The organism is Flavobacterium granuli, assembly GCF_900129705.1.
Taxonomy (GTDB): Bacteria; Bacteroidota; Bacteroidia; order Flavobacteriales; family Flavobacteriaceae; genus Flavobacterium; species Flavobacterium granuli.
In genome coordinates, this window is sequence record NZ_FQWO01000001.1 from 346030 (window position 1) to 403700 (window position 57671).

The 57671-nt window shown below is 36.9% G+C and carries 61 protein-coding genes (2 of these 61 only partly in view); 36 read left to right on the forward strand and 25 right to left on the reverse strand.

The genetic code is table 11. The features are described 5' to 3' along the window. Positions 1 to 609: the 5' portion of an HTH domain-containing protein gene (locus tag BUB25_RS01400; RefSeq protein ID WP_072938663.1), read on the reverse strand. 21 nt of this gene lie to the left of the window's left edge; the window shows 609 of its 630 coding nt (coding positions 1-609); it begins with the start codon at positions 607 to 609; its stop codon lies beyond the left edge, outside the window. Between the two features lie 142 nt (positions 610 to 751). On the opposite strand from BUB25_RS01400, the gene BUB25_RS01405 reads away from it, so the two are divergent. Beyond that, complete coding sequence (locus tag BUB25_RS01405; protein WP_072938666.1) at positions 752 to 1168, forward strand: hypothetical protein; 417 nt, start codon at positions 752 to 754, stop codon at positions 1166 to 1168. Between the two features lie 18 nt (positions 1169 to 1186). Here BUB25_RS01405 and BUB25_RS16860 read toward each other — a convergent pair whose 3' ends face one another. After that, positions 1187 to 1372: a helix-turn-helix domain-containing protein gene (locus BUB25_RS16860; RefSeq protein ID WP_072938669.1), complete on the reverse strand. Its 186-nt coding sequence runs from the start codon at positions 1370 to 1372 to the stop codon at positions 1187 to 1189. A 182-nt stretch (positions 1373 to 1554) separates the two neighbouring features. On the opposite strand from BUB25_RS16860, the gene BUB25_RS01415 reads away from it, so the two are divergent. The 15 genes from BUB25_RS01415 (at position 1555) to BUB25_RS01485 (ending at position 22102) form a co-directional block, all read left to right on the forward strand. Continuing rightward, positions 1555 to 3399, forward strand: coding sequence for a DUF3696 domain-containing protein (locus BUB25_RS01415; protein WP_072938671.1), 1845 nt, complete (start codon positions 1555 to 1557; stop codon positions 3397 to 3399). Between the two features lies 1 nt (position 3400). Continuing rightward, entirely contained in the window at positions 3401 to 4318 is a 918-nt protein-coding gene (locus tag BUB25_RS01420) for a hypothetical protein (protein ID WP_072938674.1), read from the forward strand. Between the two features lie 53 nt (positions 4319 to 4371). After that, complete coding sequence (locus BUB25_RS01425; RefSeq protein WP_072938677.1) at positions 4372 to 6534, forward strand: nuclease-related domain-containing DEAD/DEAH box helicase; 2163 nt, start codon at positions 4372 to 4374, stop codon at positions 6532 to 6534. Positions 6535 to 6780: 246 nt separating this feature from the next. Beyond that, a complete protein-coding gene (locus tag BUB25_RS01430; RefSeq protein ID WP_072938681.1) occupies positions 6781 to 7332 on the forward strand; it encodes a hypothetical protein in 552 nt (183 codons plus the stop codon). Between the two features lie 14 nt (positions 7333 to 7346). Then, positions 7347 to 8411 (forward strand): hypothetical protein, encoded by a 1065-nt coding sequence (locus tag BUB25_RS01435; RefSeq protein WP_072938684.1) that lies wholly within the window; start codon positions 7347 to 7349, stop codon positions 8409 to 8411. Between the two features lie 427 nt (positions 8412 to 8838). Continuing rightward, the gene (locus BUB25_RS16390) at positions 8839 to 9060 is read left to right on the forward strand and encodes a hypothetical protein (protein WP_139256881.1); all 222 of its coding nucleotides are present in this window, start codon (positions 8839 to 8841) and stop codon (positions 9058 to 9060) included. Positions 9061 to 9256: 196 nt separating this feature from the next. After that, positions 9257 to 10102, forward strand: coding sequence for an RteC domain-containing protein (locus tag BUB25_RS01445; protein WP_072939712.1), 846 nt, complete (start codon positions 9257 to 9259; stop codon positions 10100 to 10102). A 248-nt stretch (positions 10103 to 10350) separates the two neighbouring features. After that, positions 10351 to 10704 carry a helix-turn-helix domain-containing protein gene (locus BUB25_RS01450; RefSeq protein WP_072938690.1) on the forward strand — a complete coding sequence of 118 codons (354 nt, stop codon included), beginning with the start codon at positions 10351 to 10353 and terminating at the stop codon, positions 10702 to 10704. Between the two features lie 26 nt (positions 10705 to 10730). Continuing rightward, complete coding sequence (locus BUB25_RS01455; RefSeq protein ID WP_072938693.1) at positions 10731 to 11039, forward strand: helix-turn-helix domain-containing protein; 309 nt, start codon at positions 10731 to 10733, stop codon at positions 11037 to 11039. Between the two features lie 83 nt (positions 11040 to 11122). Next, complete coding sequence (locus BUB25_RS01460; RefSeq protein WP_072938696.1) at positions 11123 to 12604, forward strand: DUF3945 domain-containing protein; 1482 nt, start codon at positions 11123 to 11125, stop codon at positions 12602 to 12604. 60 nt (positions 12605 to 12664) lie between these two features. Next, the gene (locus BUB25_RS01465) at positions 12665 to 13129 is read left to right on the forward strand and encodes a hypothetical protein (protein WP_072938699.1); all 465 of its coding nucleotides are present in this window, start codon (positions 12665 to 12667) and stop codon (positions 13127 to 13129) included. 6 nt (positions 13130 to 13135) lie between these two features. Then, positions 13136 to 15220 (forward strand): type IA DNA topoisomerase, encoded by a 2085-nt coding sequence (locus BUB25_RS01470; protein ID WP_072938702.1) that lies wholly within the window; start codon positions 13136 to 13138, stop codon positions 15218 to 15220. Beyond that, positions 15220 to 16101 (forward strand): ORF6N domain-containing protein, encoded by an 882-nt coding sequence (locus BUB25_RS01475; RefSeq protein ID WP_072938705.1) that lies wholly within the window; start codon positions 15220 to 15222, stop codon positions 16099 to 16101. Before BUB25_RS01470 ends, BUB25_RS01475 begins: the two co-directional genes overlap by 1 nt. A gap of 165 nt (positions 16102 to 16266) precedes the next feature. Then, positions 16267 to 16704, forward strand: coding sequence for a DUF1896 domain-containing protein (locus tag BUB25_RS01480; RefSeq protein ID WP_072938708.1), 438 nt, complete (start codon positions 16267 to 16269; stop codon positions 16702 to 16704). Then, positions 16691 to 22102 (forward strand): N-6 DNA methylase, encoded by a 5412-nt coding sequence (locus tag BUB25_RS01485; protein WP_072938711.1) that lies wholly within the window; start codon positions 16691 to 16693, stop codon positions 22100 to 22102. The genes BUB25_RS01480 and BUB25_RS01485 overlap by 14 nt, the downstream gene beginning before the upstream one ends. A 16-nt stretch (positions 22103 to 22118) precedes the next feature. On the opposite strand, the gene BUB25_RS01490 is transcribed toward BUB25_RS01485, so the two are convergent. The 6 genes from BUB25_RS01490 to mobA all read right to left on the reverse strand — a co-directional run bounded on the left by BUB25_RS01490 (position 22119) and on the right by mobA (position 30229). Further along, positions 22119 to 22946 carry an RteC domain-containing protein gene (locus BUB25_RS01490; RefSeq protein WP_072938715.1) on the reverse strand — a complete coding sequence of 276 codons (828 nt, stop codon included), beginning with the start codon at positions 22944 to 22946 and terminating at the stop codon, positions 22119 to 22121. Between the two features lie 182 nt (positions 22947 to 23128). Continuing rightward, the gene (locus BUB25_RS01495; protein WP_072938719.1) at positions 23129 to 25354 is read right to left on the reverse strand and encodes a TonB-dependent receptor; all 2226 of its coding nucleotides are present in this window, start codon (positions 25352 to 25354) and stop codon (positions 23129 to 23131) included. A gap of 51 nt (positions 25355 to 25405) precedes the next feature. Further along, on the reverse strand, positions 25406 to 25765 hold the full coding sequence (locus BUB25_RS01500) for a hypothetical protein (protein WP_072938723.1): 360 nt from the start codon (positions 25763 to 25765) through the stop codon (positions 25406 to 25408). A 632-nt stretch (positions 25766 to 26397) separates the two neighbouring features. Further along, on the reverse strand, positions 26398 to 28398 hold the full coding sequence (gene mobC / locus BUB25_RS01510) for a conjugal transfer protein MobC (RefSeq protein ID WP_072938729.1): 2001 nt from the start codon (positions 28396 to 28398) through the stop codon (positions 26398 to 26400). Between the two features lie 101 nt (positions 28399 to 28499). Next, positions 28500 to 29789 carry a conjugal transfer protein MobB gene (gene mobB / locus BUB25_RS01515; protein ID WP_072938732.1) on the reverse strand — a complete coding sequence of 430 codons (1290 nt, stop codon included), beginning with the start codon at positions 29787 to 29789 and terminating at the stop codon, positions 28500 to 28502. 2 nt (positions 29790 to 29791) lie between these two features. Beyond that, a complete protein-coding gene (gene mobA, locus BUB25_RS01520) occupies positions 29792 to 30229 on the reverse strand; it encodes a conjugal transfer protein MobA (RefSeq protein WP_072938735.1) in 438 nt (145 codons plus the stop codon). 698 nt (positions 30230 to 30927) lie between these two features. Here mobA and BUB25_RS01525 point away from each other — a divergent pair. Genes BUB25_RS01525 through BUB25_RS01540 form a run of 4 tightly spaced genes read left to right on the forward strand, consistent with a single transcriptional unit; the run spans position 30928 to position 33065 of the window. Next, positions 30928 to 31695, forward strand: a complete 768-nt coding sequence (locus BUB25_RS01525; protein WP_019974889.1) for a ParA family protein — start codon at positions 30928 to 30930, stop codon at positions 31693 to 31695. Between the two features lie 12 nt (positions 31696 to 31707). After that, positions 31708 to 32112 carry a DUF3408 domain-containing protein gene (locus BUB25_RS01530; RefSeq protein ID WP_072938738.1) on the forward strand — a complete coding sequence of 135 codons (405 nt, stop codon included), beginning with the start codon at positions 31708 to 31710 and terminating at the stop codon, positions 32110 to 32112. Then, on the forward strand, positions 32112 to 32417 hold the full coding sequence (locus BUB25_RS01535; RefSeq protein ID WP_072938741.1) for a DUF3408 domain-containing protein: 306 nt from the start codon (positions 32112 to 32114) through the stop codon (positions 32415 to 32417). The genes BUB25_RS01530 and BUB25_RS01535 overlap by 1 nt, the downstream gene beginning before the upstream one ends. 12 nt (positions 32418 to 32429) lie before the next feature. Further along, entirely contained in the window at positions 32430 to 33065 is a 636-nt protein-coding gene (locus BUB25_RS01540) for a conjugal transfer protein TraD (RefSeq protein ID WP_072938744.1), read from the forward strand. A gap of 19 nt (positions 33066 to 33084) precedes the next feature. Here the strand turns inward: BUB25_RS01540 and BUB25_RS01545 are convergent, their stop codons facing one another. From BUB25_RS01545 to BUB25_RS16715, 5 genes are read right to left on the reverse strand one after another with little or no spacing between them, the layout of a single operon-like run. Next, the gene (locus BUB25_RS01545) at positions 33085 to 33885 is read right to left on the reverse strand and encodes a TIGR02391 family protein (RefSeq protein WP_072938781.1); all 801 of its coding nucleotides are present in this window, start codon (positions 33883 to 33885) and stop codon (positions 33085 to 33087) included. Further along, positions 33886 to 35661 carry a DUF2326 domain-containing protein gene (locus BUB25_RS01550; protein ID WP_072938784.1) on the reverse strand — a complete coding sequence of 592 codons (1776 nt, stop codon included), beginning with the start codon at positions 35659 to 35661 and terminating at the stop codon, positions 33886 to 33888. It abuts the gene before it with no gap. Continuing rightward, on the reverse strand, positions 35651 to 35944 hold the full coding sequence (locus BUB25_RS01555) for a hypothetical protein (protein ID WP_072938787.1): 294 nt from the start codon (positions 35942 to 35944) through the stop codon (positions 35651 to 35653). Before BUB25_RS01555 ends, BUB25_RS01550 begins: the two co-directional genes overlap by 11 nt. Next, a complete protein-coding gene (locus BUB25_RS01560) occupies positions 35941 to 36837 on the reverse strand; it encodes a hypothetical protein (protein WP_072938790.1) in 897 nt (298 codons plus the stop codon). Before BUB25_RS01560 ends, BUB25_RS01555 begins: the two co-directional genes overlap by 4 nt. Positions 36838 to 36844: 7 nt before the next feature. After that, positions 36845 to 37060 (reverse strand): helix-turn-helix domain-containing protein, encoded by a 216-nt coding sequence (locus tag BUB25_RS16715; protein ID WP_084089399.1) that lies wholly within the window; start codon positions 37058 to 37060, stop codon positions 36845 to 36847. Positions 37061 to 37315: 255 nt separating this feature from the next. On the opposite strand from BUB25_RS16715, the gene BUB25_RS01570 reads away from it, so the two are divergent. From BUB25_RS01570 to BUB25_RS01640, 15 genes are all read left to right on the forward strand, one after another. Then, the gene (locus BUB25_RS01570; protein ID WP_072938793.1) at positions 37316 to 37624 is read left to right on the forward strand and encodes a DUF4134 domain-containing protein; all 309 of its coding nucleotides are present in this window, start codon (positions 37316 to 37318) and stop codon (positions 37622 to 37624) included. 11 nt (positions 37625 to 37635) lie between these two features. Beyond that, positions 37636 to 37965, forward strand: coding sequence for a DUF4133 domain-containing protein (locus BUB25_RS01575; RefSeq protein ID WP_072938797.1), 330 nt, complete (start codon positions 37636 to 37638; stop codon positions 37963 to 37965). Then, positions 37962 to 40466, forward strand: coding sequence for a TraG family conjugative transposon ATPase (locus BUB25_RS01580; RefSeq protein WP_072938801.1), 2505 nt, complete (start codon positions 37962 to 37964; stop codon positions 40464 to 40466). Before BUB25_RS01575 ends, BUB25_RS01580 begins: the two co-directional genes overlap by 4 nt. A gap of 26 nt (positions 40467 to 40492) precedes the next feature. Beyond that, positions 40493 to 41125, forward strand: coding sequence for a DUF4141 domain-containing protein (locus tag BUB25_RS01585; RefSeq protein ID WP_072938804.1), 633 nt, complete (start codon positions 40493 to 40495; stop codon positions 41123 to 41125). Positions 41126 to 41128: 3 nt separating this feature from the next. Further along, complete coding sequence (gene traJ, locus BUB25_RS01590) at positions 41129 to 42124, forward strand: conjugative transposon protein TraJ (protein WP_072938807.1); 996 nt, start codon at positions 41129 to 41131, stop codon at positions 42122 to 42124. 22 nt (positions 42125 to 42146) lie between these two features. Further along, positions 42147 to 42770 (forward strand): conjugative transposon protein TraK, encoded by a 624-nt coding sequence (traK, locus tag BUB25_RS01595; protein ID WP_072938810.1) that lies wholly within the window; start codon positions 42147 to 42149, stop codon positions 42768 to 42770. An 11-nt stretch (positions 42771 to 42781) separates the two neighbouring features. Continuing rightward, complete coding sequence (locus BUB25_RS01600) at positions 42782 to 43069, forward strand: nitrogen regulatory IIA protein (RefSeq protein WP_072938813.1); 288 nt, start codon at positions 42782 to 42784, stop codon at positions 43067 to 43069. After that, the gene (gene traM, locus BUB25_RS01605; RefSeq protein ID WP_072938816.1) at positions 43056 to 44393 is read left to right on the forward strand and encodes a conjugative transposon protein TraM; all 1338 of its coding nucleotides are present in this window, start codon (positions 43056 to 43058) and stop codon (positions 44391 to 44393) included. The genes BUB25_RS01600 and traM overlap by 14 nt, the downstream gene beginning before the upstream one ends. Before the next feature lie 23 nt (positions 44394 to 44416). Beyond that, positions 44417 to 45316, forward strand: coding sequence for a conjugative transposon protein TraN (gene traN, locus BUB25_RS01610; protein WP_072939716.1), 900 nt, complete (start codon positions 44417 to 44419; stop codon positions 45314 to 45316). Between the two features lie 21 nt (positions 45317 to 45337). After that, positions 45338 to 45898: a conjugal transfer protein TraO gene (locus tag BUB25_RS01615; RefSeq protein ID WP_072938819.1), complete on the forward strand. Its 561-nt coding sequence runs from the start codon at positions 45338 to 45340 to the stop codon at positions 45896 to 45898. Between the two features lie 11 nt (positions 45899 to 45909). Then, positions 45910 to 46359 carry a DUF3872 domain-containing protein gene (locus BUB25_RS01620; RefSeq protein ID WP_072938822.1) on the forward strand — a complete coding sequence of 150 codons (450 nt, stop codon included), beginning with the start codon at positions 45910 to 45912 and terminating at the stop codon, positions 46357 to 46359. A gap of 109 nt (positions 46360 to 46468) precedes the next feature. Further along, positions 46469 to 46762 carry a molybdenum ABC transporter permease gene (locus BUB25_RS01625; RefSeq protein ID WP_072938825.1) on the forward strand — a complete coding sequence of 98 codons (294 nt, stop codon included), beginning with the start codon at positions 46469 to 46471 and terminating at the stop codon, positions 46760 to 46762. 177 nt (positions 46763 to 46939) lie between these two features. After that, positions 46940 to 47251 (forward strand): helix-turn-helix domain-containing protein, encoded by a 312-nt coding sequence (locus BUB25_RS01630; protein ID WP_072939719.1) that lies wholly within the window; start codon positions 46940 to 46942, stop codon positions 47249 to 47251. Continuing rightward, positions 47232 to 47528, forward strand: coding sequence for a helix-turn-helix domain-containing protein (locus tag BUB25_RS01635; RefSeq protein ID WP_072938828.1), 297 nt, complete (start codon positions 47232 to 47234; stop codon positions 47526 to 47528). The genes BUB25_RS01630 and BUB25_RS01635 overlap by 20 nt, the downstream gene beginning before the upstream one ends. Before the next feature lie 282 nt (positions 47529 to 47810). Then, on the forward strand, positions 47811 to 48260 hold the full coding sequence (locus BUB25_RS01640) for a response regulator (RefSeq protein ID WP_072938831.1): 450 nt from the start codon (positions 47811 to 47813) through the stop codon (positions 48258 to 48260). Here the strand turns inward: BUB25_RS01640 and BUB25_RS01645 are convergent. The 12 genes from BUB25_RS01645 to BUB25_RS01700 all read right to left on the reverse strand — a co-directional run bounded on the left by BUB25_RS01645 (position 48257) and on the right by BUB25_RS01700 (position 57122). Continuing rightward, positions 48257 to 49237 (reverse strand): bacteriophage abortive infection AbiH family protein, encoded by a 981-nt coding sequence (locus BUB25_RS01645; RefSeq protein ID WP_072938834.1) that lies wholly within the window; start codon positions 49235 to 49237, stop codon positions 48257 to 48259. The genes BUB25_RS01640 and BUB25_RS01645 overlap by 4 nt on opposite strands. Positions 49238 to 49267: 30 nt before the next feature. Continuing rightward, the gene (locus tag BUB25_RS01650; protein WP_072938837.1) at positions 49268 to 49843 is read right to left on the reverse strand and encodes a hypothetical protein; all 576 of its coding nucleotides are present in this window, start codon (positions 49841 to 49843) and stop codon (positions 49268 to 49270) included. Then, complete coding sequence (locus BUB25_RS01655) at positions 49844 to 50995, reverse strand: HEPN-associated N-terminal domain-containing protein (RefSeq protein ID WP_072938841.1); 1152 nt, start codon at positions 50993 to 50995, stop codon at positions 49844 to 49846. A gap of 332 nt (positions 50996 to 51327) precedes the next feature. Next, entirely contained in the window at positions 51328 to 52134 is an 807-nt protein-coding gene (locus BUB25_RS01660; RefSeq protein WP_072938844.1) for a PRTRC system ThiF family protein, read from the reverse strand. Then, positions 52134 to 52853: a PRTRC system protein B gene (locus tag BUB25_RS01665; RefSeq protein WP_072938847.1), complete on the reverse strand. Its 720-nt coding sequence runs from the start codon at positions 52851 to 52853 to the stop codon at positions 52134 to 52136. Before BUB25_RS01665 ends, BUB25_RS01660 begins: the two co-directional genes overlap by 1 nt. Beyond that, complete coding sequence (locus BUB25_RS01670; RefSeq protein ID WP_072938850.1) at positions 52850 to 54016, reverse strand: hypothetical protein; 1167 nt, start codon at positions 54014 to 54016, stop codon at positions 52850 to 52852. The genes BUB25_RS01665 and BUB25_RS01670 overlap by 4 nt, the downstream gene beginning before the upstream one ends. A 17-nt stretch (positions 54017 to 54033) precedes the next feature. Then, positions 54034 to 54252 (reverse strand): PRTRC system protein C, encoded by a 219-nt coding sequence (locus tag BUB25_RS01675; protein WP_072362451.1) that lies wholly within the window; start codon positions 54250 to 54252, stop codon positions 54034 to 54036. 18 nt (positions 54253 to 54270) lie between these two features. Beyond that, positions 54271 to 54879, reverse strand: a complete 609-nt coding sequence (locus BUB25_RS01680) for a PRTRC system protein E (protein WP_072938853.1) — start codon at positions 54877 to 54879, stop codon at positions 54271 to 54273. Between the two features lie 4 nt (positions 54880 to 54883). Beyond that, complete coding sequence (locus tag BUB25_RS01685) at positions 54884 to 55087, reverse strand: hypothetical protein (RefSeq protein WP_072938856.1); 204 nt, start codon at positions 55085 to 55087, stop codon at positions 54884 to 54886. Next, the gene (locus tag BUB25_RS01690; protein ID WP_072938859.1) at positions 55084 to 55560 is read right to left on the reverse strand and encodes a DUF1281 family ferredoxin-like fold protein; all 477 of its coding nucleotides are present in this window, start codon (positions 55558 to 55560) and stop codon (positions 55084 to 55086) included. The genes BUB25_RS01685 and BUB25_RS01690 overlap by 4 nt, the downstream gene beginning before the upstream one ends. A gap of 52 nt (positions 55561 to 55612) precedes the next feature. Continuing rightward, positions 55613 to 56686: a DUF932 domain-containing protein gene (locus BUB25_RS01695; RefSeq protein WP_072938862.1), complete on the reverse strand. Its 1074-nt coding sequence runs from the start codon at positions 56684 to 56686 to the stop codon at positions 55613 to 55615. A 43-nt stretch (positions 56687 to 56729) separates the two neighbouring features. Then, positions 56730 to 57122, reverse strand: a complete 393-nt coding sequence (locus BUB25_RS01700; RefSeq protein ID WP_072938866.1) for a single-stranded DNA-binding protein — start codon at positions 57120 to 57122, stop codon at positions 56730 to 56732. Between the two features lie 386 nt (positions 57123 to 57508). Here BUB25_RS01700 and BUB25_RS01705 point away from each other — a divergent pair, with 386 nt between their 5' ends. Continuing rightward, positions 57509 to 57671, forward strand: partial view of a hypothetical protein gene (locus BUB25_RS01705; protein WP_139256882.1) — the 5' portion only. It continues 59 nt past the right edge of the window; only the first 163 of its 222 coding nucleotides appear in the window; its start codon is at positions 57509 to 57511; its stop codon lies off the right edge, out of view.

The window sequence follows — 57671 nt, forward strand, 5'->3', positions numbered from 1 at the left end:
GTTTTTACAAATTGCATCAAAAATAAAATGCCATTCAGGTAAGACTGGTTTTTGTTGTACGTTGAAAAATAAGAATTTCTTTTTAGGAAATTTTTTAAAATGGTATTCCTTATAAATATAGTCATTAAGTGCTCGGCTATAAGTTATTTTAGCATTTGGATTTGATATTTTCTTAGCAAAGATACCATAACCAGGAGGAGCACATTTTCTTGGAACTTTTTCCTTTGTCAATTCTGCAAGTGCAATAATAAGATGAGAAAGATTAGGGTTTTGTATATTATCAAATTCTTCAACTAGCAGCGTTTGTATGTCTATCAAAAGTTCCATTTCTTTCACTGGTCTTGAAAAAATGGAGAAACCTGAAACCTCATAACTATACACTCCATTTTTCACAATTATAGGCGCATTAAACCCTAAAGCATCACTGCGAAGAATACGAATATCATTTCGAATGGTTCTCTCAGAAACATTGGTTTCATTGCTTTGTTGTTCAGATAAAACCTCGTTACATTTTGAAATTAGAACTTCAATAGTGCATTCTAAAAAAGAGTTCGAAAGACATTCGTCAATCGTTTTATAGCGTAGTAGAGCGTTTAAATTTGATGGCATAATAAAAATTGCAGATACACTGCAATAATACATTTTATTCTTGTAATAAAATTAGTGATTACTAAAAATTGGAGTCCAGAAACCAACAAAAAAACGGGGCGTATCTGAAAAGCCATACGAGTAAGAAATAAAAACCTATAAAATGAAACAAACAGTAAAATTCAAAAGAACATTAGTATTACTATTTATTGGGGCGCTCTCATTAACTACAAGTTGTAGCTCGGACAGTAAGGACGAATCATCCAAATCTAGCACTATTGTTGGTAAATGGTGGAATTATAAGCGAGTTGATAATGGAGTCACCGAAGTAAGTAAGTCTTGTGGTGAAGATTTCTCTTGTCTAACCTATGAATTTCAGACAAATGCTTGCATTATTAACGAAGAAGGTTACATAGATAATTATAGCTATAAAATTGATGGAGATTTCATAAAATTTTACAACCCAAAAACAGAAGTTTTAGAAGAAACCAATAAATTTAGTTTAACCAAAGATGAGTTAATCTTGTACAGAATTGACAATAATAATTCAACTGATGAACTTCATTTTAAAAGAAAGTAAAAATTTAGATAACTATAATTAATCAAAAACAAAGAATTCAGAAAGATCAACATTTAAAACTTTAGAAATAGAATAAAGGGTTGAAAAAGAGGTGTTAACCACACCTCTATCAATTCTACTAATTTGAGAAATCTCAATACCTAGTTCATTAGCCAATTGTTCTTGAGTAAAACCCGATCGGACTGATATGCAATAAATACCCATTTGCGGATAGCAAAAAACGGTATAGCTTTTTGTTTGAAAAATAGTTTGTTCTAATAATTGTAGTTAGATTTGTTTATTGGCTTATTGAAGTGTACGCAGAATGCAATTCTGCGCTATCCATACAGGACTTTTATTGCATATCAAGGACTTCGGGTTTGCACCAACAAAATAAATAAGAAAAAATGAGCAAAATAGGTATTAAAAATTTTAGAGTTTTCAAGGAGTTTACCGAATTTGAGATAAAACCAATTACACTTTTAACGGGTCCGAATAATGCTGGGAAAAGTTCTTTTACCAAGCTTTTGTTGTTGCTTAAAAATGGCATTAATAAATTAAATTTCAATGAAGGACTTCACAATTTGGAGAGTTTTGACAAAGTTTTGAATTGGGAAAACAAACAAGACACTTTAGAATTGTTTTTTGATAATGAAATCCCTTTTTTAACGGATGATTTTAAAGTCCAATTAACTTATAGAAAAAATGAAATCAATAAAATTTCCATTTCAAACAACATAAATACCTTACTCCAGTGTAATTATGATAATGATTTTACATCAGGACAAAGTCTTAACGAACTTGGAATAGAATCAGATGAATATATAAGTGGAAGAGCTCCATTTGATTCTTTTATTTTAAATTTAAACATTACTTTTTTAATTGATTTGATTTATTCAAAACAATTGAAACAAAAATTTTACGAAATTAAAGAAAATAATAAAAGAGATTACAAAACAATAATCTTGACTGATTTAGTTGTTGGTAATCACGAAATATTCAAAACTACTTTTCCAGATTTGATTGATTTATATCATAAAGAAGAAACAATTAATCTTGACATTTATAGAACAATAGCTTTGTATAACGAAATTAACGCTTTAGAAAAAAATTATCTTTTGTATGACATAATTGCGGACGGTAAACAAATTACTCATTTATATCAAGATAAAATTCTTGAATTACAAAACACTTTATTTTCAACTCATAAATTTGATATAGATCTTGATAATCTGGAATACGGCAAGGATTTAATTTCAATATTAAAATCCATTTTACCTTTTACTAATAAAGGAGTTAAAAGTCAAATAAGCCAATTTTTTAAAAACGAACTACAATCTAAAAATATTGAAATTAAAGAAACAGCGTTAGGCAACTTGATTTTTAATGAAAAATTATATAACCAACCTTTCTTTAATATGAGTCAAGACAAAGGTTTTTATAAAGAATCATTATTCGACCAGTTTTCAAAATTCATCAACACAAACGAAAGAGTATTTAAGAATATTAATTATTTATCAGCCAACCGAGGCAGTCAAAAAAGGATTTTAAGCAATAAATCTGAAAATGATATTGATGAAATTGTGTTGGATTTTTTCAAATATAAAGATAAATATTTAAGTTCACAGGAGGATTATGAAAAAACATTACCTGAATTTACAAGACACTTTATTAGTCTTTTTGACAATAATAATAGAGAATATTTTGACAAAGTATTAGAAATTCTTGAAATCGAAGGCACTCTTGACATAGTTCGTTATGAAAATGTAATTTCAGTAATTTACATCAAACAGAAAGACAAAGATGTTGCATTAGCCGATTTAGGTTTTGGGTTTTCGCAATTGATTCCTATTGTGTTAAAAATTATAAACACTGTTGAATCTAATTCAGAAATTTTAATTATTGAAGAACCCGAAGCCAATTTACACCCCAATTTGCAATCCAAATTAGCGGACATATTTGCGTTGACCGTAAAAACTTTTCCGAGACTTAATTTGATAATAGAAACTCATAGTGAGTATCTAATTAGAAAATTGCAATACTTAACAGCCAAAGGAGATATTAGTCCCGATGACACAAGCATATACTATTTTAATGCCGACAAATATGTAAGCCCGCAAGAGCCAAAAGTTAAGCAAATTGAAATCCGAGAAAACGGAAATCTATCGGATACTTTTGGGCCAGGATTTTATGATGAAACCACCCGTTTGCAATTTGATTTAATGAAACTCAACCAAGAACAAAACAATTAGTATGGAATTGTATATAGAAAAAGAGTTTTTGGATAATTTTTATCTTGAATTTGATGAATCATCTGCTTCAAGTTCCCAGAAAATTGTGGCTACAATTCTAAAAGAATACGCAGAGGTGGAGTGTTTTATTGATTGCGAAATTGAATCCCTAGAGCAACTTGATTTTTTGAAAAGTGAAAACTCGTTTTTTAAAGCAATTTGCGATAAAAGTAAAAGTCCGTTAGCCGTAAAATCAATAAAAGATTACTTTTTTGAAAAGTCAAAATGTGAACAAACTTTGATTTTTACACAAAATAATAAGGATTGGTTTAATGAGGCAGAGCGTAAAGGTGCTTTGTGTTTTTCTTATGAAAATTATCAGCAAAGGATAGAAAACATCATCAAACAATGTCATTTTAAGATTGATTTGAGTGAAGGGTTTCAGGGGTGGGAACAAACATTACAAAACATTCAGGAATTAATGCCGTTAAACAAAATTATTATCAATGATGCTTATTTATTAGATAAACCCGAATTTTATGATAGCAATGTTTACCCTCTAATTAAAGTGATTTCAAAGAACAAAAAAACTAAAAAGCTTTTTTACACTGATATTCTGAATAAAAAATTTCCGTTTAAAACAGATATTATCTACAATTTGTTGAAAGAAAAATATCCAACTTCTGAAATCAAGATTGTGCATAACAATGTAGATAATTTAAATTCACACGACAGATTGTTGTATTCTAATCATTACATAATAGATTGTGCAATTGGGTTTAATTTTAATCAGCAATTAACTTCTAATTCACAAATAATCATTGAAACTATTTTTGAAAAATACACCTATAACAGATTGCGTAATCATTTGAGAAAAATGGATAATCATTTTCAAAACTTACTAACTGATAAGAGAATGAATGCTTATTATCCGAATTAAACGAAATCAAGAGCTTTCATTTACTATTTTACAAATAATAAAACCTTAACAAAATGGCAGTTTTGCATCCTGATTTAAAGACTATTTTGAATAGCAAAGTACAGCCCGAACCAGGAGAGCTACATCTATTAAAATACCTCGTCAATAATTTAGATGATTCTTTTGAAATCTATTTTAATCCGATGTTAAATGGCGACAGACCAGATATTGTTATCTTAAGAAAAGGTTTTGGTGTACTAATTATTGAAGTAAAAGACTATAATTTAGAAAGTTATAAATTAGATGAAAGAAAAAATTGGGTTGTAAAATATAATAACGCAAAAATAAAATCGCCAATAAGTCAAGTATTAAAATATAAAGAAAATCTATATAACCTTCATATTCCACAACTATTAGAAAAACAGATTATTAATTTTAGATTTTTAAATGTTGTTTCTTGTGCAATTTACTTCCATAATGCAAGTAAATTGGAAATTGAGAACTTGTTGGTTGCACCCTTTGAATACGATATTAAATATCAAAAATTTTTAAAATATAACATTAATTTTATAGGTAATGAGAACTTAAATGAGTCTGATTTCGATACTTTACTAAGAGCAATAAAATTAAAGTCCAATCATACCCAAGCATTGTTTTCTGATGAATTATACACAAGTTTCAAAAGGTTTTTAAGTCCGCCATTACATTTGATAGAAAATGGTAAAAATATCCCGTATAGTCGAAGACAAATTGAGATCATTCATAGTCAAAACAGACAACAAAGAATTAAAGGAGTTGTTGGTTCTGGAAAAACAACCATATTGGCAGCAAGAGCAGTTGAGGCGTATAAAAGAACAAAGGGTAAAATCTTAATATTAACGTACAATATAACTTTAAAAAATTACATTCACGACAAAATAAGTCAAGTTCGAGCAGAATTCCCTTGGGAAAACTTTATTATCCTCAATTACCATACTTTTATAAATAATGAACTGAATAATCTTGGGGTTGATGTGAGTGTTCCTGAAAAATTTAATGAATTAAGTCTTGAGCAAAAAGAAAAATATTTTGAAAGCAATTACTATTCTAATAAACAATTGTTTACAGACAATGCAGAAACTATAGTTCAATATGATGCCATTTTTATAGATGAAATCCAAGACTATAAAAGACCTTGGATGGAGATTATAAAAGAGTTTTTCCTTGTTGAAGGAGGAGAATATGTGCTTTTTGGTGATGTAAAACAAAATATTTACAATAATAATCAAACAGAATTTAAAGATGTTAATACAAACGTAAAAGGATTCATTAGATTAAAAGATTGCTTTCGCTCCGACCATAAAATCAAGGATTTGGCAGTAAAATTTCAAGAGTTTTTCTTTAAAGATAAATATGAAATTGATGACTTCAATAAAATAGATACTTCTCTTGAAATTCAATTTGAAAGGAATTTAGAAGGGTATGTAAATTATATGTATTTACAAAACACCGATAATGTATCAAGTCTTTACACCATAATACACGATAATATAATAAATAAGAATTTCATTCCAAATGACATAACAATTCTAAGTCATTCGATCGCTTTATTGAAAAAATTTGATGCTTATTATAGATATTCTAGTAATGAAAAAACAAATACAATGTTTGAAACATCAGAAATGGTAAATACAATGTTACTCAATAAAATCAAAACATTAAATCCTAATAATTTGCCATCGTGGATTAATAAAATGATTTATTTAATTAAAAGAGATAATGACTATGATACAACTAAAGCTTTTGCAGAAATTGCAATATTACTTACTATTTATGATCTTACTTTAGCTTATCCGAGATTTGATAAAATTTTAAATTGGTATTGTAAAAAGTTTAATACTTCATCAATTAATTTGAAAAATTTGTTAACGATTGAAAAAGAAGAATATGATAAATTTAAGAATGATCTCAATTTAATTTCAAAAGGAGAGACTATAAAAAATCTTAGAAACAATAAAAAATTACATTTTTATATGAATAGTGGAACTGTAAAATTATCAACTATTCATAGTTTTAAAGGTTGGGAAAGCGAAACGATATTTTTAATAATAGAAAAAAAGCACACTAATGTTGAAGCAACTTTTGATGAAATTTTATATACGGGATTAACCCGAAGTAGAAAAAATTTAATTATTATAAATTTTGGAAATGAAGCTTATAATTTGAAATTGAAAGAAATAATAGAAACAAATAAATAGCAAATACATCCGCAACACCCCAAAACAAATAGCCACAAGCTACCGAAAACAGATTATTGAAACTTTGGGTTGGGAATAAAACAAAACCTTTATGACTCTAGTGTAAAACTCCCAAAAACTCAAAAGAAGTTGACTAAATGTTTAGCACTTTAAAGCAAATTTACTTAATTCAAAAAAAATGAACGAAGTTCAAAAGCATAAAAACGATTATAAAACAAGAAATTTTACAATAATTATAAGATTTATATGATAGAATTTTTAACATATTTAGGTATTGGAATTATATCTAATTTCATTGGCCCACTTGCCAAACATTTGGCCATTGAGGATAAATACTCTTTAAAAGAAAATAAAAACAAAAGTTGGTTTTACAGATACTCATTTATTATTTTGACGAGATCCTTTATGACCATTTTTTATCCTGTTTTTTATTTTAGTTATTATATCTTGAAAAGAAAACCAGAAGAACCAATTTCATTCGAAGATAAACTAAATACCAGCTTAGTAAAAAGATTAAGAGAACTTGGCGAATATAACAATACAGCTCCTACAGAGAACATTAGCGATGAAAAGATTATTGAAATATACACTCTAATTTGTTCATCTTTCAGAAACGCTAGCTCAGATAAACAAGAACGAATCCCGGCTAATAATTTGAACACAATAGCTATGAAATTTTTTAAAGTATATGAGGAATTTGGGGAAGATTTTATGCAGGAGCATTTAGAATACGAATTAAAAAAATATACTACCGAAGGACTAAGGCCAGAATATCAGCGAGGAATTTCATTATTTTAAACCCTAATTTAAAAATGACACCAGAACAACTAAAATTAATACGACAACTTGCACAATTAGGCGATGTTACCATTGTAAAAAGAGGCACATCAAGTCTTATTAATGCTATTTCAGAAATGGATTGTAAAGCAATTGAATTAATTTTGGAAGACAATGTCAGTTATCAAGATACTACTAAATCAATTTTCCTTCAAAAACTGAAAGAAGTTTTCAAGGATTTCCAAAAAGAAGACAATAAACTTATTCCTTATGAGGGCAAATGTAATTCCGATAAATGTTCCAATAAAAATAAAAAAGGGATCGCCTTTGTAGGCAATAAAACAGGGCGTTACATTAATTTCATTATTGAACAAAATGAAGATAGCACAGTAAAGGACATATATACTTGTTCTGGTTTTTTCACTAATGAGAATGTTATCGATGAAAATAAAAGAAAACTTGATATTTCGGTTTATAATGATGAAAAAGTAAATTTTACACCTTCATCTTCATATAACTATTTAAAAAATAAATCAATCACTGCTCTAAATGAAATAAAGCAACACAATGACTGTGAAATTTCAAAAGAACAAATAATTACTTGGATTAAAAGCTATGAAGAATTATACAATTCTATGAATTGGATAAATAATTTTTACAAACATCATTATTCGTTTTACTGGCTTTATTATCATATCAATGAAATTTATAAATTCTTAATGATTGAAAATGAAGCTAAAATAGCGATTGATGAATTTAAATATATTAATCTTGATAACGAAATAGATTTATTAAAATGGTTAGTAAAGTATGAACATTTATATTACGAATTGATATTATTATGTGCTAATATCGTGACTGAGGAAAGTTTACAAACAGGCAATTGTGTTTTACATAAAGACCATACTGTTTACTTCAAAACAAACATTTTACAAAACTGCATTGATTTACAAGAACTACTTGAAAAGCATTATTACGAAAAATTAAATAAATACAATACACTTTCTCAGGAAGAACAAGAAAATCAAATGCCTTTTGATGATGATTACGAAAAAACTTCATCCTTAAAATATCATTTACAAATAAGAGGAATTATCTAATCATTATCTCATTCAGCTGCACAAAACTTTCATTTAGTCCAAGTATTCCTAAACTCAAGTCTTTGTTTGCTTCATTTCGCTAATTACTTTTCCAATAACGAGAATATCTTTTTTCGTTCGGTGGTAAAAAGGAAGTTTTACATTTCAGTAGTCACTCCTTTGCCAACGCTAAAAAAAAAATTACTGGCACAGTTTTTATCAAAAACACGTACGCCTCGCAACTTGCGCCAGTAATTTTTTTCCCCAAGCTGTGTTACATAATTGAGTATTATAGTTCATTACAAAGCTTTTATATTGTTTTTTTGGTTTTTGCAATGAACTATAATATGGAAAGTTATAAAAAGTAGATTTCGGATTTTGAAAAAATTCGCTTAAACTATACCTATTCCTTCGACCAATATCCTCTCTTCCACTTAAAGTGGCTATGATGTCTGTAGATTTATTAGAAAAAAACTTGGCAACAAGCCAAACCATACAAGAATTTAAGAACAAGTCTTTAGGGATTATACCAAACGAAGACTTGATTGCTTTTTCTGAAACCATAGAAAAGTTTCAATCTATCTATCACGAATTAGTAGTCCAACCAAATATCTCGACTCTTGAAGTGGATATGTTGCCTATTTTTTTATTTCCACAATTAAAGCGATAATATTACGTTAATTAATAATCATAACTTATAAAAGTGCCATTATTACTACAATAAAATAATAGAAAGATGAAATAAACAAGAAATACTGTAGCTAATTACGCTTAGGAAATACTTTCTTTTATCTTATTAATGTTTGTAAACTAATTAGGGGAATTCGCTATAAAGGACGGTAATCCTCATAAAAAATATAGTTATGATGAAGTACTCGTTACAAAACATCATTTTAGAGATTCATAACAAGGAGGATAAGATTTTATCGCAAAATAAGAGATTGATTGATGAAGCTTACGAAATGACCTTGTACCTCCAAGACTTGTTATTTACGGTCAAGAAATACGTTATTGAAGAGGGATTTAAAAATGATGAAGAAGAGATATATTTTTTCCATACCATTAAGCCGAAAATCCTTGGAAAGCTAATTTATTACAATAAGGTATACCGCATAGAAACTGGTTGCCCTGTTAATAATGGTAAAATATATCACAGCTATTTTACAAGCCGTTTACAGGAATTGAAAAAAGAATACGATGAGCACATTTGTAATTCAGATTTTTATAGATATTACCGCTCAGGAAGGACTGATAACGATGAAGTTTACTTCCGACTTGGCAACATCAATTATCACGATGGACTTAATAGTTTCGTATTTGAAATAGATTCTCAGTTCTCTACTTTTTATGACTATAAAATTGCTCGAATTATAGCAAATGAGTTATTGTATAATTACTTGCTAACAAAAATTAATCCCGACGAAAATCCTGATGTGATTTTACAAAATTCTGAATCAACAAAAGATGTTTTTTGGACAGATAGCAAAAATGCACTTATCGAATTGGTGTATGCTCTTTATGCTTCAGGAGCTATTTCTCACGGCAAAATTGGTATCCGAAAAATAAGCTTAATGTTTCAGATACTTTTCCGAGTTCCTCTTGGAGATCTGCATCACTCTTTCCACCGAATGAAAACACGGGTAGGTTCCCGAACTGCATTTTTAGACCAGCTCAAAATATCCCTCGAAGAATATATGGATAAAGAGCTTTAGCGGTTCAATACAGTAATTTCAAAGCAGTACACAAAATGTACTGCTTTTTCTTTGCCCATATCTGCCAATTGGCAAATGTTGGCAAAACTCCATTAGAAAATATGCAAAATGCCTCAAAACCCTTATTAAACAAGGTTTTTTTCTATTTATAAAAATTTTTAAAAAACCGCCAAACCAATTGGCAGGGATTGGCAGACAAACACTACCACCTTTCACAATTTTGCATAGTGAACTTTAAATGCTGTGCAATGAAAATAATAACTATTGAGGAAGAAGCCTGGCAACAGCTCAACAGCCGTATCAATGCCATTGCCGACTATCTGAAAAGACAGGAAGATAAAAGCTATGATGACCTGTGGCTCAATAACCACGAAGTATGCCAATACCTGCATGTCAGCGAAAAAACCCTCTGGCGTATGCGTACCAAAGGCGAGATAGCTTATTCAAAAATCTATGGTCAATACTTCTATACCATTGGAACTATTAAGGATATGCTCAACGCCAATGCCATACAGAGCAGTGATGAATTTGTGCAGGAACTTATGGCAAAAGGCAAAAGCTATATCGAAAAAGGCAGAAAGCTAAAGACAGATAAAAAATAGGTATTAACCCTTAAAAGTATATCCCTATGAATATAGATAGAATGGAATTTTTGGCGTGGATGGAACGCCTGATGGGTCGCCTTGATATGCTGGGCGACACTATAGACGAATTACAAAAAAAACGTAACAGTATAGACGGTGAGGAATTATTGGATAATCAGGATTTGCTCCAAATGCTAAAAATCAGTAACCGTTCCCTGCAACGGTATCGCTCCATCGGCAAGCTGCCTTATTATACCATTAGCGGAAAATTGTATTACAAACTGTCTGATGTGCATCAGTTTATCAGGGAGAGTTTTAATCCTCCCATAACTAAACTGAACGCCAATAAGTGACAAATACTGCCTTTGACTGCCACTTTAGGTAATGCAATGAACGCTTCCTTTATATTCGGCATAGAACTTAAAATTTTCGGATTATGAGTAAAGAAACAACAAATAAACAGGAAATGCCCGAACAACTATCGGACATATTATTGGTGCTGGATAAAGAAAAAATGAAAATCCAAGCCGTAAAGAGTATGGACGAAAACGGGAAAATGGAAACCGTTGAACCAACGAAAAAGAACCAAAACCAATTTATGCGTGTGGACAAAAGTGGTGATTTCTTCTCCAATTTCTTCTCCAATTTTTTTAGCCAACTGAAGAACCCAACCAATTTGTCATTTTTTAAAGTATCGGCTGATGAAGCTTTAAATAAAGCACAGGAAATGCAAAAGCAGGTAGATAACCCAACACCCGAAGGTGAAAAAGTGATGAAAGAGCACGAAGTGAAAACCGAAAATCAACTAGATAAAAAACAAGTAAATCAAAATAATATGGAAACAGCACAAACAACGCCGGAAACAAGCGAATACCGCTACAAGCCGGAACAGATTGATTGGGACACAATGAACAATCTCGGATTAAGTAAAGAATACCTTGAAAAAAGAAACCTTCTTGAACCTTTATTGAAAGGCTACAAAACCAATGAGCTTATACCTGTGAGCGTTAATTTTGGCACAGCCATTCTCCGCACAGATGTACGCTTGTCTTTACAGGCAACCGAAGACGGAAGAGTAGTTCCTGCATTGAACGGCATTCGTAAAGAACCGAACCTCAACTTTGAGTTTTTCGGATACAAGTTTACGAATGAGGACAAGAAAAACCTGCTCGAAACAGGTAATATGGGTCGTGTGGTTGATTTAAAAAATTCTAAAACAGGCGAACTGATGCCCTCTATTATCAGTGTGGACAGGCTTACCAATGAGCTGGTTGCATTACGAACGGATTTCATAAAAGTCCCCGATGAAATTAAAGGCGTGAAATTGGACGATACCCAAAAGCAAACTTTAATAGAGGGTAAACCGCTAAAGTTAGAAGGCATGATTTCTACGAAAGGAACTGAGTTTTCGGCAACAGTACAGTTCAATGCGGACAAGCGTTATGTTGAGTTTCTTTTTGATAGAAGTAATTCTAATAAGCAAACGCAAAGCAACGGACAGAACAATCAACAAAGCAATCAGCAAAGCAATCAGCAAAATCAACCACAGGAAGCTCCAAAAACATTCCGTGGTAAAGAACTGACCGATGAGCAAAATAAGGATTTCAAAAACGGTCAAACCATTTACATTGACGGCTTGACAGATAAAAAAGGACAACCTTATCAAGGCTATATCACTTTCAATAAAGAAAATGGGAAAACCAATTTTGAATTTCCCAATCAATACAAGGAAAGGATAAAACCTACTGAAGCCCATAAAACACAAACTGCCGTCAATTCAGAAGGCAAAACCAATGAGGCAACCAAAAACATCAAAGAGCCATTAAAATCAGGACAAAAAAATCCTGATAGCAAACAGCAACAGGAAGAACAGGAAAAACCCGAAGCACCTGCAAAGTCCAAACGCAGAAAAATGTAACAAGAAAAAAATCGTGCGAAAAGCCAAGTACTATAAGGATTAAACAAAAAAATATTTGTTATGAATAAACAATCAATTAGCGAACAATATTCGCAGGAAAAAAGGACTGATATCCTCTTGATAATGAATAAAGGGGACAATAAGATCTATGGTATGAAGGGCGTTGGGAAATATGATGAATTTGAAACAGCAGAAGTAAACCTGAAAAATCAAGAACAATTTAAGCTGTTCGATAAAAATGGTAGTTTCCTTATGGAATTTCTGATCGAATTCTTTTCGTCGATGCAAAATCCAATCCAATTCAGATTTTTTATTGTGCCACAATCCCAAGCAGTGGAGTTGTCGGATAAAATTCAGTCAGGTGTCAATAATTCATCTAAAGAAGACAAATCATTGGTACAGAAATATGAATTGCAAATCGATCACTTATCAGGACGATTGAAAGCAGGAAACGAAAATTTCGACATTCAAAGGAAACCGGAACAGCTAAAGACACCTGCTAAGTCCAAAGGCGTAAAAAGATAATCAAGTATGAAAACAATCATTGCAGAAAAACCAAGCGTAGCAAGGGAAATAGCCGGCTTGTTAGGCGCATCCGAGAAAAAGGACGGCTACCTAACAGGTAACGGCTATTTTGTTACGTGGGCATTTGGACATTTAGTAGGATTGGGAATGCCCGAAGATTACGGAATATCAGGTTTTCAGAAAGCCTCACTTCCGATACTCCCCAATCCATTCTTACTAACCGTTCGTAAAGTTAAAAAAGACAAAGACTATACCGCTGATACAAGAGCATTAAAACAACTGAAAGTTATCGAACAACTTTTTAATAAAAGCGATAGCATTATCGTAGCAACCGATGCAGGTCGTGAGGGCGAACTCATCTTTCGGTACATTTATGAATACCTGAAATGTAACAAGCCCTTTGAACGGCTTTGGATAAGCTCTCTTACCGAAAAAGCCATTAAACAGGGTTTTGATACTCTTAAAGATGGAAAAGAATTTGACGGATTGTATCAGTCGGCACAAGGCAGAAGCCGTGCCGATTGGCTTGTGGGTATCAATGCTTCACAGGCATTGAGTATTATCGCAGGCAATGGTATCTATTCGCTCGGAAGAGTGCAAACGCCTACATTGGCTTTGATATGCAAACGCTATTTGGAAAATAAAAATTTCTCGGTACAGCAATATTGGCAGATACAGTTATCGCATAACAAAGAGTTGATAGATTTTAAAAGCATTTCCAAAACCAAATGGGAAGACCAAAAACTTGCCGATGATGCGCTGAAAGCCATTCAGCGAAGTGGAACAGCAACAATTACATCGTTAGAAACCAAAAGCGTTACGGAACAACCGCCTTTATTGTTCGACCTTACTGGCTTGCAAAAAGAAGCCAACAAAAAACTGAACCTTTCTGCTGAAGAAACGCTGAACATTGCCCAAAGTTTGTACGAAAAAAAGTTTATCACTTACCCACGTACCGGAAGCAAATATATTCCCGAAGATGTATGGACTGAAATTCCCAACCTAGTGAGGGCTTTGCAGGACAAAGAAACCTACAAGCAAGCCGTATCAAAAATGAAATGGGGACGTTTCAATAAACGCATCGTGAACGACTTGCGTGTTACCGACCATCACGGATTATTGATTACAGATAAAATCCCGTCAGCACTGAACGCAAAGGAAAATGCCGTTTACGATATGATTGCCTTTCAGTTGCTCGAAGCTCTTTCACAAGCCTGTATCAAGGAGATAACCGATGTCAGTTTACAGGTATTGCATTACGATTTTACAGCAAAAGGCTGTAAGATTACAGAAGCGGGCTGGCGTTCCATTAAAGGTAGTTTTTCTGATGATGACACCGAATATGTACAGGATTTGCCCGAACTGAAAAAAGGCGACGAACTCAAAATCAAGGAAGTCACCGTTTTGGAAAAGAAAACCAAACCACCTGTTCTTTATACCGAAGCAGGGCTATTGTCAGCTATGGAAAGTGCTGGAAAGAAAATCGAAAATGAAGAGGAACGGAAAGCCCTGCAAAATATAGGCATTGGTACTCCAGCTACAAGGGCATCAATTATCGAAACATTGTTTACACGCAATTATATCCAAAGGGAAAAGAAGTCTTTAATCCCAACCGAAAAAGGATTGCAGGTATATGAATTGGTCAAAGATAGAAAAATCGCAGACGTGGTAATGACTGCCGAATGGGAATTGGCATTCCATAAAATCGAAAACAACGAAGCAGATGCAGGGGTATTTCTAAAGGAAATGGAAACTTACGCTTCATCTATTACCAATGAATTGTTGCAAACTTCCATTGCCCAAAATAACCTACCTAAATTGGTTTGTCCGAAATGCAAAAGCCAACAACTTATTATCCGTGATAAAATTGTCAAATGTCCCGATGAGACTTGTAATTGGGTGCAGTTCCGTAATGTATGTGGCGTACAAATCGGTATAGCCGATATTGAAAGTCTTGTCAATAAAAGGAAAACTTCACTCATCAAAGGGATGAAAAGCAAGGCAGGAAAGAAGTTCGACGCCTACATCGTCTTAAATGACAAAGCAGAAAGTTCCTTTGAGTTTGCCAAAAATAAAAGCTACAAAAAGTAATGGAAAATAAGCCTACCATTAGCACAATGGAAATCAGAAATCTGATTTACTCCATACGTGGAAAGCAAGTGATGCTGGATAGCGACCTCGCTTCCTTATACGAGGTGGAAACAAAGAACCTCAACAAAGCCGTAAAAAGAAATATTGAAAGGTTTCCTGCTTCTTTTTGTTTTCAACTGACCGAAGAGGAAGTTGAAAACTTGAGGTTCCAAATTGGAACCTCAAGTTTGAGCTACGGAGGAAGACGTTATTTGCCTTATGTTTTTACAGAACAAGGGGTTGCAATGGCTTCTGCCATATTGCGTTCAGATATTGCCGTTAAAGTCAGTGTTGAAATTATGGAAGCATTTGTAGAAATGCGTAGAACGATTATCAGCAACGCTTCTTTGTTTCATCGTTTGGACAAAATTGAGCTAAAGCAATTAGACACTGACCAAAAATTTGAAGCCATTTTTAAGGCGATGGGAAGCGACAAGCTCCACAGCGAAAAAGGTATTTTCTACAACGGGCAAATTTTTGATGCCTATACCTTTGTATCGGATATTATCCGGAGTGCTAAAAGCTCCATTATCCTGTTGGATAATTATGTCGATGACACGGTACTGACCTTATTGGGCAAACGGAATAATAATGTAACTGCAACTATCTATACCAAAAACATCAGCAATCAGTTACGGCTGGATTTGCAACGGTACAACAGCCAATATCCTCCCATTGAAATTGAAGTTTTTTCCGATGCTCACGACCGCTTCTTGATTATTGACAACACCGAATTGTACCATATCGGAGCATCACTAAAAGATTTGGGCAAAAAATGGTTTGCCTTTTCAAGAATGGATATTGAGATTGGTAGGATGCTCCAAATATTAAATAAACAATAAATAAGCCCTCTATTTTAGGGGGTTTTGCTTTTAACTTCTTATCGTAAACAGTATTTATACGACAAATCCCGCCTCTCAAAGCCAAACCCTGCCACATTTTAAAGGCTCTTATTTACTGTTTTAACTTTAAGGCTTTCAAGTAAAATTCTAAACAAGAGTATAGTTATGAATACACAGCAAAAAGATCTATCGTATTTCAGGTTACGACTGCAAGAATTATTAAACACCAGCTTTCCCGAAAAAGCAAACGACCAGAAATTTATTGAGCAACGTTCCTCGTGGGCTTCCAATGCTTATGAGAGTGCTTTTCGTGCGGGAAATACAATTGAGCAATGCAACGAAATAGCCAATTACATACTTTTTGAGGGCTTATATTTCTCCAAATTCGACACCATATTTCAGGTGGTCTGTAATGAGTTTGATACCATAATGGCAGATGAGGAATTGCGACCATTTGCCCTGAAAATGTCCCTTGTTTGTGAGGCCGTTTTCTCCAACTATGAACTAACAGATGACTTCGCATACGGTTATGAGTTTGACTTGCTATATACCGAAATAACGGGAACCATCACAATATGGATAGCTGAAAATGGGCTTCAGTAAAAAGCAACATCTCCAATCGAATATTGATGCCTTACGAATTGCTTTTAAACTACAAAAGGAGAAACGACAAGCCACCGCAAGCGAAAGACTGCTAATGATGCAATACAGCGGATTTGGCGGTCTTAAATTCGTGTTGAACCCCATAGCAAACGAAATAGACATCAATAATTGGAGAAAAACAGAACACGATCTTTTTCCACTCACGCAGGAACTCCACCAGCTACTCAAAGAAAATTCCGAAGACGAAAAGCAATACCGCAAGTATGTAGATAGTATGAAAAGCTCCGTACTAACGGCTTTTTATACACCACCACAGGTTATAGATGCTATTTCCGCAACCTTGCGTGAAAGCGGTCTGAACATTGATAAATTCCTCGAACCCTCCGCAGGTATCGGCTCATTCATACAATCCTTTTCGAAAAACGGGAAAAGTGTTACCGCTTATGAAAAGGATTTGCTCACAGGCAAGATTTTAAAACAACTTTATCCCGAAAGTAATATCCGTGTAAGTGGCTTTGAGGAAATACCCGAAAAGGAACAAAACAGCTATGATGTAATTGCCAGCAATATTCCTTTTGGCGACACTTCGATATTTGACCTTTCCTATTCCCGAAGTAGAGAGACTGCAAAAGTACAGGCTTCCCGAAGCATACACAATTACTTCTTTCTCAAAGGTGCTGATATGCTCCGAGAGGGCGGTTTACTAGCTTACATTACTTCACAGGGCATTCTCAATAGCCCAAACAACGAACCAATACGCAGGGCGTTGATGCAGGATAATAATTTGGTTTCAGTCGTTCGATTACCCAACAACCTTTTTACAGAATATGCAGGTACGGAGGTTGGCAGTGATTTGATTATACTGCAAAAGAACACAGCAAAACAAAGTCTGACCGAAAGGGAAGATCTGTTTTGCCAAAGCAACCGAACGGAATACGATACTCCAAGCAATACGTTGTTTCAGGACAGCACAAGAATTGTACATACCTCTAGCAAATTAGATACCGACCCTTATGGACAACCTGCTCTGATCTATACACATAAAGAGGCTGTTGAGGGAATTGCCAAAGACCTCAAACAAATGCTTTCCGAAGATTTTGATAAGTATCTGAATTTGATTTTATACAAAGGCGAACGGAACGATGAGCCTATAATACAAATTCCCACTACTCCAAAGGTAACACCTCCAATTGTCCAACCAGTAAACATTCAGCCAGAAATACAACCTTTATCAATCAATCGGGAAAGCCCGCAGGAATTAAAACAATTAAGCATTTTTGACCTGTTTGAAAATGCGGGAGAACCTGTAATGGTTCTTGCTAGACCCAAAACAACGACACAAGCCAAAAGACAAAGTACTAAAAAAAGTAGCCGTGCAATAGGTCGCCAAACCGACCTGTTTAATGCAATGCAACAAACTTATACACCTCCAATCACAAATAGAATTACTAACGGAAGCACATCAGTCAACGGTAAAAAACAGGAAGCTATCGGCGACCTGTTTTCGAGTAGCAACGGGAACGGACAAGCTGATAAGTCAGCCGTACTCGACACCATTCCCGAACCTTCTCCGTATAGTAGCGAACTGCAACCGTTCTACCGTAACGATTGCCTTGTCGTGAATAATGGTTGGGTCGGTCATCTGCAAGATGTAGATACATCAAATGAAAAAGCAATTTTTCATCCTTTGCAATTACCGACTTCACAGAAAGCAAGAGCCGAAGCATACATTGCGTTACGTGATGTTTACCAAGATCTTTACAATAAGGAGGCGAAGCTTCAGACCGAACATAAAGAAGAAAGAGAAAATCTTAATCAATTATACGATGCCTTTGTCAAAAGGCACGGAAACCTCAACATTGCCGATAATATCAAGCTCATCAAAACGGACAGTTCCGGAAAGGAAATACCTTATTTGGAACGTGTGGTTGGTGGCGTGGTACACAAGGCCGATATATTCAGTCGCCCTGTAAGTTTTTCTACCTTAACCATAACAACGGACAATCCCGAAGAAGCGTTAGCGGCTGCGCTGAACAAATACGGAAGCGTGGATTTGGACTATATGTCCGAAATCAGCGGTATGACGGACGAGGCTTTAAAAGAAGCATTACACGGTCGTATTTACTACAATCCTTTGCAAAAAGAATATGAAATATCTGAACGCTGGATTGCAGGGAACGTGGTAGAAAAAGCCCAAGAGATACAGAACTACATTGAAAACAATCCCAATGATATCGAAGCCAAAACAAGCCTTACTGTTTTGGAAGAAGCCCGACCAAGACGAATTGAGTTTGAGGAACTCGATTTTAATTTAGGTGAACGCTGGATACCCACTGGTATTTATGCCCGTTTTGCTTCACATCTTTTTGATACGGACGTACTAGTTCATTATTCTGAAAGTTCGGATGACTTTTCCGTAAAGTGCAACCGTAAGAATTTGCATATATGGGAAAAATACGCTGTCAAAGCTGAAAGCCGGACGTTTGACGGTATTGCCCTGCTTAAACACGCCCTTGTCAATACCACGCCTGATATTACTAAAAAAATTAGGATTGGCGACCAAGAGGTCAAGGTGCGGGATATGGAAGCTATACAAATGGCGAACACAAAGATTGATGAAATCCGTACCGCTTTTACCGATTGGCTTCACGCCCAAAGCGATGAGTTTAAAAACAGGCTGACCGACCAATACAACGATACGTTTAACTGTTTTGTTCGACCGAACTATGACGGAACACATCAGGATTTTCCGGGATTAGACCGTAAGGCATTAGGTATTGAAGACTTGTATTCGAGCCAAAAAGACACCGTTTGGATGATAAAACTGAACAATGGTGCTATCTGCGACCACGAAGTAGGTGCAGGAAAAACGTTGGTAATGTGTACCGCAGCACAGGAAATGAAGCGTTTGGGCTTAGCCCATAAACCTATGATTATCGGGCTGAAAAGCAATGTTCACGAAATTGCCGAAGCCTACCGCACTGCCTATCCACACTCTAAAATTCTGTTTCCAGGCAAAGAGGATTTTACACCTCAAAAGCGGATGAGGATCTTCGGGGATATTAAAAACAATGATTGGGATTGCGTAATCCTCACACACGACCAATTTGGGATGATACCGCAATCGCCCGAAATACAAAAGGAAATTCTCCAAATCGAATTGGATAGTGTAGAACGAAACCTCGATGCACTACAATCACAAGGCAAGGAAGTGACGAGAGGTATGCTTGCTGGAGTAATCAAGCGGAAAGAAAACCTCGAAGTTAAACTCAAAACCCTGCAACACGATATTGAAAATCGCAAAGATGACGTAGTGGATTTTAAGATGATGGGCATTGACCATTTGTTTGTGGACGAAAGCCATCAATTCAAAAACTTGATGTTTAACACAAGACATTCCAGAGTTGCTGGATTAGGTAATGTTGACGGAAGCCAAAAGGCAATCAACCTTTTGTTTGCTATCCGCACCATTCAGGAACGCATTAATGCGGATATGGGAGTAACTTTCCTTTCCGGAACTACGATCAGTAATTCTTTGACTGAACTGTACCTGCTGTTCAAATACCTGCGACCACGGGCATTAGAAAAACAAGGCATTCATTCTTTTGATGCGTGGGCGGCTATCTATGCAAGGAAAACGACTGATTATGAATTTTCGGTTGCCAACAACATCGTAGCAAAAGAACGTTTTCGATATTTTATTAAAGTGCCGGAGTTGGCGCAATTTTACTCGGAAATCACGGATTACCGAACGGCTAGGGATATAGGCATTGACCGCCCTAACAAGAATGAGGTATTATATAACATACCACCTACACCCGATCAGGAAGTGTTTATACAAAATTTGATGGAATTTGCTAAATCTGGAAATGCTACTTTGTTGGGAAGAGAAGCTTTATCTCCATCTGAAGAAAAAGCAAAAATGCTCATCGCTACTGATTATGCTCGTAAAATGTCTTTGGATATGCGGATGGTAAGCGCTGCATATGATGACCACCCCGACAACAAGGCTTCGCATTGTGCAGCAAACATTGCTAAGTATTACAGCCAATACAATGCACAGAAAGGAACACAGTTTGTTTTCTCTGATTTGGGAACTTACAAGCCGGGCGACTGGAATGTTTACTCCGAAATCAAACGTAAGCTCGTAGAAGACCATGGCATACCTTCACACGAAATTAGGTTTATACAGGAAGCGAAAAATGATAAGCAACGCAAGGAGCTTATCAAAGGAATGAACGAGGGAAAAATCCGCATAATATTCGGTTCTACAAGTATGTTAGGAACTGGTGTGAATGCACAAAAAAGAGCTGTAGCAGTCCATCATCTGGATACGCCGTGGCGACCAAGCGACCTTGCCCAAAGGGACGGTCGGGCAGTCCGAAAAGGAAATGAGATTGCCAAGTTCTTTGCGGAGAATAAAGTAGATGTGATTATCTATGCCGTTGAAAAATCATTGGATAGCTACAAGTTTAATCTGCTTTACAATAAGCAACTTTTCATTGACCAATTAAAAAATAATAATCTCGGCAAACGAACCATTGACGAGGGCAGTATGGACGAAAAATCGGGAATGAACTTCTCGGAATACGTGGCTATTCTTTCGGGAAATACAGACCTGTTGGATAAAGCTAAAATAGAAAAACAGGTTGCCGGATTGGAAAGCGAAAAACAGGCGTTTAACCGTTCAAAGTATAGTGCAAAGTACAAATTGGAAGACTATACGGCTGAACTTGATAAAGCCCAATCCCGTTTTGACCGTATGAGCCTTGATTGGAATAATCTGCAAGAGCGTATTCAAAAACGTTCGGACGGTACAATCGCAAATCCTGTGCAATTGGACGGCTTGCCACCCAATGCGGATATTAAACAAATTGGTGCAAAGCTCAACCAGCTTTCGGACAAAGCCCGCACCGGAGGTCAGTATGAAGAAATCGGTGCATTGTATGGATTTATGCTGTTGGTAAAAACCGAAATATCCGAAAAAGAGGGTATGGATATACGGGTAAACCGCTTTTTGGTTCAGGGCGAGGGCAATATCAAATATACCTATAATAACGGTATCATCGCTAAAGATGAAAAGCTGGCTACTGTGAACTTCCTTAGTGCTCTGGAGAAGTTGCCAGGCTATATAGAGCAGGAACAAAAGAAAATTGCAGAAATACAAAAGGATTTACCTGTTCTTCTGGAAGTGGTAAACGGTACGTGGTCTAAGGAAAACCGATTGAGTGAACTCAAAACGGAACTGTCTGCCGTTGAACGGAAAATACAGTTGTCTATAACGCCTGAACCCAAAGAGGAACCTGCGGAACAAACCGAAAAACAAAAAGAAACTCCAAATATTTTGGAGAGTATTGTACGGACGAAAGGTATTCACTTACCCCGTGGGGTATTATAATATGTAAAAGTATCCGCTACATTTCTTCCTGTTCATCCATTTTCCTAATCAAAGCATCCCGTAAGCTGTCAAGAAATTTTGTTCGGTTTATTTTTCGGGATTTAAGTTCCATAAATGTATGATAAAAGTCGCCCAAATCAACATTAAAAGCACGTTCAAATGTTTTGGCAATAACTTTAATATCTGCATTTCCATTGTCAAGCACAGCTCGCGAATGCAGTGCATAAATCAATTCTATGAGTGCTGTTTTGCTCCCTGTCCAATTTAAATTCGGTAGGTCTGTTGATTTCTCTCTATACGTAGTGTTGTGAAGCTGGTCTTCAAGATAGACTTGTATCAGGTCATTAGCTATAATCTTTGCTACTTTGTAATCGTGGGATGTGGAAAAGTTGCGGTCTGCCTCAAAATAATACGTGTCTAAACTTAACTTAATATCGTACTTGCCTCGTACAAAGAGCTTATCGTCAATGAAAGAATTATTGGTTCGGTAATATTTATAAAATTCAAGGTTGTTATCGAAATACCTTTTGAGTTTTTTCAACTCATCATTAAGGTATTTCTTAATAGGTTTTGCACCGTAAGGCTTTTTTGTTTCGATTTTATAAATGGCATTATAGTAAATTAGTTTTGAAACGATGGCAGGCTTCTGATGTTTGAAAAAATGGATTTCCTCATCAATATTCTTAAATCCCCTATTTAAAACATACTCCTTTACTTCGGACAAGCATTTAAGGATGATATCTATAACGGCTTCTATCCTTTGTATAGAGTAGTCTGTTTCTATCTCCAATTCATCTATTGTTGTTTCCAGTCTAAGCAGTGTTTTATTATAAAATTTATCCATACGGTTGGTCTGTTTAATTTGGCTTTCGAAAAAGCACTATCCGTAATAAATATCAAACATTGTACAAACGACTATTCCAAATGATAGTTGTTTGTACAATATTTGATGAACAAGGTATCTTACTTGATGATTTTAGATAAACAAAGTAATTTGACGAAGTTGTTTAAATATGATTTCTTCTATTACTCTAATCTAAACCTAATACCAACATAAATTTCCCGTCCCCGTGTCGGACCCCAAACAGAAGATGTGTCAAAGTATGGACTGAATGGGTCTTGCCAACTGATAATTGGTTGTAATTGTCGGAAGTCAAAAATATTCTCACAACCTGCATACATTTCAAACTTTTTAAAGTTGTAAGTAAACTGTGCATTTACAATTGTATATGGCTCTGAAAAGTCAGGTCGTTGAAATTCTATTGGGTTTGATTTTGTGTCGGGCAAACGCTGTCTGCCATACCAATGCACATTCATATCAAAGTGAAATTTGTTTGTCAATGGCTTGTAGCTAAAAGTCGTAATTACCTTGTGCTTTGGATTGAATGGCAAAAGTTGTTTTGTTTCTCCGATTTCCCGATAAACGTCTAAATAGTTATATCCTGTTTTAAACTCAAACCGCCTGTAAATTTTTAAATACAATTCTGCCTGAAAACCGTTGCTTACACTTGTCCCTGTAAAATTCTGAATAATAGCCTTTGTCGGGTCGCTGTCATAATCGGGGAAAATCTGATTTTGAAAATCGGTTCTGTAATAATCGGCACTGAAATAACCTGATAAATTATTGTCTTCCGTATCAAACTTTTGTGTAAGGTTAAACCCAAAGTTTACTGCTTTTTCGGGTTGTAATTGCTCGGCAAAAATGATGTCCCTTGAACTTACAAGCAATCCGATATTTTCGCTGAATAAATTTACTGTTCTCCAACCTGTTCCAATATTTGCACGAACAATAGTTTTTGGCGTTATGTCATATTTCAGCAATGTTCTTGGTGTAAACTGAAAACCAAATTGGTTATGGTGGTCGCCCCGAACTCCTGCAATCCAAGTGAGTTTGTCGTTAAAAAACCGCATTGTGTTTTCGGCAAAAAGTCCTGGGATGTTTTCTAATCGCTGATAATTGCCTGCATAAGTTCTTTGCAAAAATGTATCTGTAAATGCAATGTCTTCATTCAGGTTCAAATGACGATAACTAATACCTGTTTTCAAATCGTGTTTGGCATAGTTTAATTCATATTGAATGTTGCCGTAAAAATTGGTCTGCTGTGCGTTGTATTTTACGGTTCCGAAAAATGAATTTTGCTGTTGATGAAAAGCCGAAGCAAACAACACAACATTGTGTTTATCATTAAAACGATACCCTGTTTTAGTCCACATTTCAGGCTGATTGATATTTACCGATTGCCCATAAACATTGGTGCTTCCTTTGTCGCTTTCTGCATTGAAAGAAGTTTGTCCCCCAATTCGTTGTTCATTGAAAAAACGTAAACCAATTCTGCTGTTCCAACCCCAATCTTTTTCATTACCATACTTCCACTTATTAAAAATCATATATCTGGTAAGCAATGGTAAGTCTAAAAAATTATCGTTGTCCCTGTCAATTTTGTTGGCAGGTTGCACCGTATGAAACGCAGTTAAGTTGCTCCATTTACCTTGCTTAAAAGCATAGTTGGCGTTAAAATGCTTTTCCATAAAATTGTTCATATACAGATTGAGCAATAATTTATCTGTTTTGTCAGGTTCTTTTGTTTCTACATTGATTTGTCCGCTAATGCTTTCATACCCTTGAATAACGCTGTTTGCTCCTTTGGAAACATAAATATTATCAACCAATGTCCCCGGAATACTGCTTATACCATAGGTGTATGCTAAACCTTGTATCATCGGGAAACCGTCAATTAAAATTTGATTGTAAACTCCCGATAAGCCTAAAATGCGAAGTTCTTTTGAGTTTGTTATTACATTGGTTGTTTGCGGTTGTACGGTTGTTTGTGTTTCAAAGCAACCTGCCAAATCACAACAAGCAGCTTTTGCAAGTTCCGTTTGTGTAATCTGTTCGGTTTTAATCGGCTTAATGTCCGAAATAATTACTCCGTCACGTTGTCTTGAAATTATAATTTCATCAAGAGTATGGTTTTCCTCTAACGTAAACTCAACAAATGTTTGGTTACTGATTTCAATTGTATCGGACGAATGTCCTACATAACTTGCAATCAGTTTCTTATCGGAAATGTCTTTGATTGATATTTCAAATTGTCCTTTGTTACCTGTTAATGTGCTTGTGGTTGTGCCAAGCCAATAGACATTAGCACCTACTAACGGCTCTTTTTTGTTGTTGGTTACTTTTCCTAAAATGGTTTGTGCCGAAATACTAAAAGGAAACAGTAAACCAACAATGAAGATGTATTTTTTCATTGTCTGATTTTTTAATAAAGGGCAAAGCAAGTTTGCTTTGCCCTGCCTTGTTTACTGTTTTACTTTATATGGTCTTTCGTCAGGATTTTCGCAACTTCCTGTGCTTTCAACGGCTGTAAAAATTTCTTTTTCATTTACCAACGCAGGATTGTATTTTACTTCAAAGGTTGTGGTTGTTCCTTGTTTTCCTGATTTGCAACTGCTCACGCCATTTAGCTTTTCAACATTGGCTGAAATCATTTTTAAATCCATAGAACAGGATATGCCCTTAACTTTGACCGAAGTGGTTTTGATGCTATCAGTTGTACACTGACTTTTATCAGAGCCTTTACAACAAGATGTTTGTGCAAATGCAACGTGTGTTGTGGCAGTTAATAATAATGCCACAACGAATAATTTTATGAAATTCATTGTTCTGATTTTAAATTGTTTAACGATAAAAATTTATGCTCCGATTTCTCGGTGCAAAACTCAAAAGGGTTGTTAAACAATTTTAGGCGGTTGCCAAAAGTCAGAAGCGAATTGAGAAGAAAATACTGATTTATAGAAGAAATATCGTTTTGTTGATATTTTGTGCTTGGGTAGAATTTTATAAAAAGGAATAGAAGCGACTTGTAAAAGACAAGAATTACATACTTGAAAAGGATTACAGTTTTTCTCACTATTATCTTTCTTCTGATTGTGGTCGTTTGATTGAATTGGGGCACATTGCCCACCACAACAGCTTTGTTCGGTGTCTGTCTGCAATGAAATAGCTACTATTCCCGGCTTAATCACAAGGAATAAAATATATGTTGTTAATATGTATGCTAAAAATTTCATTACTCTGCGAAGATACACTTAATTCTTGATTTTTTTTTCAATTGTATTACAAAATTCGACAATACAACTTTTGACGAAAATCTTCTTCTGGAAATTTATTAAAATTTCCCATCTTGTTCTGCTTCTTTTTTTAAGTATTATTTACTTAGAAATTATTTCTTCTTTAACAGCAATCTTGGATAAACATAATATTAATACCAAAACTTCTACCAGCGGTGCGATTACCCCTCTTGCACCAAATGCTGTAAATCGGGGTCGCTTTTGATACGCTCCAATTCCGTTTCTATAATCTGTACAATGTCTTGTTTTATCTGACGGTAATTGCTGTCAATATCCTGCTTCATTTTATCTTCTCCGTGTTCATCAACAAAGGATAGGATTTCCGGTATCTTCTGATATACTTTAGTTTCTGCGGCAACCTTTTCATTGTCCACAACAATTTCAGCGTGGAAAATCTTTTGCTCGATGCGTTCATCAAAGTTGTCCGAAACTGAACCTACAAACATACCCTGCGTAAGCGTTGAAATTTTCGATGCAGGAATAAGGCTGTCTAACTGTGTGGATATAGAGGTAGATTTATCATTCCTGTTAATCGTCATACTTTGGCGTTTCTGTAAGACTTTCCCGAAGCGTTCCGAAAGACTTTTTGCCGTTTCTCCTACAACCTGCCCACTGAAAATATTACCTACTGTATTTTGGATAACTTTGCTCTCTTTGTCGCCGTAATCCCTTGTTAATTGCGAAAAATCCTGAAATCCTAAACATACTGCCACTTTATTACTTCTGGCAGTTGCAATAAGGTTATCCAGTCCTCTAAAATAAATGGTTGGCAGCTCATCTATGATTACGGAACTCTTTAATTGCCCTTTTTTGTTGATGAGCTTCACAATTCTTGAATTGTATAAGCCCAAAGCTGCGGAGTAGATATTTTGACGGTCGGGATTGTTACCCACGCATAAAATTTTAGGCTCTTTCGGATTGTTGATGTCAAGTGTGAAATCATCCCCAGTCATTACCCAATAGAGTTGCGGGCTAATCATTCTTGATAACGGGATTTTTGCCGATGCAATCTGCCCCTGTAATTGGTCTTGCGCTCCGGATTGCCACGCATCCATAAAAGGTGACAAATAATTTTCCAAATCGGAATATGAGGTTAAAATAGTAAACACGTCTGAATACTTTTTGTTAAGCAATTCAATAGCGTGTGGAAAGGTACAATATTTACCATCCTCATAGATTTTCAGATACCAAATAATGGCAGCTAATAGGATAATTGGGCTTTCCACGAAAAAATCCCCTTGCTTCTGTATCCAGCTTCGATTGAGGTTCAGCATTATGGTATAAGCCGCTTCATAAGCATCAGATATATCCGTCATAAAATCGGGATTAAGTGGATTGCAACGGTGGCTCTTGCGTGGGTCGTCAAAGTTGATGACGTAAAATTTGGGTTGGACTTTGTACTTATCCCGATGCTTCAGTAAGTGATTGTAGGCAATGGTAGAAAGGTCATCAAATTTAAAATCATATATATACATACTAAAGCCTTTCTCAATTTGTTGCTTGATGTAGTTGTTTACGATTGCATAGCTCTTGCCGGAACCCGGTGTGCCTAACACAATCGAGGCTCGAAAAGGATTGACGATATTTATCCAGCCGTTGTTCCATTTTCCTTTGTAATAAAACTTTGTGGGAAGATTGACAGAATATTCGTTTTCCATCAACTTTGTTTCCTGTTGAAAACTCTCGTTCTCATTATTGAAAACATCATCCATCAAATTGGTACGTAGCAATCGGCTCATCCAAACTCCGGCTACCATAAAAGCGATATAGCCTAAACCTGTGGTAAGGATATAAAGGATTGTAGCGGTTAATAACGGTAGCTTTAGTAAAGGGAAATTCAGAAAAAACAGGATAGTACCAATCGCTAAAGCCACATAGATTTTAGACCAAGTTATCTTTTCATTTTTTACTCCTTTAGAACCCAAACAGCTTAATGCCAACAATACCAAAGCAAATAGCTTGGTATATATGGTATGCGAAAACAGCCCTGCCGTTCGCTGAAAATTGCCCAATACTTTGTTGATGATTTCTAAAGTCCAGCCACGTTCTATAAAGAAACCGTAGCAGAACCAATAAAGGTGCATCAGTACCAAAAGGATACTCACTGCCCTCATAAAAGCCATTATTTTGGCTAAACCTGTTAAATCGTCTTCTCCCTGCATTATTTTAATTTTTAATGTTCGGGCGTGAATTTAAAGGCTCTACATAGTGGCTATAAGAATGTGGCAGTCAATGGCGGTGCGTGGCTGTGTTTGGCTGAATACTATTGCTGACCTCTTTTGCGTTTACGTTTCTTCTTCATTTTGTTGGCAAAATCCTGTTCCTCGTAATCTTCGCCCTGTGCTTCGGGCAGTAAACCTCCCAATGCTTCAATCAAACCGTCTTCGTGTTTTTCAGTAGTATTCAGGAAGTCGAACAAATGATGTGGTTCTTCCGCAGGAAGATCTGCATCATTTGATGTGGATATTTTTGGTGGATGTACGGCAGGTTCTTTAATCTCCGATTTGATATTATTGTTCCAATAATCATTAAAGGTATTGGCAGAAAGTTCCTTTGCTAAGCGTGAACCGTTCCAAACCGTTTTAGAATTGTGGTCTATAAAAGTTATCCCGTAAATACGTCCTGTGTCATTTCTACGCACTACTACATTTATACCCTGTTCGGCTAACTGCTTTTTAAAAGCCTGCTCATTACTTGTTGATTTCAGGGCAATAGTAACGGCAGCTTTAATGGTTGGTTTTGTCGGGTGGTCTTTTAAAACCTCTTTGCATTTTGCAAAATGCAATTCCAAAGTCGGTAGCCCTGCGTTTTTTCCGAAAAGCGAAGCCTTGAATGGATGTCCGGCTCTTTCTCCTTTGTCATTTAACGGAATGTATAATAAACCCTGCCGTAGCTGCCCCTGCAATTCGCCCTCCACTTTTTCGGTAGTAACATTGAATAGGGAAAGCAAAGCGTTATATTCTCCCAAAGTTTGGTATTGATAATAATTCGGCAGGTGTCGGACTACTGAAGCTATCTGACTTTTCACATCGCCTGCCCGATAATCTATCGGACGGAAAACCTTGTCGTTCTGCTTGTGTTCCTTATCAGTTGCAGGTATCAACCCGTGTTTACTTTCGAGTTCACGGCACACATTCATAGACCGCATTTTCTCGAACTTGTCCGAAATCTTTTTGCCCTCTTCGTCCACGCAAACTGAAACGATATGGATATGGCTACGGTCAATATCGGTATGTTTGAATACCACAAATGGCTGTTCGCCGTAACCCATTTCCCTCATATACTGCTCTGCCATTTCCCTGTACCTGTCATCGTTTACCTTATCATTCGGGTCGGGATTGAGCGAAATATGCAACGTATGTTTTTCGGTATTGCGGTTGGCTATCAGATAAGGTGCAAAGGATTGGGTTAATTGTGCAACTGAATAATGCCCGTTAGCGGTTTCAATCATCTTGTTGGCAAACAAAATTTTTCCGTTTTCATTCTCCACTTTGAGCTGATTGTATGCTAATGCTCCGTATAAATTTCCGCTTCTGCCGATTTTCGCTATCATTTCTAAGACTGTTTTTTTAGATGTTTTGCTTCAAATTCTTCGGTTATCTGAATGATTTTTTGGCATAGCATCGCCATTTCAGCCGTCTGTTTTTCTAATTTATAAAGGAATGCTGCGGCTTTTTTCTCGGAAAAATTCTTGTATAAAAGCTTTACAATTTGGTTGTAATTGACACCCACAGAACGAAACTGACTGTGAAACGAGGTCAATCGCATATAAAAATCAACCGTTCCCTTGTCAATTTTAACCGATTTCATTTCCTTACTGAACAGCAGGGAAATGATAAACTTTGCTTTATTGGGCATTCCCGATGCTTCAAAAAGCGATAAAAGTTTGGCATTTTCTTCGTCTGTAAGACGGAAAACGTGGCGGTGGATGCTTGGGTCGGTTTTCAGTGTCCGCCCGCCCTTATTCTGTTTTTTGTTACTGTTCTCATTCATCACTAATCCATTTTTAATCCACACAAAACCTCGACTTCGGAGAGCGTTTTCTGCCCCCTGCTAAGGGCAAGTTGTTTTGAGGCACTAACTCGGTTTCGAGTGCCTCAAAACACAACTTGCCGTGTTCTGTCGAACACAAAAATCCGCCCTGCGGGACGGATTAAATGTAACAGGGAAAAACGGCTCGATGCCGTTCCCGTTGCCCTCCGATTTGTCAAAAGAATTTTGCATAAATCCATTAATAAAAATCATTGTACAAAGTAAAGCCCTGTTTACGAAAGCATTGTACTGTATAGCAGTGCCAAACACTGCCTTTGAACGCCAAACACTGCCACACCGCAATCAGCGGGCAAATCAATCGCTTTATTTGCCGTATAATTTTAGTGCAGGTAGTAAAAAATGTATCTAAACAAAGAAGAAAATCAGGTTTGCAAACAAGCGGTTTGGAATAAAAGCATAGGGTTTTAAAAGCATAAAACAATAAAAGTGTAAAAGCATAAAAGCGGTAAAGCAATTTACCTGTTGCAAGTTTTGCCACTTGCTAAAGAATGTGCCTTACAAGGCAAAAATGAAAGCAGATACCTGTGCAGGAAAGTACCCAAAAGGGAATGCAGGAATATAGGAATGAGGTAATAATCAGATAAACCAATATTCAATCCTGCAAACAAATAAAGTGTGTAACAATAAATTTTTAAATAATGGAAACAACAAAGAAAACTTTAAAAATCAGCTTCTCCACCCAAAAAGGCGGTGTGGGAAAATCTACAATGACCACTTTACTGGCAAGTGTGCTTCACTACCGTTTAGGTTTTAATGTGCTGGTGATGGACTGCGACTTTCCGCAACACAGCCTGACCAATATGCGTGAACGGGATAAGAGAACCATAATGCAGAACGACTACCATAAAAAAGCGGCAATGAAGCAGTTTCAAGCAATCAACAAAAAAGCGTACCCGATTATTAAATGTAAAGCTGAAACGGCTCTGGAGAAAGCATCGGAATACAGAAGCCAGTCGGCGGTTGTGCCAGATGTGATCTTCTTCGACCTGCCGGGAACAGCCAATACTAAAGGCGTTTTGACCACTTTAAAAAAAATGGACTTCATCTTTTCGCCCATTACTGCCGACCGTTTGGTAGTGGAAAGTACATTGGGCTTTACCAAAGCCTTTCTCGGACTTCCCCAAACGGACGAGGGCAATCCCGAACAAGAGATGTGGCTGTTTTGGAACCAGGTGGACGGCAGGGAAAAAACAGGTTTGTATGATGCGTATCAAAGTGTCATCAAGGAACTCAACCTGCCCATAATGGAAACAAGGATAATGGATAGCAAGCGTTTCCGAAAGGAAACAGACGATACAGGTAGTTATGTATTCCGGTCAAGTTTGCTGCCTGCCGAACCACAGTTAATGAAAGCAACTAAAATGGATTTGTTTGTCGAGGAATTTTTAAAAATCACTCATCTATAAAAATAGTAAAGTATGGCTTCAGATAACAAAAACAACGATTTTGAAAAGCCCAATGTTGATGAGGAATACCTTATGAACGTCATAAGCGGCGATGAGCCTGTTGCTCCACCGAGCAATAACAAAAAGCAGGATGTACCAAAGGAAACAAAGCCCAGGGAAAAAGCCCGTAACAGTTCATCAAAGAAAGCGGACTACGAGGAAACATTTTTGGTCAATCGGTTTCCATCGGGGCGTAACGGCAAGGTCGTTTACATACGCCCTGAATACCACGAAAGATTACTCCGCATCGTTCAACTGACAAGGGAAGAAAGAACTACGCTCTACTCTTACATTGACAACATTCTTGAAAATCATTTCAGGGAGTACGGGGACGATATTACCAATTATTTCAACGAACATTTTAAACCCATTCTATAATGAAAAAAGAAAAAAAGTACAGGAAAGGCGTTGCATCTGGCAACAGCTCCGATACAGTTAGCAGTAAGGCTAAAACAACCTATGAACAAGCATTTATGCAAATGAATAGAATGCAGAAAAGAGGCAATAAAAGCATATACCTAAGCCCTGAACATCACGAGCGTTTAACCCGTATAGTCCAGATTATAGGCGATGATAAAATACCCTTGTTTGCCTATCTCAATAATATTCTTGAACATCATTTTAAAGTGTTTGTAGATATGATTACAAAAGAGTTCAACGAAAAGTATAAAGGCTTGTTTTAAAAACCCTACGTTATGGAAATAGTAATTGTGATATGCCTGCTGATTGTCATTGTCCTGCTTTTGCAGGATAAGATTGTCATTCATAAAAGGTCAAAGCAAGAACCTTCGCAGAAGAAAGTCAATCTGAACCTGCCCGATATTATGGGGCAACCTAAACCCGTAGAACGCCTTTCAGTGCCAAACACTGCCAATGAACGCCAAATTGAGGAACCGGAGATAAACCCTGCTAATTTAGACATTGAATACGACGAAAATGAAAACGTCGGCATTCAAATCCGCAAGGAAGAGCTGGACGAAGTTTTCAGAAATATGCCTGATTTGGAGGAAGAGGAAGAAGAATGGAACAGGTACGGAATATTTGGTGGCGATAACAGTCTTGCCCAAGGGGTTACCTTTGAAGAACTAAGCTCCGTAGGTGCATTGCTCCAAAAAGAGAATTTGGAACAATCACAAAAGGAAACAGCGGTAGATATAGTTCAAAGATTACAGGGGACTGAATTATTCAGCCTGCTGGAAAATTCCATCGAGGGTGCCTCCCAAAAAATTGCCGAGCTTTTGGATAGCACACTCTCACGTGAAACGGAAGCCGGTTCTTCCACTTTGCGGAAAAATGATTTGAATGATTTTGACATTGGGGAGTTTGTCTGAAAGATGGCTCCCCTTTGTTTTAAATAGCTTTATCAAGCCGTTTATGGATGTAGGATATGGTGTTGAAAATATCCAAAGCCTCCTCTTCAATAATTTCAAATTTAATTTTAGGTTCGTGTGCAGTAGAATTTCTAATTAAGCCAAAAACACCTTTAATTAGATTACATAATCCTATGTGTTCGCTTCTATCTGTGTCGGTTTTTAAGTGATTGATTTTAACCAAAGGGTTGCTGGTAGAAAATGTCGTTTCTACCAAAGCATTGCCATCCACATAAAGTCCAGTCATTGCCCTTAAGCGGTCAGCAATACTTTTAGTGGCCTCAAAGACTGAATGAAAGTAGTTTTCAACCAATAGTTCAGCCTTGCAATATTCAAATACTGCTGAATGAATATTTCTGTTTTCCAACTTATGCTTCAAACGACTGGCTCTTTGTTCGGCTTCTGCGATTGTTGTAGCTTTTTCAACTAATCTAAATTTTCCTTGCTCTGTAAGTTCAGTACCGATAAAGGCTAATCGTTTATTCACTTCCAACCTACGATTATGAAAAGTTTCTTCTTTCCCGATGTACCTCACCGGTTGCAAGGCATCTTGAACAAACCTTAATATATGATTTGAGCATTGATGCTGATTTTGCCAATCAGCAAATGCTGAATATAGTCTTTTCCATTTTGTATTTTGGGAGTCAATATCTGGAATGTTAGAATTTAAAAGGACTTGCCCTATTTCAGCACCTGTTAGACCATCTGTTGTATCTCCAATTGTTCTGCACAACCCTTCCAATATGTGAGCCTCAAACATTGGACGTTTAACATTTGCCATTTAAAAAAATCGTTTAAAAATTGTTTGCTGTTCGCTATCTGAATATTCGGCAATTACCTGTTTAGACCAGTCAAAATCAAACTTACCAAACTTACTCTCATCCGTGCTTAAATCAATCTCATCTTCATTGAAAGTAAGAATATATTGAAAATTATGCAGTTCGTTTGATTTGTGGTACATATAGTTCAAAACATTGGATACTGTTTTGTTTGATATGGCGTGGAATACACCGTCGTGTACAAGAAAATCCGGGAAATTCCGTTTATCTATGCTGCTTTTTAAGAATACCATTAAATCATACGCTACAATTTTTAAACGCTCTTGTCCTAAAGCATCTGCTTTGGGAATTTCCAAACTTATTTTAAAAGGCAATTGATTTCTTGGCGAAGTAGAGTTCAATGTGACATTAAAATAAGAATTATCAAATTCTTCATCCAGATAAATAGCATTCTCAAGAATTTGTTGAAATAATAATCTCAATTCATCAAGATATGATTGTTGCTTATTTAGCTCGCTAACAATATCTCTTTTTAATTCAGCGATTACAATATTTGAGTTTCCTAATATTTCCTCTATTTCGTCAATTTCTCTTACAATGGACGTATTTCGTTCCAAAAGTGTTTTTTCATTCACTAATCTCTCATATGTACTTTCAATTCTATCTAATGCTCCTCTTTCTTTTAATAGGGAAAATAATTGACTTCTGTTCTTCTCTAATTTTTCAAGCTGTTTTAAACTTTGGTCTATTGATGATTGTAATTTTTTCTCTTCCTCCAATAGATATTTATTTCTATTTGAAAGAAGTTGCTTTTTAAAATCTATAACTTCATCAAGACTTTTTTTCACAAAGTTGCCAAAAGTAGCTACAGTTTCGTTATAGAGTTTACGTATTTTGTCCAGGTCAATTGAAGCAACATCGTTGTATGAGGATTTTAGTTTTTCTAACTTCCGATTTGTGTTATGATAGCTTGCAGATTGCTCATTGATTTCAGATATAACTTGATTTAATTTTTGCTCTATCTCTTTGTGATTTGCAAGAAAATTATACTCTTTCAGACTATTTTCGAGAGCTGTAATGTCTTTTTCAATTTTTAATCGTTCGGTTCTAAATTCCTGAATATCCTTACCAGTATCTGCTTTAACTTTTTCAGACAATGATTTTACGGTGTTATTATATCTTTCATATTCAGAAGAGACTTCATTATATTTTAGAAGTGTTTTTGTTGGAAGATTAAGCAAATAAAAATTGTATAATGCCTTTTCTCTTGCATTAGCATTGTATGAAACAAAATTTAAAGGGTCAGCTCTCTGTTGGCTTTGCAAATCATCCTTAACAAAAAATTCCATCAATGTCCCATATCTTTTTCCTTCAAAGAACACTTCATTATTCTCCGTTGGAAAAAATATCCCTTCCAGCAATTTGGGCATTTCCGATTTTTCGTACTCATCAAAAGTATCAGGTCGTTTTCCAAAGAATATTTTTTTGGTTTCAGCAAAACTTCGCCTGATAAAATATTTTTGTCCTTGTACTTCAAATTCTAAAGTAATTGTGTGTTCATCGTCTCTTAAAAAGTCATATTTTTTATGTCCAAATCTTTTTTCTGCTTTGCCGCTTAATAAAGTAAAATCGACAAGTCTTACCAATGTGGACTTGCCAATACCATTAATTCCTCTTGCAGCCTTATCCCCTGAATATTTACCCAATATGATGTTTATTCCATTGTGAAATGGAACAGCATCTATGAGGTTGGTTTCTGAATATATTCTAATTAACATCGTTGTCGAATAAACTTGTTTGAATTTCTTCTTCGTTTTCTTTCTTCACTAATTTTATTTTATATCCCTTTTTATCAATACTACCAAGCGTATGCAAAAAAGTTAAAGCATAAAGGAAAAGGTCTGGAGTTCTTTCTTTATCCCTGTTTAAAAATTTACTCATCACATCATCCACAATAACATACTTATTCTTGTACGGGGAATTCCCCATAATACTTATAATGTCTGCTCCCAATACCATCAGGTTGGTTTTAAGATTGCTTTCTGGCTGAGGTAATATCATAGTTCATTTTCTGTTTTTCTGCCTATTAAGCATTGTTCAAACATATAAAGCAATATAGATTTAACACATTTTACATACTCATCATCTTTAATGTTTCCATATGCTATTGTGTATTGGTCTGTTAGATTATATAACCTTTCTTTAAAATTGCCAGAAAGTTTATTGTAATCATTTATTATTCTTCTTTTTAGAGTGTTAATTTCATCATCATTATATCCCGAAAGTATATTGGTAATCGTATTAAATTCTTCCATTACCAACATCATCTCCGAATTCATTCCATCCCAATCTTCCTGTTCAAAGTTGAGTTCGATTTTCTTCTGAGGGGGGACTAATGTTTTTTTGTCAAAATGCAGAGCTTTATCTTCTTCAGTTGGAGCATTCAGTAAATCATTGATAATATCTTGTATATAGTCTTGTATGAAGAAATTCTCAATTCCCAAATAGGCTGCAAGTTTTCGCTTTTTACTTGATACAAGTTCATCAATAATGGGAAGGAGTTGATCTATACCTTTAATCAAAGTATTACCATCCAAAGCCTGAATTAGAGTAAATTGCTCCGGCGATACTTCGTGATTTACATACATTTCCCAATTTGGAAATTTATCTTTCCAGTTTTTCTGATATTTTTCAAAATCGCCCTCCTTGTTTTTAGCTCCTAAGACTTTTGTTTCAAAATCTGGTTTGTTGTACTTTCTTGGAGCATAGCAAGCCAATATCTTTTGTTCAGGCAAAACAGTACCGTCATTGCCTTTGTCTTTATTCCTTCTGATAGGGATATAATTATCGACACCATATTTCAAAAGAAACAGTTCATCAATAAATTCCTCGAACTCAAATCCCTCTTTGGATTGAATTTGCATTTTAAAAGCATTCTTTAGTAATTTATCCATATACAAATCAGAGTTCCAAATCAATTTTCACTGTACCATCAAATCCCTTCTCTACTATCTCTTTAAGGGTTTGCAGTTTAATATTATTACCATAATCAGTTTCTACTTTCGATATATAACTCCTTTTCTTACCCACTTTTTGAGCTAATTGTTCCTGAGTTAATTGCCGTTGCTCTCTGGCTTCTTTCAGCATCTCACCAATATGTCTACCCGATATTTTCATCTTAAAGTGATTAAAAATAGACTTTACTATTATTGTACAAATGTAATTTAAAAGTTGCATTGAACCAACTGTTAATTGTAGAAAAAGACCTCTGGTTTTAGAACTTCTGCTTTGGACAGCCTCCTTCTAAAAAGCCACTCAACGCCAAATAATACCTCTGACTGCCACTTTTTTAGACTGCCTCAATTTCCATAACACCTTTGTCCCGAAAGCCTACAAGGTGTGGGTCAAGGATTAAATTAATGTGTTTCAATTATGGAAAAACAAAGAAAAAAAGTTTTGCTGACAGCCGCCGTGGCTATGTTGTCAGAAATTGGTGCCTTCGCACAGGGAAACGGCACGGCTGGCATCAACGAGGCTACCCAAATGGTAACGTCCTATTTCGAACCCGCAACCCAATTAATTTACGCCATCGGTGCGGTCGTGGGCTTAATCGGAGGCGTTAAGGTGTACAACAAATTCAGTTCGGGCGACCCCGACACAAGCAAGACGGCGGCATCGTGGTTTGGTGCGTGTATCTTCTTAATCGTTGCGGCGACTGTTCTGCGTTCATTCTTCCTTTAATCTTTTGCCTTATGAACTACAATATCAACAAAGGCATTGGGAGAACGGTGGAATTTAAGGGACTGAAAGCACAATACCTGTTCATATTCGCAGGCGGACTGCTCGGTACGCTTATCCTCGTGATGATACTGTATATGGCAGGTGTAAACTCTTATATCTGCCTGTTCCTCGGAGCAGGCGGTGCTTCGCTCATTGTGTGGCAGACCTTTTCACTGAACAGGAAGTACGGCGAACACGGACTAATGAAAATCGGAGCAGGAAAAAGACATCCCCGATACATCATCTGCCGCAAGCCTGTACATCGCTATTTAAAATTCACTCCAAAATCGAATGCCCTATGAGAAACGTATCAAAGACAACAACACTGGAAAACAAATTTCCTTTGTTGGCAGTAGAAAACAACTGCATTCTTTCCAAAGATGCAGACATTACCGCCTGTTTCGAGGTGCGTTTGCCAGAACTGTTCACGGTAGCTTCTGCGGAATATGAAGCCATTCATTCCGCCTGGCACAAGGCTATCAAGACTTTACCGGATTTTACGGTCATTCACAAACAGGATTGGTACATCAAAGAAAACTACACTCCCGATTTGGCAAAGGAAGACCAAAGTTTTTTGGCTAAATCCTACCAACGCCATTTTAATGAGCGACCGTTCCTAAACCATTATTGTTACCTGTTCCTGACCAAGACCACTAAGGAAAGAATGCGGATGCAAAGCAACTTTAGTTCGCTTTGCAAAGGTACGCTGATACCAAAGGAAATCAGGGACAAGGAAACGATACATCGCTTTATGGAAGCCGTTGCACAGTTTGAGCGTATCGTGAACGATAGTAGTTTTGTAAGCCTGCGACGTTTGACCGAAGAAGACATTATTGGTACGGATGAAAAGCAGGGATTGCTGGAACAATACCTTACACTATCAAAAGAAGCTGGAGCACCAATGCAGGACATCGCACTCTCAGCGGAAGAAGTTCGTATCGGGAACAAAAGGTTGAGCCTGCATACTTTGTCCGATACGGACGACCTGCCGGGAACCGTTTCGGCTGATACCCGTTTTGAAAAACTATCTACCGACCGGAGCGACTGCCGTTTATCGTTCGCTGCACCTGTTGGATTACTGTTAAGCTGTAATCATATTTACAATCAATATTTATTCTTGGATAACAGTGAATCCAATCTCCAAAAGTTTGAGAAGTCCGCAAGGAATATGCACTCTTTGGCAAGGTATAGCAGAGCAAACCAAATCAACAAAGAGTGGATAGAAAAATACCTGAACGAAGCACATTCGTTCGGTCTTTCTTCCATAAGGGCACACTTCAACATTATGGCTTGGTCGGAAGACCCTGCAGAACTGAAACAGTTGAAGAACGATTGTGGAAGTGCGCTGGCACTAATGGAGTGTAAGCCCAGACACAACACTACGGATGTAGCCACTTTGTACTGGGCAGGAATGCCGGGCAATGCAGGCGATTTTCCGAGTGAGGAAAGTTTTTACACTTTTATAGAGCATGCATTGTGTTTCTTCACAGAAGAAACGAATTACCACAATTCGCCCTCTCCTTTCGGTATCAAAATGGCTGACCGCCTGACCGGAAAGCCTATCCATCTGGATATATCGGATTTGCCGATGAAACGTGGTATTATCACGAACCGCAATAAGTTTATACTTGGCCCGTCAGGTTCGGGAAAATCTTTCTTTACCAACCATATGGTTAGGCAGTATTACGAGCAGGGTGCACACGTGCTTCTCGTAGATACAGGTAATAGCTATCAGGGCTTATGCGAACTCATCAAAGGAAAAACCAAAGGCGAAGACGGCGTTTACTTCACTTATACAGAAGACAACCCGATTGCCTTTAACCCTTTCTATACCGATGATGGCGTGTTCGACATTGAGAAGCGTGAAAGTGTCAAGACTTTGATACTGACACTCTGGAAACGTGATGATGAACCACCAACCCGTTCGGAAGAAGTGGCATTGTCCAATGCCGTGAGCGGCTATATCGAACGCATCAAACAGCACAGCGAATTTCCTTCCTTCAATGGTTTTTATGAATATGTAAAAAGAGATTACCGCGAGGTATTGGAAGAAAAACAAGTTCGTGAAAAAGACTTTGACATCGCCAATTTTCTTAATGTATTGGAACCCTATTACAAAGGTGGTGAGTATGATTATCTGTTGAACTCCGATAAGCAGTTAGACCTGCTTTCCAAACGCTTTATCGTGTTTGAAATTGATGCGATTAAAGACCACAAAATCCTTTTTCCCATCGTGACCATCATCATTATGGAGGTCTTCATCAACAAAATGCGCAGGCTCAAAGGTATCCGTAAACTCATACTGATTGAGGAAGCGTGGAAAGCCATTGCCAAAGAAGGTATGGCGGAATACATAAAATATTTGTTTAAAACCGTCAGAAAATATTTTGGTGAAGCGATTGTGGTAACGCAGGAGGTCGATGATATTATCCAGTCACCCATCGTCAAAGAAAGTATCATCAACAATAGTGATTGCAAGATCCTTTTGGATCAACGCAAATATATGAACAAGTTTGATGATATACAGGCGATGCTGGGGCTTACGGATAAGGAAAAAGGGCAGGTACTTTCTATCAATATGAACAACGATGCAAGCCGACTCTACAAAGAGGTTTGGATAGGTTTAGGTGGTACGCATTCGGCAGTTTATGCCACCGAAGTTAGTTTGGAGGAATACCTCGCATACACAACAGAAGAAACCGAAAAACTGGAAGTGATGCAATTAGCTTCCGAATTGGACGGAAACGTAGAACTCGCCATTAAGCATATCGCAATGGAAAGGCGGGACAAAGCAAATCAATAATCATTAATATTTTAAAATTCAAGAAAATGAAAAAAATCCTTTTTATGGTGTGTACGGCACTAATGCTCGCCGTAGCACCGTCAGCGAAAGCACAATGGGTAGTAACCGACCCTACAAATCTGGCATCGGGTATTCTTAACAGTGCGAATGAAATTATACAGACTTCCTCCACGGTATCGAATGTAATTAAAAATTTCAAGGAAGTGGAAAAGGTGTATAAACAAGGTAAGGAGTATTACGACAAGCTACAAGCTGTAAATAATCTCGTAAAAGATGCCCGTAAGGTACAGCAGACCGTACTGCTTGTTGGTGACGTATCCGAAATGTATGTACAAAATTTCGGTAAGATGATGAACGACCCAAATTTTTCTGCACAGGAATTGGCCGCTATCGCCAACGGCTATTCGGCACTATTGAATGAAAGTACCGAACTGCTGAAAGAACTCAAACAGATTGTAAGCTCATCAAGCCTTTCGCTGAACGACAAAGAGCGTATGGATATTATTGATAGAGTGTACAAAGAAGTAAAAGAATACCACAGTTTGGTACGCTACTACACCAATAAGAATATCTCCGTGAGCTTTTTGAGAGCAAAAAAACAGAATAATACCAAAAGAGTGCTTGACCTCTATGGAACTCCTAACCAAAAATACTGGTAAGCTATGGAATTTCAAAATCTTCACGAAGTCCTACGCTCATTATACGATGAGATGCTTCCACTGTCCGCCGATATGGCGGCAGTGGCTAAAGGAGTAGCAGGTTTGGGAGCTTTGTTCTATGTCGCCATAAAAGTATGGCAGGCTTTGAGCAGAGCTGAACCCATTGATGTGTATCCTTTGCTCCGTCCGTTTGCTTTGGGGATTTGCATTATGTTTTTTCCAACTATGGTACTGGGAACAATCAATGCCGTGTTAAGTCCAGTAGTACAAGGCACACACACAATCCTCGAAAATCAGGTGCTTGACCTCAACGATTTACAGGCTAAAAAAGACCTGTTGGAAAGGGAAGCGATGTTGCGAAATCCCGAGACGGCTTATCTCGCTTCTGACGAGGAATTTGACAAGAAGCTCGAAGAATTGGGCTGGTCGCCCTCTGATTTGGTAACAATGTCGGGAATGTATATGGAACGTGGTATGTACAGTATGGAACAGACTGTAAAGAATTGGTTTCGCAATCTATTAGAGGTACTATTTCAGGCAGCAGCTTTGGTTATTGATACCATACGGACGTTCTTTCTAATCGTCCTGTCCATACTAGGGCCGATAGCTTTTGCGATAAGCGTGTGGGATGGTTTTCAGGCTACACTCACACAATGGCTGACCCGATACATCAGTGTTTACCTGTGGTTGCCCGTGGCAGACTTGTTCAGTTGTATGCTTGCCAAAATACAATCCCTCATTATCGAAAAGGATATAGAAATGCTTGCCGACCCGAACTATATCCCCGATACATCCAATACTGTGTACATCATTTTTATGATAATCGGTATCGTGGGTTACTTCACTATCCCTACGGTAACAGGCTGGATTATTCAGGCAGGCGGTGCAGGAAACTTTACCCGTAACGTAAACCAAACGGCAATGAAATCAGGCAATATAGCTGGAGCTGGAGCAGGTTCAACAGTTGGAAATATCGGTGGCAAGTTAATGGGAAAATAAAAAACAATCAAATCATTTAAAAATGGAATTTAAAACACTCAGAAATATCGAAAACAGTTTTAGACAGATACGGCTATATGCCATTTTATTTGCCACACTCTGTCTAAGCGTGGTAGGATTTTCAATATGGAAATCGTACAGCTTTGCAGACGAACAACGCCAAAAAATCTATGTGCTGGATAATGGGAAATCGTTGATGCTTGCCTTATCGCAAGATGCAAGCATCAACCGACCTGTGGAAGCAAGGGAACACGTCAGGCGTTTTCACGAGCTTTTCTTTACGCTTGCTCCCGACAAGAATGCTATCGAAAGTAATATGAGCAGGGCATTCAACCTTGCCGACAAAAGTGCTTTTGACTATTACAAAGACTTGTCAGAAAAGGGTTATTACAACAGAATTATTTCTGGTAATGTTCAGCAACGCATCGAGGTCGATAGTGTTGTATGCAATTTCGACACCTATCCTTATGCGGTGCACACCTACTCCAAACAGTTCATTATCCGTTCGAGTAACGTAACCAGACGTAACCTAATTACTTCCTGCTATCTCGTAAACTCTGTCCGTTCGGACAACAACCCGCAGGGCTTCAATATTGAAAAATTTGCGGTGATTGAAAACAAGGATATAGAAGTAATTGAACGTTAAAAGCTAACGATATGAAAAAAATCAGGGAAAATATGGACAGGTACTTTGACAAACTGGACGAACATTGGCGGGCATTGCCCTTGCGAAAACAGCACCAATACACGCTTTATTTTTTTGTGGGGTATCTACTGCTTACCGCAGGTGTCATTTGCAAAGTAGGGTACGATACCTCAAAGTCTGGTAACGATATGATCATTAAGCATATCGAAAACCCTGTCCTCAAAAAAAGTGAAAGTCCTGCAAGATTGCAGGACACATTATTAACAATTCTAAAAAATAAGATTTATGAAAGAAAATGAGAACAAAAAGTCGGTTGTTCGGGTAACCGAGGGGAACCCGTCAGCAACTGCTGATGTACTGCAAGACGGTACACAGAACAAAGTCGAAAAACTCAAAAAGCCACTCCTATTTGTTTTGATGGGTGTCGTGTTTCTCGGCTGTATGTACCTGATATTTAAACCGTCTTCCGATAAAAAGGAAATTGAAAATATCGGATTGAACGATGAAGTACCAGAGGCTACCGGAGCAGGAATGCCTGCCAACAAAGGCAAGGCGTATGAGCAGGAAATGCTAGAACATAAAGAGCAGGAAAAGCGTAATGCTTTAACTACACTTTCTGACTATTGGAATACCGAAGACAAAGAAGAACCGATAAATGAACAACTTCCTGAAGAAGAAGAAAGCAACAGCAATGGAGGTGGCAGAAGTTCGGGAAGAAACGGCAATCCTGTATTAAGCAGTTACCGCAATGCACAAAGTACATTAGGTTCATTTTATCAGGATAACAATTCGGAAACAACAGAACTCCGTAGGCAACTGGACGAGCTGAAAGAAAAGCTGGCTGAAAAAGAGGTGCCTAAATCTGTAACCGTTGATGACCAACTTGCCCTAATGGAGAAATCCTATCAGATGGCGGCAAAGTATCTTCCAACGGGTACAAATTCGACAGCAACTCCACCTACTAAAAGTGCAGGTACAGCTACGACAGGTTCAACTCAAAAAGAAAATTTTGTAGCATTTACGCCTGCAAGGAAAAACACAATATCAGCATTGTACCGTGAGCCTACCGACAGTACTTTTTTAGCCGATTGGAGCGAAACAAGAAACCGAGGATTTTACACTGCTGGTTCTATTGAGCAAGCGGTACAACCGAAAAATAGTATCAAAGCCTGTGTACACGATGCACAAACAGTTATTGGCGAAACGGGAGTAAGATTACGATTGTTAGAACCTGCCCAAACGTCTGGACGTACCATTCCGAAAGGAACGATTGTAACGGCTAATGCCAAAATTCAGGGAGGACGATTACAGTTAAAGGTTACTTCCATAGAACTGGACGGAAACATCATCCCGGTGGAGATTACGATTTACGATTTGGACGGACAGCAGGGCTTGTACGTTCCGTATTCGCCGGAAATGAATGCCCTTACCGAAATGGCGGGCAATATGAGCCAGCAATCCGGGACGAGCCTGATGCTTACCCAATCAGCAGGACAACAGGTTGCGGCTGATTTGAGCCGTGGTGTTGTACAGGGTATTTCGGGCTATTTCGCCAAAAAAGTACGAACACCGAAAGTTACCCTAAAGGCAGGGTATCAGGTTTTCCTTGTATCCAAACAATAATGTTGAACTCAATAAATAAAACAATGAAAAATCTTTTTAGAACATTCTGGGCATCTGCCCTGACCATCGGCTATGCCGTAACCTCTTTCGCACAGGACAGTGCAAATGCAAAAACTCCGCTTGCTTTGGGTAAGATAGAACCGTACCGTATGGAAGTTACCTACGATAAAACTTCACACCTGATTTTTCCGACTGCCATACGATACGTGGATTTGGGAAGTGAGTTCCTAATTGCTGGAAAAGCGGAAGATGCTGAAAATGTATTGCGTGTAAAAGCATCGGTAAGGGATTTTGAAGCGGAAACTAATTTTTCTGTTATCACGAATGATGGACGTTTTTACAGCTTCAATGTGCATTACAGTTCCTGTCCCGAAGCGTTGAGCTATGACCTGCTGACAATGCAAAAGGCAGTGGACAAAGAAAACGGAAACGACGTCCTTTTTGAAGAATTGGGGAATAATTCGCCGTCATTGGCAGGCTTGCTTTTAGAAACCATTTACAAAAATGACAAACGTATTGTAAAGCATATCGGGGCTATAAGTTTCGGCATTCAGTTTACCCTCAAAGGCATCTACATCCACAACGGAAAATACTATTTCCATACAGAATTGAAAAACCTTACCAATGTGCCTTTTGGGATTGATTTTATCAATTTTAAGGTAGTAGATAAGAAAGTCGCAAAACGTACCGTAGTACAGGAACACCCGATGATACCACTTAGGACATACAAACCATTGGACGAGATTGGTGGAAAAACGACCGAACAAAACGTGTTCCTGTTAGACCAATTTACCATTGCCGATGACAAGGTACTGCTGATTGAGATTTTCGAAAAGAACGGTGGCAGACATCAAACGCTTCAGATAGAAAATTCCGATTTAATTAAAGCTCATTTGATTGACGATATGCACCTGAAATTTTAATAACCTTTTAAAGTAAATAATATGAAAAAGTATATCTATACCGTGATGTTCCTCTTTATGGTCATCACGGTTACACAGGCACAAAGAATGTTGCCTAAACAGAAAGGACTGGAGGTAAATGTTGGGATATTGTCCGATGATAAAATCGGTAATGACTACTACATCAATATTGGTATGACCGTAAACGGTAAAAATGGCAATTACCAACTTTGGGCGTTGGAATATACGCACCAATACCAAAATTATAAAGACCTCCGCATACCGCAGGAAACCTATACTGCCGAGGGCGGTTACAGTTTCTTTCTGTTGGGTGATGCCCGTAAGAACATCACGCTAAACTTTGGAATAACAGGCGTATTAGGTTACGAAAGTATCAACCAGGGCGAAACAATGTTGTATGACGGGGCAAAAATATTGAGCGAGGATAACTTCATCTACGGAGCTGGCGGACGGTTCACTTTTGAAACGTACCTGTCCGACCGATTTGTGTTAGTCCTGCAAGGACGTACAAAGGTTCTATGGGGTACGGATTTGGAACAATTCCGACCGTCAGCAGGTGTTGGATTAAGGTTTAATTTTTAAAAACAGAAACAATGATAGCAATATTCAATAAATTCAGAATAGGATTACTGCCAATATATGTACTCTTGGCAATCCTCACAGCTTCGGTTTCTTTAGTATCTTGTAGCAAAGACGATGAACTCGAAATACAAAACGATTTTCCTTTCGAGGTAAACATAATGCCTGTACCTACAGCTATTGCCAATGGGCAGACGGTAGAAATACGCATTACTATACAACGAACAGGGAATTACAGCAACACGCAATATTTTCTCCGTTACTTCCAATTTGACGGACAAGGTACATTGCGGTATTATGACGAACCGCCGTACCTGCCGAACGATTTATACCCGTTGCCTGTGGAGCAGTTCCGGTTATATTATACTTCGGCTTCTTCCGTATCACAATCCTTTGAGGTTTGGATTTCGGACAGCTTCGGGAACGAGAAAAAATTGAGCTTTAAGTTCAATAGTAGTGATTAAAAGCGATTGTAAAAAAACAAAACCGACAACATTAGGTCGGTTTTTTGCTTTTCGGCTTTCGATATAGATGTTTTTGTTTAAATTTACTTGATTTATAATCTCAATAAGTATGAATGCAGTTACTTCTCAATTAGTGTTAGGTATTATTCCTCTTGTTACGGGGATAGGGCTTGTCTATTGGATAAGCCGTAGAAAATTTTATAGGCGTAATGCGGTTGGTGCAGAGGGATTTTCTAGCTTTGAAGCATCTGTATTTACCCGTTTTATAGAACGAATCGGTAAATGGGTTGCCTACGCTTTGATTATCATCGGTATTCTTCTTATTTGGTCATATACACAAATGAAAAAAGACAAGGAAAAACAGAAGCAGAAAGTTAAAACAGAACAACCTGTCCCACGCTGACACATATTCTTCTGATAATTTAAAACAAAATCGGATAGCCTTTTGGGTTATCCGATTTTTTATTTGTGGCAAAAGTAAACTGCCAAATACTACCTTTCAAAGCCAACAGGTGCAACATTTCCGAACCTTGTAATAAGCCTTTATAAATTCGACTTTCACAGAAAAATGGAGCAAGCTATGGAAGTTATCGCAATACAAAAATCCGTATTTGACGGAATGAAAAATGAGTTTAAGGAACTTTTGGAACTGACCGAAAATGCCACTCGGAAATATACCTCGATTTTCAAAGAAGAGAAATGGCTGGATAACCAGGAAGTGTGTCTGATGATGAATATTACCAAACGTACTTTACAGACCTATAAAGACAAAGGTTTATTGCCTTATTCCAAACTGAACCGCAAGAATTATTATAAACTCTCGGACGTACAGGCTTTGCTCGAAGCTGGACAACCATACAACACCAATGACAATGGATTTACTGACGAATGAAGCCGAAGAAATCATTGAACAACAGCAGATGATAATGCAGTTGAGAAGCCGTATCGAAGAAATATTAAAGAATTACCGTCCTGTAATGAATGGAGAAATATACTTCTCTGGTCAGGAGGTATGTGAGTTGCTACACATTAGTAAGCGTACTTTACAACAATACAGGGATGATAAAATACTTCCTTATATCCAGATAGGCGGTAAGATTATTTTCAAGCAATCAGATATACTCTTAGTACTTGAGCAAAATTACATAAACAAAGCTAAATGCTTATAAAAGTTCTTTATTCAATCGTTGAAGTCTGATTGTGTATCATTAGAGAGTTTAGTATCTTTGTAGCAATATATAGAAAAATATTAAAGTGTTTTTACTTTAAGTCCCACATTGAAAACTGGTAATTTTTAAGACAACGGGACAAATAAGGAGGAACGCTCATGCCATTGGCGTGGGCGCTCACTTATTCGTTGTCGGGCGTACCAGTGCCTCAATGTTCGGTAAGTGTAGTTTGCCTGCGTCTTCTTTTTTGTGCAGGCTACATCAACTCAAAAAAGGTATGATATGAAAACTGGTATAGCACAACAAAAAAACACCCTAGCCTTTATCAATGATAAAAGCCCGATTTTGGATTTGACCTACAACAACCTCGTTGCTTCAGGAATTGAAGTATTGTTTCGTTCAGAAAACATTAAAGACGGACTATCTCAATTATCCACTTTAAAAACACTTCCCCAAGTGTGTGTTATTGATCTCGATTTTTATGATAAGAATATATTGGCACAGCTTCAAGAATTGAGGACACAATACCCAACAATAAAACTGATTTCCCATAGTGATATTGATACCGAAAAAGTTGTAAACCCTCTTTTGGAAATAGGTTTTGCAAGTTATCTGCTCATTGGTAGCGATGTAGACGATTTTAAAAAAGCTATCGAAGGAGTTTCTAATGGTAAAAGATATTTTAGTATGGGAGTAGCGGAAATTGCTAAAGAATATTTTCGCAACAACTAAGGTTGCCTTTTTAAATCTGTAATTTTTATTTGAATAATATTAGTGTCATTTATTCCGAGTTGTAGCAATGTTTCTTTGTGTATTTGCTTTTCAAGCTCACTGTAATATGAAACACTCCAAATTACATTTTCGTTTAGTTTTGCTTTCAATATTTCAAAATATTTTAAATCAACTTCTGATATAGAATGTCCCAAAACAATAACTTTTTCGACTTCCGTAATACTTGTAAAAAAATCAATATTGTTTTCTATAATTGAGGCTGTATTTTTAAATGCCGTTGTGTAATAAGATAGTATTTCTTGTTTGGCGCTTTCATAAGAGTAATCATATTCATCAGCTTTTTGTTCTCGCCATTCGTAAAATTCTTCTTCGCTTAAACCTTGTGGCGGTTCTTCTTCTTTCTCAATAAAATTTGACGGGTCGGTTCCGTGTCCTAAAATTAGCATACAATTGTCTGCATCGGCTCTGTTATGAATATAAGTTATTCGTTCCTCGGGAACACCGTAGCTTTCCTGTAATGTTTCAGTATAATTGAAATTTAAAAAATGGCTATCGTCTTCCAATTCAATTAGCGTATCATCAGGAATGTTTTCGTATTCGACTTCGAGGATGAACCTATTAAAATCGCTAATTAGATTGGTGGTTAAATCTTTGATGATTAGTTCCATCTCTATCTGATAACTATGCCAATCTCTATCTCGAAAATCTTCAGCTCCAGGGCGAGCAATTAAATCAGAATTATCGTCCAATACTGTTAAGTAATCTAAATCAGCTAATGCTTGCTCAAATCTTGACCATAAAGCATATTCTTCATCTGTCAATTCGGGATTTGTAATATCAGGAAGTCCATAATAATTTAATAAAAGGTCATAAACCTCACTGTTATTTTCAGCCAAGTAGTTCGCAAAACTTTGATATCTTGTGTCTAATTTATGATGGATGTCAAATCCATTACCGATAATGTATAATATTTTCATTAATTCAGTTGTTTAATCTATTTTATAAGGTTACAAACCACTACGTTTTCCAAATATTGGACTTAGTTTGTCCCAAAATTGCTGTTCAAGAATTTCGACAATGAAACGCTCTACCATTTCTTCACTTTCTGAAATGACTTCGTATGCTGAAATTTTCAAATCGTATTCCAAACAATTGTCCCACTTGCATAAATGCAAACTATAAACCCGAGTTCCCTCTGTGCCAAGATGGTTTTTAATTCTTGTTTTGAAATCTGTCGTTGAGCTTCCAACATATAATATATCTGATGATGTTTTATTGTATCTGGATAGATTAACACGGTCTTTATTTTTTATTTTTAGCTTATTTGATGAATGGTAATCTTCAAAATATTCAATCAATGTGCTTATAGTTTTTGTGGACTGAACTTGAAATATATAAATAAGCGGATTATTGCTTTTCGGAACTTTATATAAGTGTTTTTTTATGGTTGCTCTATCTCTAAATTCTGAGGAATGAAAAGAGATTTCGCAGAATGGTTTAACCGTAATTCTTGAGATTTGGTCAGCTGTATTCAACGCAAACTTCTCTGATTGCTTTACAATGTCTTTTGTGTCAATTTTCATTTAATTTATTTTCTTTCGTTTTAAAGTGTTCAATTTCACTTTTTCTTTACTTAATTCGTCATCCCAGAAAAAAACTGCCGACTTATGATTTCTATTTTGCGAAGAGGGATAAATAACTCCCGATATTTTATTCTTTCTGTTTTTATTAAATGGATACCTTAGAAATTCTGTTACAACTTGTGTTGGAACGTATTCGGTATGCTCTTTTCCATCCTTAGTAATTTGTTGAGTTATATCCCTTACAAATGAATAAAGAAATAAAACTAAGTAATATTTTTTCTTATCCTTAATTTCAAAAATACTAGGGATTTTTGGAAGCTTATTAAAATCAACAACGAACTGATTTTCTAAAGTTTCAAATTCTGCAATGGTAATATATTTTTTGTACTTATCCTCTCTACTTATTGTTTCTAAAATTGCTGTATCAATATCAAAAGCAGAATAAAACATAGATATTCCTGAAGGGCTAAACCTATTTGGATAGATTGCTCTTTTATTAGGGGGAGCAGAAATTTCCTCAAAATCAGTAATTTTTGTTTTGAAGTCGTGTTGTCGACAACGATAAAGTTTTGTTCCTGCAGGGATTACCTTTAGTATGTTTAGTTTCGATATCAGTTTGCCAACCTCTTGTAATATATGAAAAGCCTTAGATTGGTCACTATCTCCAGATGAAAAAAGATAACGAGACGTATGTTTAATGATTTCTTTGAAGTATTTCCATTGAAATTCTAAGTCATCTTTAATATTGTCGTAATACAAGTCTGGTTGAGCCCAAGCAATATCTTCAATTGAGTTAACAATGTCTTCTATAACTTCAAATGGTTCAGCATTTAACTCTATATGTTCTTGGATGAGTTCGTCAGGATTATAGATTTCTCCAAGATAACCTCCTTCTCTTGAATTGTAACTCATAAAATTGGCAGCATCTTCGTAGAAGTTTGAAATGCCATCCATAATAAATTCCATTAAACCTTCAAACTCTACAACTTTTAATTCCTTCCCACAATAATCACAATAACCATCTTCATAATTTTGTCTAATGAAGCGATTAATGCTTTTGTCATCAAAATGCTTGATACAAATATGTTTATCTGGAATGTTGCTTAAATTTCTACTTTCTAATTCTAGCCATCTTTGTTTAACTCCTCCCATTTGTCTTATATTGGAGAACAAATTTAACTAAATTAAAATTTTGATTTAACGTGTATTAAATCAAAATTCAACATCAATAGAGCGACGTTCTTTTGCTTCTTTTCTTTGGTCGCAGTTTGGAAAGAAAAGATGTCAATTCAAAACTAAAAAAGGGATACTGAATATCCCACGAAAATATCTCGCAACCTGTTTGGAAAAATAGGGAAATGAAAGAATGAAATGGAAGATTTTTAACAAAGTGGTTGCACCTTTTTAAATGCAAAAATACGTTTCCGACCGTAGTTAGGAATTGCATTTTTGCCGCCCGTCCTGATAGAGTAATCGGGGTCAGGTCAGGCGACTTTTATCGGGTGGGTGCGAAAATCTTTCAGATTGTGAAAAAATCCTTTGTATTCGGTCATTCCTCTGCGGAATAAATTCCACAATAAGGAACAACCCATTTGTGCCAATGATGAATTGATAAACAAATCTTGGTGTTCCAATGCTTCGGCAAGTGAGCAACTTGGCGTGTTGTCCTCTTGTTCGGATTGCTTCAGCAATTCGCCAAATTCATCGGTAACAAATGGCAGACTTGCCACCGTTTCGTATTTCTCTGAATGAGGTTGCTTTATGGCTCCAATAGTAGATAGTATTACTTGCCCCGTATCTTGACTGTTTCCAAAGTCTAACCAATATTTTGGTTCGTCTTGGTAGTGTCTGCGGTAGCTTATTTCTTTAAGAATTTCAGCAACGCCGAACCTCGCCTGTACATTGTCCACACAAGTAATGGTAATAGTAGCCCTTGCTTTTTCGGGTAGTCTGCCAAAGTTGTCCTTTTCAAATTTTACTGTTTCGGCTTTCCAATTTGTACCTGCCCAACGGTTGCAACGATTGATTAAAGCAACGGATTTGTATAATCCTGTTTCACTTTCTGCAAAACGCTGTCTGCCTAAATTGGCGGTGGTAATACTGTCATCGTCCCAAAGGCGAACTTGCAACCCTGAGTGTCCTAACGCTATTAAGCTCTCGTTTATTTCCATTAAAGCGGTCAATACCTTTGAGCCTGTACCACCTGCTCCGATAAGGTTTACCGAAATCGGGTTGGTAGGATTGAGTAAATAATTGTCCGTAAAATGGACTGCTGTTTTTGTAGTATTCATCACAATAGATTTTTAAGGGTTTTATTATTCTTTTTCAATACCTCTTTAGGAAAGGGTTTATCTGTATTGATTAGGTCTTTCCAAAGGGTTACAATATTTTTTCTTGTCACGTTTTCGCATAATGAATGGCTGAAATAGGAATTGAAAAAATAATGTTCCCACGCCTGTATAAATTCTTCAACCGAAGCCGAATTTTTAATATCAATACTAACAGTACCCATACATACATTGCCCTTTTCGTAAATATTGAAGAAAGGTGCGTAATGCAGTAGCGTTTTCTCGGTTGGTCTTCTGTCGTTTGTCAAAGCAAATACCATAAGACTGCTTTTACTTGCTAACCAAAGCATTGGTGGTACTTGTGCTTTGCCGTTAGGTACGCCCAAACCGTTTACAAAATATAGTTGCCGTTGCTGTGCTTTGGTGTACCAAAGTACCGTACCTTTTTCACTTGGATTGATATGCAGAATGTTAGTCGGTAAAATTCCCTTTGGCTTTAAAAAGGCTGTGCTTTTTTCTTCATCGGTCTGTAAAGCCTTTGCCAATATGTTGGCTTCTTTTACTGTCAATGGGTGGGCATTTATAGGCGTTCCGTTGCTATCCATATCAAAATGTTCCACATACATATCGGTTTCTGTTCCTGCGGTTTCATAGAAAACCAAAGCGGATTTTGGATGGTACAATGTTCCGAAATTCTCGGCTATGTTATTTACGTTGTTCATTTTTCTGTTGTTTTATAGTCATATAGCAACCCACATAAATCGTTCAATAAAGCAAACAAACGGTTCTCAAAATCAAGATCGGTTGCTGTTATTTCGCTTCCGTCAAATTGTTTGCTAATGGTTGGTTCTTCCATTGCCCCATACTCGTTAAACTCGTTGTTGATGTTATCCGAAAGGCTTTCATACAGCCAACCTTTGGTATCGGCAATAAAAGATATATACTTTTCCATTCCGATAGTTTCGTTTTCATCATCATTATTATAAGGGTCTTGTTCGGGTCTTGGTGCATTTCTGAAAATAGTTGCGTTCGGATATTCAGTATAAAGGGCAAACGTATTGCAAGCCACCTGCCAACATTCCTTGTCGAACGTATCAAGGCTTTTAAATCGGCTCAAACGCTGTTCAAATATCTTTAGATTGATACGGTTAAATAGTTTCTGTTCTATCCTGTCGCCAATATATTCTGCATTTCTTAACTCACTTTTATACGTTTCGGATTCGTCCGTTTCATCGTCCTGTTCTATCCAGTCTTTTTGCATTTCATATAGCCAATACAAATAGCTGTCTTCCTGTCTGTAATAGGGTACATCGGCAATATGATACAGATAACTGCATACCAATATAAGTAGCTGTGCGGTCTTTTTACGCTTTGGGTCATTGAGCATTTGAAAGAGTGGCATAATGGGAATATAATACAAGGTTGTACCCACATTGTAGCTTTCCTTGCTTACAAAAAATGTTTTTTTACTATTCTGTACCAATTTGAAACTATCCCAATTGATGTTGGCACGTTTTACTTTGGTTTCCATATCCCACATTGCTAATACCATATTGTAGGGAAAACCAAAATCTTTTGTCTGCATTGGTTCAATACTGTAATGTTCGGCAAGTCGGGAAAGGGAATTGTAAAAATCCCTCTCCGTTTTCTGACAAGCCTGTACGGATTGTGCCGTTTTCAGTTTAGGCAGAAACGTACACTTTAGAATACCATTGGTAGCATTGCTATTGGTACGGATTTCTGCTTGTCTTTCTGCACTTGGTTTGCGTCCTTTGGTCTTTGTAGCCAATTTGCGAACTCGCCCAACTGTCGGTGTAACTGCCGTTGTCGTTTCTGTTCGGGTAGGCTGATAACTCCCGATATAATGTTGCGTTGCATAATTCATCGTTTTACTATTTTGGTTTAACCTTTCGTACCCATTACGCTCTCAAATTTGTACTCTACTGCATCATCTTTGATTTGCGGCGCAGATACTTTTGCAGTAGTCAAAATAGGGTACAAATTGGCATAAAAATTCATTACTGCCTCCACGCTCCAACGTGGTTCGGGGTCGGTCAATCTGATGTCCTGTCCTTTATCTTTGAGTATAAAAACTCGTTCTAATTGCGTTGCTAATAACATAGTTCTCGTTTTTAAATGTTAATACTGTTCTTTTTCGTCCGTTTCATCAATGGGGTAATCGGTAGTAACTTCTTCCGCTTGTGGCAGTTCGGGTGTTGCTTCTTCCATTGCTCCAAAAAGGCTTGGCGTTCCAAACTTGTCAGACAATGATGTTTTGCGTTTGCGTATCTCGTCCGCTTTTTCAGGGAACTCCGTCATATCGGGAACTTTTATCCACGCTTCACGGAACTTACCCTCTTTTTCGAGTTCGTCAGCCTTTGCCATTCCGTCTTTAAACTTCTTGTCTTTGGCTTCCTGTTCTTTCTTTTGCTTGTCGGCTTTTTCTTTTTCCATAGCCGATTGGCGTTTGACTTCTTCCAATTGTTTTAGGAATTTTTCCATATCTACCATTAAGCCCGAAACGGTTTTGATAGGTGCGGTTATCTGTTCAAAAAATCCCTCGTCAAACTCCTGCGGTGTGGCGTTAAATGTCAATGGAGGAATACCGTTTTTGGCATTATCTCCGCATTGTTCGTTGTTGAGCATTACCGTTACTATTAGGTTGCTTTCTATTCCTTTTGAAATGTTCAGTTGCAATACTCCTGTAAAGTCCAACTGCTGTATCTGATTGAAAAAATTTGTGTTCATAGTTCTAAAATTTTAATGTGTTTGATAATTGTTCTTTGATTGCTGTCAGTTTCTCGTACATATCCGACCAATAGGCTTTTTGCCTTTTGTCGAACTCCGAAAAACTCTTGTCTTCGTGGCGGTATTCCTTGCATTCTGCTGTTATTCGGATAGCTTCATTAAGGTCTATTATTTCAATTTGGCAACCGTTCAAATCCGTTACTTTCATAGTGTGGCTATTTTTCGTTCCAAAAGAGTTTCCAATATCTCGTAATCGCTTTCGTATTCTTCGCCCTCAAAGTGGTAAGTATCGGTTTCCTCGTCAAACTGATAGGCTTCAAAATCATCATTCTCTAAATAGATGTCTTCTACTATACTATCTGTATAAGTTGCCCTACCATAAACAAGGTTTCCCATTTCCTCATAGTCCTGTACGAAATCGACTTTATACAGGTCTGCTATGTTTTGCAACACTTGGGTATTGGGCGACCATCGTGTTTCGTACTGAAAAATTCCTTCATCGCCCTCGTTCCAATAGCTATTAAAGAAGTACCCGCCATTTTTATTTGTTATGAAGTCGGGTAATTGTCCCTCTTCTTCGTCTTCTTCCTTATTTTTCATTGCTTGAAAAAGTTCCTGTATTGCTGTGATTGCTTCGGGTTTTCCCTCGAAAACAACCGTATTACTGCACCAATTAGCCATAATGTTTGTTATTAATAGGCTACCACCGATTAAGGCGGTAGCCTGTGGTTATTTAGTTAAGGTTTAGGATTTCCGCACCGTCCGTTGCAAAAGAGGTACACAAGTCAAATGCTTTCTGTGATTTGAGTTGAGCCGTACCGCCCAATACAATGCTCTGCAACTTGGCTTCGTCATTTTTGTAATTTCTTACGTTCTGATAGTAGCCTGTAACAGCGTTGTACGCTCCAAACAATGTGCCTTTTGTTGTGTCCATTTGTTGTGTGTCGCTTATCATTGCATAAGCAAATGCGTCCTCAACGGTATTTTTGAACACGGTTGAAATTTCATCTTCCGCACCTTTTTTGATTAAATCCAAAGTTTCTTTATTCGGGCAAAGTGCCAATTGGATGAGTTTTTTTACTTCTCTGTCTGTTACTTTTACCTTTGCCCACTCATTAAAAATTCCCTCTAATTGATTGCTCAATGTATCGGCAAGTCCCATAATCTTGTGAGCGTTCTCTATACGCTGTTTTGCTCCCGAAGTGTGTTTGATACGGACTACATTGGTCATATTCCGTAACGAAGCGTTAAGGGTGTTTTGACAAACGATACGGATAGGCGTAAATGCGGCTGTGATACTGCCGCTACCATCGTGCGAAGTAGTCAGGAAAATGTACTTTTCCGTTACGTCATCGCCATTGCCAACACGAATATAGTCTGGCAATTTTGCCGTGATAAATATACGTTCTCCGTTGCCCAATGCTCCTGCGGTTTCATAGAGAATACCCTCGCCACCGCCTACAATAGCATCGAAGAAATTAAAGGCTTCACGATTTTGTACAATGTGGTAATCTCTACCCACTACACCCAATACTGCATTGTTATCGGTACGGATGTTGGCGAAATAGTTAGGTACTTCCAATTCGCTACTGCCTATTTCTATGCCGTTAGCCGTTTCGATAATGCCCGAACCTTTGGTAAATAATGGGGATTTTACGACTTCGTAATCTAACCCTGCATATTTGATAGCTTCCTCGCTTGTTGGGTATTGCTCCACGATTTGCCCCAAACTGTGCCACGCTTTTTGTTGTACGCTAAAGAATGAATAATGTCCTGTTCTCTCGTTAAAATTGATATTATGTGCCATAATGCTTAAAATTTTGATGTTAAAAATGATTGAATACTAGTTGTTAGAATGGGAGGTCGTCCGCTGTTTCCTGTGCTGTAACCTTGTTGTTTTTGGTTTGTGCAGTAGCCTGTACGGTTTCGGCTTTCCTGCTACCTCCGTGCAGTTTGATTTGTGAGGTATGAAAATTAAGTCCTGCTCTTAATTCTCCGTCATTACCTGTCCACGCTCTCGTGCTTACTCTTCCCGATAGTTCTACCAATGTGCCTTTTGTGAGTAGCTTGGCTACTTTTGGAGTTATCCAATAAGAGCAGTCGAAATAGGTTGTTTGCTCTATGCGTTCGCCCGATTTGTTTTTGTAGCTGTCATTGATGGCTACTGAAAAATTTACTACTTGTTTGTCCTGTGAGGTTGTGCGTACTTCCGCATCCCTTGTCAATCTTCCTGTGATGTTCATGATTTTCGATTTTTACGTTATTGAATTTTTGTTTGATTTTTTTGCCTTGATTTTTTTTGCCTTAATTTATTCGGCAATGAGAGGAGGTGCTGAAGTTTCGTTTCACTTTTTTTGCCATTTTCAATGCTGTATTTTTTCATTTCTGACATTTTTTTTATTCGTCTAAAGAGCCGGAGTATGCTTTGTTTCGTTTCACGAGCATAAAAGGTTCGTGTTTAGCAGAAACAAGGTTTTGTCAAAAAAATACGACCCGAATGGGTGGAGATTATTTTGCAAACCCGGAGGGCAAGACCTTGTTTCTGCGTTAAGAACACGGAAATACCTTTGCTCTTGAAATGGGACAAAACAGCATACCGGCTTCTTGAATAAAACTTATGTGGAAGCCAATGGAAAAGGCATTTAGGGAATGGTCTATGTGGTTACAAAACCTGCATCCTTTCAGGAGAATTTCTAAACAACTATTGTTTTTGGTGGTGGCTAGGGAAGCCACTGAAAGGGTATTTAAAAAATATCATCAAGAAATAGTGACGGGAGATTTTTTCAATATGC

Excerpts from the sequence above, each read along its gene's own strand:
- BUB25_RS01405 (WP_072938666.1), top strand. The coding sequence starts at position 752 with ATGAAACAAACAGTAAAATTCAAAAGAACATTAGTATTACTATTTATT.
- BUB25_RS16860 (WP_072938669.1), bottom strand. The coding sequence starts at position 1,372 with ATGGGTATTTATTGCATATCAGTCCGATCGGGTTTTACTCAAGAACAA.
- BUB25_RS01415 (WP_072938671.1), top strand. The coding sequence starts at position 1,555 with ATGAGCAAAATAGGTATTAAAAATTTTAGAGTTTTCAAGGAGTTTACC.
- BUB25_RS01420 (WP_072938674.1), top strand. The coding sequence starts at position 3,401 with ATGGAATTGTATATAGAAAAAGAGTTTTTGGATAATTTTTATCTTGAA.
- BUB25_RS01425 (WP_072938677.1), top strand. The coding sequence starts at position 4,372 with ATGGCAGTTTTGCATCCTGATTTAAAGACTATTTTGAATAGCAAAGTA.
- BUB25_RS01430 (WP_072938681.1), top strand. The coding sequence starts at position 6,781 with ATGATAGAATTTTTAACATATTTAGGTATTGGAATTATATCTAATTTC.
- BUB25_RS01435 (WP_072938684.1), top strand. The coding sequence starts at position 7,347 with ATGACACCAGAACAACTAAAATTAATACGACAACTTGCACAATTAGGC.
- BUB25_RS16390 (WP_139256881.1), top strand. The coding sequence starts at position 8,839 with ATGTCTGTAGATTTATTAGAAAAAAACTTGGCAACAAGCCAAACCATA.
- BUB25_RS01445 (WP_072939712.1), top strand. The coding sequence starts at position 9,257 with ATGAAGTACTCGTTACAAAACATCATTTTAGAGATTCATAACAAGGAG.
- BUB25_RS01450 (WP_072938690.1), top strand. The coding sequence starts at position 10,351 with ATGAAAATAATAACTATTGAGGAAGAAGCCTGGCAACAGCTCAACAGC.
- BUB25_RS01455 (WP_072938693.1), top strand. The coding sequence starts at position 10,731 with ATGAATATAGATAGAATGGAATTTTTGGCGTGGATGGAACGCCTGATG.
- BUB25_RS01460 (WP_072938696.1), top strand. The coding sequence starts at position 11,123 with ATGAGTAAAGAAACAACAAATAAACAGGAAATGCCCGAACAACTATCG.
- BUB25_RS01465 (WP_072938699.1), top strand. The coding sequence starts at position 12,665 with ATGAATAAACAATCAATTAGCGAACAATATTCGCAGGAAAAAAGGACT.
- BUB25_RS01470 (WP_072938702.1), top strand. The coding sequence starts at position 13,136 with ATGAAAACAATCATTGCAGAAAAACCAAGCGTAGCAAGGGAAATAGCC.
- BUB25_RS01475 (WP_072938705.1), top strand. The coding sequence starts at position 15,220 with ATGGAAAATAAGCCTACCATTAGCACAATGGAAATCAGAAATCTGATT.
- BUB25_RS01480 (WP_072938708.1), top strand. The coding sequence starts at position 16,267 with ATGAATACACAGCAAAAAGATCTATCGTATTTCAGGTTACGACTGCAA.
- BUB25_RS01485 (WP_072938711.1), top strand. The coding sequence starts at position 16,691 with ATGGGCTTCAGTAAAAAGCAACATCTCCAATCGAATATTGATGCCTTA.
- BUB25_RS01490 (WP_072938715.1), bottom strand. The coding sequence starts at position 22,946 with ATGGATAAATTTTATAATAAAACACTGCTTAGACTGGAAACAACAATA.
- BUB25_RS01495 (WP_072938719.1), bottom strand. The coding sequence starts at position 25,354 with ATGAAAAAATACATCTTCATTGTTGGTTTACTGTTTCCTTTTAGTATT.
- BUB25_RS01500 (WP_072938723.1), bottom strand. The coding sequence starts at position 25,765 with ATGAATTTCATAAAATTATTCGTTGTGGCATTATTATTAACTGCCACA.
- mobC (WP_072938729.1), bottom strand. The coding sequence starts at position 28,398 with ATGCAGGGAGAAGACGATTTAACAGGTTTAGCCAAAATAATGGCTTTT.
- mobB (WP_072938732.1), bottom strand. The coding sequence starts at position 29,789 with ATGATAGCGAAAATCGGCAGAAGCGGAAATTTATACGGAGCATTAGCA.
- mobA (WP_072938735.1), bottom strand. The coding sequence starts at position 30,229 with ATGAATGAGAACAGTAACAAAAAACAGAATAAGGGCGGGCGGACACTG.
- BUB25_RS01525 (WP_019974889.1), top strand. The coding sequence starts at position 30,928 with ATGGAAACAACAAAGAAAACTTTAAAAATCAGCTTCTCCACCCAAAAA.
- BUB25_RS01530 (WP_072938738.1), top strand. The coding sequence starts at position 31,708 with ATGGCTTCAGATAACAAAAACAACGATTTTGAAAAGCCCAATGTTGAT.
- BUB25_RS01535 (WP_072938741.1), top strand. The coding sequence starts at position 32,112 with ATGAAAAAAGAAAAAAAGTACAGGAAAGGCGTTGCATCTGGCAACAGC.
- BUB25_RS01540 (WP_072938744.1), top strand. The coding sequence starts at position 32,430 with ATGGAAATAGTAATTGTGATATGCCTGCTGATTGTCATTGTCCTGCTT.
- BUB25_RS01545 (WP_072938781.1), bottom strand. The coding sequence starts at position 33,885 with ATGGCAAATGTTAAACGTCCAATGTTTGAGGCTCACATATTGGAAGGG.
- BUB25_RS01550 (WP_072938784.1), bottom strand. The coding sequence starts at position 35,661 with ATGTTAATTAGAATATATTCAGAAACCAACCTCATAGATGCTGTTCCA.
- BUB25_RS01555 (WP_072938787.1), bottom strand. The coding sequence starts at position 35,944 with ATGATATTACCTCAGCCAGAAAGCAATCTTAAAACCAACCTGATGGTA.
- BUB25_RS01560 (WP_072938790.1), bottom strand. The coding sequence starts at position 36,837 with ATGGATAAATTACTAAAGAATGCTTTTAAAATGCAAATTCAATCCAAA.
- BUB25_RS16715 (WP_084089399.1), bottom strand. The coding sequence starts at position 37,060 with ATGAAAATATCGGGTAGACATATTGGTGAGATGCTGAAAGAAGCCAGA.
- BUB25_RS01570 (WP_072938793.1), top strand. The coding sequence starts at position 37,316 with ATGGAAAAACAAAGAAAAAAAGTTTTGCTGACAGCCGCCGTGGCTATG.
- BUB25_RS01575 (WP_072938797.1), top strand. The coding sequence starts at position 37,636 with ATGAACTACAATATCAACAAAGGCATTGGGAGAACGGTGGAATTTAAG.
- BUB25_RS01580 (WP_072938801.1), top strand. The coding sequence starts at position 37,962 with ATGAGAAACGTATCAAAGACAACAACACTGGAAAACAAATTTCCTTTG.
- BUB25_RS01585 (WP_072938804.1), top strand. The coding sequence starts at position 40,493 with ATGAAAAAAATCCTTTTTATGGTGTGTACGGCACTAATGCTCGCCGTA.
- traJ (WP_072938807.1), top strand. The coding sequence starts at position 41,129 with ATGGAATTTCAAAATCTTCACGAAGTCCTACGCTCATTATACGATGAG.
- traK (WP_072938810.1), top strand. The coding sequence starts at position 42,147 with ATGGAATTTAAAACACTCAGAAATATCGAAAACAGTTTTAGACAGATA.
- BUB25_RS01600 (WP_072938813.1), top strand. The coding sequence starts at position 42,782 with ATGAAAAAAATCAGGGAAAATATGGACAGGTACTTTGACAAACTGGAC.
- traM (WP_072938816.1), top strand. The coding sequence starts at position 43,056 with ATGAAAGAAAATGAGAACAAAAAGTCGGTTGTTCGGGTAACCGAGGGG.
- traN (WP_072939716.1), top strand. The coding sequence starts at position 44,417 with ATGAAAAATCTTTTTAGAACATTCTGGGCATCTGCCCTGACCATCGGC.
- BUB25_RS01615 (WP_072938819.1), top strand. The coding sequence starts at position 45,338 with ATGAAAAAGTATATCTATACCGTGATGTTCCTCTTTATGGTCATCACG.
- BUB25_RS01620 (WP_072938822.1), top strand. The coding sequence starts at position 45,910 with ATGATAGCAATATTCAATAAATTCAGAATAGGATTACTGCCAATATAT.
- BUB25_RS01625 (WP_072938825.1), top strand. The coding sequence starts at position 46,469 with ATGAATGCAGTTACTTCTCAATTAGTGTTAGGTATTATTCCTCTTGTT.
- BUB25_RS01630 (WP_072939719.1), top strand. The coding sequence starts at position 46,940 with ATGGAAGTTATCGCAATACAAAAATCCGTATTTGACGGAATGAAAAAT.
- BUB25_RS01635 (WP_072938828.1), top strand. The coding sequence starts at position 47,232 with ATGGATTTACTGACGAATGAAGCCGAAGAAATCATTGAACAACAGCAG.
- BUB25_RS01640 (WP_072938831.1), top strand. The coding sequence starts at position 47,811 with ATGAAAACTGGTATAGCACAACAAAAAAACACCCTAGCCTTTATCAAT.
- BUB25_RS01645 (WP_072938834.1), bottom strand. The coding sequence starts at position 49,237 with ATGAAAATATTATACATTATCGGTAATGGATTTGACATCCATCATAAA.
- BUB25_RS01650 (WP_072938837.1), bottom strand. The coding sequence starts at position 49,843 with ATGAAAATTGACACAAAAGACATTGTAAAGCAATCAGAGAAGTTTGCG.
- BUB25_RS01655 (WP_072938841.1), bottom strand. The coding sequence starts at position 50,995 with ATGGGAGGAGTTAAACAAAGATGGCTAGAATTAGAAAGTAGAAATTTA.
- BUB25_RS01660 (WP_072938844.1), bottom strand. The coding sequence starts at position 52,134 with ATGAATACTACAAAAACAGCAGTCCATTTTACGGACAATTATTTACTC.
- BUB25_RS01665 (WP_072938847.1), bottom strand. The coding sequence starts at position 52,853 with ATGAACAACGTAAATAACATAGCCGAGAATTTCGGAACATTGTACCAT.
- BUB25_RS01670 (WP_072938850.1), bottom strand. The coding sequence starts at position 54,016 with ATGAATTATGCAACGCAACATTATATCGGGAGTTATCAGCCTACCCGA.
- BUB25_RS01675 (WP_072362451.1), bottom strand. The coding sequence starts at position 54,252 with ATGTTATTAGCAACGCAATTAGAACGAGTTTTTATACTCAAAGATAAA.
- BUB25_RS01680 (WP_072938853.1), bottom strand. The coding sequence starts at position 54,879 with ATGAACACAAATTTTTTCAATCAGATACAGCAGTTGGACTTTACAGGA.
- BUB25_RS01685 (WP_072938856.1), bottom strand. The coding sequence starts at position 55,087 with ATGAAAGTAACGGATTTGAACGGTTGCCAAATTGAAATAATAGACCTT.
- BUB25_RS01690 (WP_072938859.1), bottom strand. The coding sequence starts at position 55,560 with ATGGCTAATTGGTGCAGTAATACGGTTGTTTTCGAGGGAAAACCCGAA.
- BUB25_RS01695 (WP_072938862.1), bottom strand. The coding sequence starts at position 56,686 with ATGGCACATAATATCAATTTTAACGAGAGAACAGGACATTATTCATTC.
- BUB25_RS01700 (WP_072938866.1), bottom strand. The coding sequence starts at position 57,122 with ATGAACATCACAGGAAGATTGACAAGGGATGCGGAAGTACGCACAACC.